General features: G+C 53.2%; 61 protein-coding genes. 38 read left to right on the top strand and 23 right to left on the bottom strand.

Features of this window, described 5'->3' with window-relative positions:
* Nucleotides 1-98: 98 nt before the first annotated feature.
* From fhcD to ABCO64_RS09220, 10 genes are all read left to right on the top strand, one after another.
* Nucleotides 99-980, top strand: coding sequence for a formylmethanofuran--tetrahydromethanopterin N-formyltransferase (fhcD, locus tag ABCO64_RS09265; RefSeq protein WP_253460263.1), 882 nt, complete (start codon nt 99-101; stop codon nt 978-980).
* Nucleotides 981-1,153: 173 nt separating this feature from the next.
* Nucleotides 1,154-2,044 carry a methanogenesis marker protein 11 gene (gene mmp11, locus ABCO64_RS09260; RefSeq protein WP_253460266.1) on the top strand — a complete coding sequence of 297 codons (891 nt, stop codon included), beginning with the start codon at nt 1,154-1,156 and terminating at the stop codon, nt 2,042-2,044.
* Nucleotides 2,026-2,997: a radical SAM protein gene (locus ABCO64_RS09255; protein WP_253460268.1), complete on the top strand. Its 972-nt coding sequence runs from the start codon at nt 2,026-2,028 to the stop codon at nt 2,995-2,997. The genes mmp11 and ABCO64_RS09255 overlap by 19 nt, the downstream gene beginning before the upstream one ends.
* Nucleotides 2,994-4,265 carry a thiamine pyrophosphate-dependent enzyme gene (locus ABCO64_RS09250; protein WP_253460271.1) on the top strand — a complete coding sequence of 424 codons (1,272 nt, stop codon included), beginning with the start codon at nt 2,994-2,996 and terminating at the stop codon, nt 4,263-4,265. Before ABCO64_RS09255 ends, ABCO64_RS09250 begins: the two co-directional genes overlap by 4 nt.
* Nucleotides 4,246-5,376: a homocitrate synthase family protein gene (locus tag ABCO64_RS09245; RefSeq protein ID WP_253460274.1), complete on the top strand. Its 1,131-nt coding sequence runs from the start codon at nt 4,246-4,248 to the stop codon at nt 5,374-5,376. The genes ABCO64_RS09250 and ABCO64_RS09245 overlap by 20 nt, the downstream gene beginning before the upstream one ends.
* Nucleotides 5,373-6,593, top strand: a complete 1,221-nt coding sequence (locus ABCO64_RS09240) for a 3-isopropylmalate dehydratase/homoaconitate hydratase family large subunit (protein WP_253460277.1) — start codon at nt 5,373-5,375, stop codon at nt 6,591-6,593. Before ABCO64_RS09245 ends, ABCO64_RS09240 begins: the two co-directional genes overlap by 4 nt.
* Nucleotides 6,583-7,056 carry a LeuD/DmdB family oxidoreductase small subunit gene (locus ABCO64_RS09235; RefSeq protein WP_371922876.1) on the top strand — a complete coding sequence of 158 codons (474 nt, stop codon included), beginning with the start codon at nt 6,583-6,585 and terminating at the stop codon, nt 7,054-7,056. The genes ABCO64_RS09240 and ABCO64_RS09235 overlap by 11 nt, the downstream gene beginning before the upstream one ends.
* Nucleotides 7,053-7,880, top strand: a complete 828-nt coding sequence (locus tag ABCO64_RS09230; protein WP_253460282.1) for a DUF7714 family protein — start codon at nt 7,053-7,055, stop codon at nt 7,878-7,880. The genes ABCO64_RS09235 and ABCO64_RS09230 overlap by 4 nt, the downstream gene beginning before the upstream one ends.
* On the top strand, nt 7,852-8,826 hold the full coding sequence (locus tag ABCO64_RS09225; RefSeq protein ID WP_253460285.1) for an isocitrate/isopropylmalate dehydrogenase family protein: 975 nt from the start codon (nt 7,852-7,854) through the stop codon (nt 8,824-8,826). Before ABCO64_RS09230 ends, ABCO64_RS09225 begins: the two co-directional genes overlap by 29 nt.
* Before the next feature lie 50 nt (nt 8,827-8,876).
* The gene (locus ABCO64_RS09220) at nt 8,877-9,719 is read left to right on the top strand and encodes a deoxyribonuclease IV (RefSeq protein ID WP_253460288.1); all 843 of its coding nucleotides are present in this window, start codon (nt 8,877-8,879) and stop codon (nt 9,717-9,719) included.
* Here ABCO64_RS09220 and ABCO64_RS09215 read toward each other — a convergent pair.
* Entirely contained in the window at nt 9,716-10,957 is a 1,242-nt protein-coding gene (locus ABCO64_RS09215) for a hypothetical protein (RefSeq protein ID WP_253460291.1), read from the bottom strand. The genes ABCO64_RS09220 and ABCO64_RS09215 overlap by 4 nt on opposite strands.
* 100 nt (nt 10,958-11,057) lie before the next feature.
* Between ABCO64_RS09215 and endA the strand changes: the two genes are divergently transcribed.
* From endA to pheT, 4 genes are read left to right on the top strand one after another with little or no spacing between them, the layout of a single operon-like run.
* Nucleotides 11,058-12,071 carry a tRNA-intron lyase gene (gene endA, locus ABCO64_RS09210; RefSeq protein WP_253460294.1) on the top strand — a complete coding sequence of 338 codons (1,014 nt, stop codon included), beginning with the start codon at nt 11,058-11,060 and terminating at the stop codon, nt 12,069-12,071.
* A gap of 11 nt (nt 12,072-12,082) precedes the next feature.
* Nucleotides 12,083-13,336 carry a tryptophan--tRNA ligase gene (locus ABCO64_RS09205; protein WP_253460297.1) on the top strand — a complete coding sequence of 418 codons (1,254 nt, stop codon included), beginning with the start codon at nt 12,083-12,085 and terminating at the stop codon, nt 13,334-13,336.
* 9 nt (nt 13,337-13,345) lie between these two features.
* Nucleotides 13,346-14,776, top strand: coding sequence for a phenylalanine--tRNA ligase subunit alpha (gene pheS, locus ABCO64_RS09200; RefSeq protein WP_253460426.1), 1,431 nt, complete (start codon nt 13,346-13,348; stop codon nt 14,774-14,776).
* A 1-nt stretch (nt 14,777) separates the two neighbouring features.
* Nucleotides 14,778-16,394 (top strand): phenylalanine--tRNA ligase subunit beta, encoded by a 1,617-nt coding sequence (gene pheT / locus ABCO64_RS09195; RefSeq protein ID WP_253460300.1) that lies wholly within the window; start codon nt 14,778-14,780, stop codon nt 16,392-16,394.
* Nucleotides 16,395-16,398: 4 nt separating this feature from the next.
* On the opposite strand, the gene hisF is transcribed toward pheT, so the two are convergent.
* Nucleotides 16,399-17,205, bottom strand: a complete 807-nt coding sequence (gene hisF, locus ABCO64_RS09190) for an imidazole glycerol phosphate synthase subunit HisF (RefSeq protein WP_253460303.1) — start codon at nt 17,203-17,205, stop codon at nt 16,399-16,401.
* Between the two features lie 86 nt (nt 17,206-17,291).
* Between hisF and ABCO64_RS09185 the strand changes: the two genes are divergently transcribed.
* Entirely contained in the window at nt 17,292-18,545 is a 1,254-nt protein-coding gene (locus ABCO64_RS09185; protein ID WP_292616514.1) for an adenosylhomocysteinase, read from the top strand.
* A gap of 22 nt (nt 18,546-18,567) precedes the next feature.
* Here ABCO64_RS09185 and ABCO64_RS09180 read toward each other — a convergent pair whose 3' ends face one another.
* Complete coding sequence (locus ABCO64_RS09180; RefSeq protein ID WP_253460309.1) at nt 18,568-19,407, bottom strand: DNA-3-methyladenine glycosylase family protein; 840 nt, start codon at nt 19,405-19,407, stop codon at nt 18,568-18,570.
* Nucleotides 19,404-21,512, bottom strand: coding sequence for a hypothetical protein (locus tag ABCO64_RS09175; RefSeq protein ID WP_253460313.1), 2,109 nt, complete (start codon nt 21,510-21,512; stop codon nt 19,404-19,406). Before ABCO64_RS09175 ends, ABCO64_RS09180 begins: the two co-directional genes overlap by 4 nt.
* A gap of 76 nt (nt 21,513-21,588) precedes the next feature.
* Here ABCO64_RS09175 and ABCO64_RS09170 point away from each other — a divergent pair, with 76 nt between their 5' ends.
* Nucleotides 21,589-22,185, top strand: a complete 597-nt coding sequence (locus ABCO64_RS09170; RefSeq protein WP_253460316.1) for a hypothetical protein — start codon at nt 21,589-21,591, stop codon at nt 22,183-22,185.
* A 14-nt stretch (nt 22,186-22,199) separates the two neighbouring features.
* On the opposite strand, the gene ABCO64_RS09165 is transcribed toward ABCO64_RS09170, so the two are convergent.
* Nucleotides 22,200-22,382: a hypothetical protein gene (locus ABCO64_RS09165; RefSeq protein WP_253460319.1), complete on the bottom strand. Its 183-nt coding sequence runs from the start codon at nt 22,380-22,382 to the stop codon at nt 22,200-22,202.
* 141 nt (nt 22,383-22,523) lie between these two features.
* Between ABCO64_RS09165 and ABCO64_RS09160 the strand changes: the two genes are divergently transcribed.
* From ABCO64_RS09160 to ABCO64_RS09150, 3 genes are read left to right on the top strand one after another with little or no spacing between them, the layout of a single operon-like run.
* On the top strand, nt 22,524-23,813 hold the full coding sequence (locus ABCO64_RS09160) for a phenylacetate--CoA ligase family protein (RefSeq protein WP_343089328.1): 1,290 nt from the start codon (nt 22,524-22,526) through the stop codon (nt 23,811-23,813).
* Entirely contained in the window at nt 23,813-25,114 is a 1,302-nt protein-coding gene (locus ABCO64_RS09155; RefSeq protein ID WP_253460325.1) for a phenylacetate--CoA ligase family protein, read from the top strand. The genes ABCO64_RS09160 and ABCO64_RS09155 overlap by 1 nt, the downstream gene beginning before the upstream one ends.
* Nucleotides 25,114-25,545 carry an ACT domain-containing protein gene (locus ABCO64_RS09150; RefSeq protein ID WP_371922874.1) on the top strand — a complete coding sequence of 144 codons (432 nt, stop codon included), beginning with the start codon at nt 25,114-25,116 and terminating at the stop codon, nt 25,543-25,545. The genes ABCO64_RS09155 and ABCO64_RS09150 overlap by 1 nt, the downstream gene beginning before the upstream one ends.
* 2 nt (nt 25,546-25,547) lie before the next feature.
* Here ABCO64_RS09150 and ABCO64_RS09145 read toward each other — a convergent pair whose 3' ends face one another.
* From ABCO64_RS09145 to cobT, 9 genes are all read right to left on the bottom strand, one after another.
* Nucleotides 25,548-25,889: a P-II family nitrogen regulator gene (locus tag ABCO64_RS09145; protein WP_253460328.1), complete on the bottom strand. Its 342-nt coding sequence runs from the start codon at nt 25,887-25,889 to the stop codon at nt 25,548-25,550.
* Entirely contained in the window at nt 25,886-26,620 is a 735-nt protein-coding gene (locus ABCO64_RS09140; RefSeq protein ID WP_253460331.1) for a DUF1538 domain-containing protein, read from the bottom strand. The genes ABCO64_RS09145 and ABCO64_RS09140 overlap by 4 nt, the downstream gene beginning before the upstream one ends.
* Nucleotides 26,617-27,309 (bottom strand): DUF1538 domain-containing protein, encoded by a 693-nt coding sequence (locus tag ABCO64_RS09135; protein ID WP_253460334.1) that lies wholly within the window; start codon nt 27,307-27,309, stop codon nt 26,617-26,619. The genes ABCO64_RS09140 and ABCO64_RS09135 overlap by 4 nt, the downstream gene beginning before the upstream one ends.
* A 157-nt stretch (nt 27,310-27,466) precedes the next feature.
* Nucleotides 27,467-28,753, bottom strand: a complete 1,287-nt coding sequence (locus tag ABCO64_RS09130) for an orotidine 5'-phosphate decarboxylase / HUMPS family protein (RefSeq protein ID WP_343089327.1) — start codon at nt 28,751-28,753, stop codon at nt 27,467-27,469.
* 67 nt (nt 28,754-28,820) lie between these two features.
* Complete coding sequence (locus ABCO64_RS09125) at nt 28,821-29,354, bottom strand: nitroreductase family protein (protein WP_253460340.1); 534 nt, start codon at nt 29,352-29,354, stop codon at nt 28,821-28,823.
* Nucleotides 29,355-29,485: 131 nt separating this feature from the next.
* The gene (locus ABCO64_RS09120; RefSeq protein ID WP_253460343.1) at nt 29,486-30,691 is read right to left on the bottom strand and encodes a TraB/GumN family protein; all 1,206 of its coding nucleotides are present in this window, start codon (nt 30,689-30,691) and stop codon (nt 29,486-29,488) included.
* Nucleotides 30,684-31,226, bottom strand: a complete 543-nt coding sequence (locus ABCO64_RS09115) for a YkgJ family cysteine cluster protein (protein ID WP_253460346.1) — start codon at nt 31,224-31,226, stop codon at nt 30,684-30,686. The genes ABCO64_RS09120 and ABCO64_RS09115 overlap by 8 nt, the downstream gene beginning before the upstream one ends.
* Nucleotides 31,214-31,768, bottom strand: coding sequence for a GMP synthase subunit A (locus ABCO64_RS09110; RefSeq protein WP_253460349.1), 555 nt, complete (start codon nt 31,766-31,768; stop codon nt 31,214-31,216). The genes ABCO64_RS09115 and ABCO64_RS09110 overlap by 13 nt, the downstream gene beginning before the upstream one ends.
* Before the next feature lie 39 nt (nt 31,769-31,807).
* Complete coding sequence (gene cobT, locus ABCO64_RS09105; RefSeq protein WP_253460352.1) at nt 31,808-32,818, bottom strand: nicotinate mononucleotide-dependent phosphoribosyltransferase CobT; 1,011 nt, start codon at nt 32,816-32,818, stop codon at nt 31,808-31,810.
* 40 nt (nt 32,819-32,858) lie between these two features.
* On the opposite strand from cobT, the gene ABCO64_RS09100 reads away from it, so the two are divergent.
* Nucleotides 32,859-33,290: a phosphatidylglycerophosphatase A gene (locus ABCO64_RS09100; RefSeq protein WP_253460355.1), complete on the top strand. Its 432-nt coding sequence runs from the start codon at nt 32,859-32,861 to the stop codon at nt 33,288-33,290.
* Complete coding sequence (gene cobS, locus ABCO64_RS09095; protein ID WP_253460358.1) at nt 33,291-34,034, top strand: adenosylcobinamide-GDP ribazoletransferase; 744 nt, start codon at nt 33,291-33,293, stop codon at nt 34,032-34,034.
* A gap of 64 nt (nt 34,035-34,098) precedes the next feature.
* On the opposite strand, the gene ABCO64_RS09090 is transcribed toward cobS, so the two are convergent.
* Complete coding sequence (locus tag ABCO64_RS09090) at nt 34,099-34,404, bottom strand: hypothetical protein (RefSeq protein ID WP_253460360.1); 306 nt, start codon at nt 34,402-34,404, stop codon at nt 34,099-34,101.
* A 158-nt stretch (nt 34,405-34,562) separates the two neighbouring features.
* Here ABCO64_RS09090 and tuf point away from each other — a divergent pair, with 158 nt between their 5' ends.
* Genes tuf through ABCO64_RS09075 form a run of 3 tightly spaced genes read left to right on the top strand, consistent with a single transcriptional unit; the run spans nt 34,563 to nt 37,868 of the window.
* A complete protein-coding gene (gene tuf, locus ABCO64_RS09085) occupies nt 34,563-35,840 on the top strand; it encodes a translation elongation factor EF-1 subunit alpha (RefSeq protein ID WP_253460363.1) in 1,278 nt (425 codons plus the stop codon).
* A gap of 26 nt (nt 35,841-35,866) precedes the next feature.
* Nucleotides 35,867-36,175: a 30S ribosomal protein S10 gene (gene rpsJ / locus ABCO64_RS09080; protein WP_253460366.1), complete on the top strand. Its 309-nt coding sequence runs from the start codon at nt 35,867-35,869 to the stop codon at nt 36,173-36,175.
* A gap of 19 nt (nt 36,176-36,194) precedes the next feature.
* On the top strand, nt 36,195-37,868 hold the full coding sequence (locus ABCO64_RS09075; protein WP_253460369.1) for a flippase activity-associated protein Agl23: 1,674 nt from the start codon (nt 36,195-36,197) through the stop codon (nt 37,866-37,868).
* A 378-nt stretch (nt 37,869-38,246) separates the two neighbouring features.
* Here the strand turns inward: ABCO64_RS09075 and ABCO64_RS09070 are convergent, their stop codons facing one another.
* Together ABCO64_RS09070 and ABCO64_RS09065 are read right to left on the bottom strand one after the other, a co-directional pair.
* Complete coding sequence (locus tag ABCO64_RS09070; RefSeq protein ID WP_253460372.1) at nt 38,247-39,356, bottom strand: hypothetical protein; 1,110 nt, start codon at nt 39,354-39,356, stop codon at nt 38,247-38,249.
* A 10-nt stretch (nt 39,357-39,366) separates the two neighbouring features.
* Nucleotides 39,367-40,527 (bottom strand): tubulin/FtsZ family protein, encoded by a 1,161-nt coding sequence (locus tag ABCO64_RS09065; RefSeq protein WP_253460375.1) that lies wholly within the window; start codon nt 40,525-40,527, stop codon nt 39,367-39,369.
* Between the two features lie 120 nt (nt 40,528-40,647).
* On the opposite strand from ABCO64_RS09065, the gene ABCO64_RS09060 reads away from it, so the two are divergent.
* The 13 genes from ABCO64_RS09060 to ABCO64_RS09000 all read left to right on the top strand — a co-directional run bounded on the left by ABCO64_RS09060 (nt 40,648) and on the right by ABCO64_RS09000 (nt 50,421).
* Nucleotides 40,648-41,877, top strand: coding sequence for an NAD(P)/FAD-dependent oxidoreductase (locus ABCO64_RS09060; protein WP_253460378.1), 1,230 nt, complete (start codon nt 40,648-40,650; stop codon nt 41,875-41,877).
* Nucleotides 41,874-42,593, top strand: a complete 720-nt coding sequence (locus ABCO64_RS09055; protein WP_253460431.1) for a dolichyl-phosphate beta-glucosyltransferase — start codon at nt 41,874-41,876, stop codon at nt 42,591-42,593. Before ABCO64_RS09060 ends, ABCO64_RS09055 begins: the two co-directional genes overlap by 4 nt.
* Complete coding sequence (locus ABCO64_RS09050; protein ID WP_253460381.1) at nt 42,577-43,539, top strand: lysylphosphatidylglycerol synthase transmembrane domain-containing protein; 963 nt, start codon at nt 42,577-42,579, stop codon at nt 43,537-43,539. Before ABCO64_RS09055 ends, ABCO64_RS09050 begins: the two co-directional genes overlap by 17 nt.
* Nucleotides 43,536-45,572 (top strand): DUF2298 domain-containing protein, encoded by a 2,037-nt coding sequence (locus ABCO64_RS09045; protein WP_253460384.1) that lies wholly within the window; start codon nt 43,536-43,538, stop codon nt 45,570-45,572. Before ABCO64_RS09050 ends, ABCO64_RS09045 begins: the two co-directional genes overlap by 4 nt.
* Before the next feature lie 82 nt (nt 45,573-45,654).
* Complete coding sequence (rpl7ae, locus tag ABCO64_RS09040; protein WP_253460387.1) at nt 45,655-46,023, top strand: 50S ribosomal protein L7Ae; 369 nt, start codon at nt 45,655-45,657, stop codon at nt 46,021-46,023.
* A 7-nt stretch (nt 46,024-46,030) separates the two neighbouring features.
* The gene (locus tag ABCO64_RS09035; RefSeq protein WP_211530851.1) at nt 46,031-46,240 is read left to right on the top strand and encodes a 30S ribosomal protein S28e; all 210 of its coding nucleotides are present in this window, start codon (nt 46,031-46,033) and stop codon (nt 46,238-46,240) included.
* 5 nt (nt 46,241-46,245) lie between these two features.
* The gene (locus ABCO64_RS09030) at nt 46,246-46,437 is read left to right on the top strand and encodes a 50S ribosomal protein L24e (protein ID WP_253460390.1); all 192 of its coding nucleotides are present in this window, start codon (nt 46,246-46,248) and stop codon (nt 46,435-46,437) included.
* A gap of 8 nt (nt 46,438-46,445) precedes the next feature.
* Entirely contained in the window at nt 46,446-46,895 is a 450-nt protein-coding gene (gene ndk, locus ABCO64_RS09025) for a nucleoside-diphosphate kinase (protein ID WP_253460393.1), read from the top strand.
* Between the two features lie 80 nt (nt 46,896-46,975).
* Complete coding sequence (locus ABCO64_RS09020) at nt 46,976-47,626, top strand: MarC family protein (RefSeq protein WP_253460396.1); 651 nt, start codon at nt 46,976-46,978, stop codon at nt 47,624-47,626.
* Nucleotides 47,627-47,836, top strand: a complete 210-nt coding sequence (locus tag ABCO64_RS09015; protein ID WP_253460399.1) for a hypothetical protein — start codon at nt 47,627-47,629, stop codon at nt 47,834-47,836.
* Nucleotides 47,837-48,610 (top strand): nitrilase-related carbon-nitrogen hydrolase, encoded by a 774-nt coding sequence (locus tag ABCO64_RS09010; RefSeq protein WP_253460401.1) that lies wholly within the window; start codon nt 47,837-47,839, stop codon nt 48,608-48,610.
* Between the two features lie 39 nt (nt 48,611-48,649).
* Entirely contained in the window at nt 48,650-49,855 is a 1,206-nt protein-coding gene (thrC, locus tag ABCO64_RS09005; RefSeq protein WP_253460403.1) for a threonine synthase, read from the top strand.
* Nucleotides 49,792-50,421 carry a DUF5803 family protein gene (locus ABCO64_RS09000; protein ID WP_253460406.1) on the top strand — a complete coding sequence of 210 codons (630 nt, stop codon included), beginning with the start codon at nt 49,792-49,794 and terminating at the stop codon, nt 50,419-50,421. Before thrC ends, ABCO64_RS09000 begins: the two co-directional genes overlap by 64 nt.
* Before the next feature lie 21 nt (nt 50,422-50,442).
* Here ABCO64_RS09000 and porB read toward each other — a convergent pair whose 3' ends face one another.
* The 5 genes from porB to ABCO64_RS08975 form a co-directional block, all read right to left on the bottom strand.
* Entirely contained in the window at nt 50,443-51,324 is an 882-nt protein-coding gene (porB, locus tag ABCO64_RS08995; protein ID WP_253460409.1) for a pyruvate synthase subunit PorB, read from the bottom strand.
* Entirely contained in the window at nt 51,325-52,479 is a 1,155-nt protein-coding gene (porA, locus tag ABCO64_RS08990; RefSeq protein ID WP_253460412.1) for a pyruvate synthase subunit PorA, read from the bottom strand. It abuts the gene before it with no gap.
* Nucleotides 52,479-52,739, bottom strand: coding sequence for a 4Fe-4S binding protein (locus ABCO64_RS08985; protein WP_253460416.1), 261 nt, complete (start codon nt 52,737-52,739; stop codon nt 52,479-52,481). Before ABCO64_RS08985 ends, porA begins: the two co-directional genes overlap by 1 nt.
* Nucleotides 52,739-53,284 carry a pyruvate ferredoxin oxidoreductase subunit gamma gene (locus tag ABCO64_RS08980; protein ID WP_253460418.1) on the bottom strand — a complete coding sequence of 182 codons (546 nt, stop codon included), beginning with the start codon at nt 53,282-53,284 and terminating at the stop codon, nt 52,739-52,741. Before ABCO64_RS08980 ends, ABCO64_RS08985 begins: the two co-directional genes overlap by 1 nt.
* An 84-nt stretch (nt 53,285-53,368) precedes the next feature.
* Nucleotides 53,369-54,241, bottom strand: a complete 873-nt coding sequence (locus tag ABCO64_RS08975; RefSeq protein ID WP_253460433.1) for a methanogenesis marker 12 protein — start codon at nt 54,239-54,241, stop codon at nt 53,369-53,371.
* A 39-nt stretch (nt 54,242-54,280) separates the two neighbouring features.
* On the opposite strand from ABCO64_RS08975, the gene ABCO64_RS08970 reads away from it, so the two are divergent.
* A complete protein-coding gene (locus ABCO64_RS08970) occupies nt 54,281-55,216 on the top strand; it encodes an NAD-dependent epimerase/dehydratase family protein (RefSeq protein ID WP_253460420.1) in 936 nt (311 codons plus the stop codon).
* Here the strand turns inward: ABCO64_RS08970 and ABCO64_RS08965 are convergent.
* On the bottom strand, nt 55,166-55,464 hold a 299-nt coding region (locus ABCO64_RS08965; protein ID WP_343089326.1), incomplete at its 5' end, for a hypothetical protein. The genes ABCO64_RS08970 and ABCO64_RS08965 overlap by 51 nt on opposite strands.

The following is a 55,464-nucleotide window of genomic DNA, read 5'->3' as shown; positions in this document are numbered from 1 at the left end:
AAACAGTCTCAAAAAATCGTATATCAGGATATGCGGAATAAAAAGAAATCTTCTTTTATCAAGCCTCCCACATATACTCGTAAAGAAGGTGTCTCATTATGGAGTACAACGGAGTCGTCATTGACAATACCTATGCAGAAGGATTCCCAACCTGGGTATCCCGTGTTATTATAACAGCAGTCACCAGGGAATGGGCATACAAATCAGCGGTTGAAGCAACAGGCTTTGCCACATCAACGATCGGATGCCCGGCAGAAGCAGGCATCGAGCGCTTTGTTCCGGCCAGTGAAACACCGGACGGAAGGCCAGGCTATGCCATCCTGATCTGTGTCGGCAAGAAGAAACTCAAAGAGCAGCTTGTCGAGCGTATCGCCGAATGTGTGCTGACCGCACCGACGACTGCAGCATTCAACGGGCTTGATGCCGAAGAGAAGCTCCCTGTCAAACTTCACTTCTTTGGTGACGGTTTCGAATCAAAGGTGGATGTTGGTGGCCGTGAATGCTATTCCATTCCGATCATGGGCGGGGACTTCATCATCGAGGAGGAGTATGGAGCAGTGAAGGGTGTTGCAGGTGGCAACTTCCTGATCATGGGCGAGAACCAGATGAGTGCACTTGTTGCAGCCGAGGCAGCAGTCGATGCGATTGCAGACGTTCCCGGTGTCATCACCCCGTTCCCTGGCGGTGTTGTATCAAGTGGCTCAAAAGTCGGAAGCAACAAGTACAAGTTTATGGGAGCTTCCACAAACGAAGCATTCTGTCCAACAATTCGTGAGAAGGTGGACTCAACAGAGGTTCCGGAAGGTGTTGGTGCTATCTATGAGATCGTCATTGACGGTGTAGACGAGCCAGCAGTAAAAGCTGCCATGGCAGCAGGTGTCAAAGCTTCATGCATGGTTCCGGGCATTGTGAAGATCTCGGCAGGCAACTACGGAGGATCACTTGGTCCCTTCAAGTTCCAGCTTCACGAACTCTTCTAACCTTTTTTTTTGATCAGATCGATCACCTTATATTATCCTGCAAACGATTATTCTGTTAACGAAAATTTCGGCTACAGAACGATCCGGGGTTTTATCATCCTTTTCAGGCTGAAATAAACTGAAAATCTGGAAATTCCTCTCTCCTTCTGTACCGGGTGCGATGGCAGGCCGCTATGAAGCATACAGCAGATCCCTATGTCATAACCTATCCTGAGATCCTCGCGATAGCATCAGAAGATGAACAAGCAGTGGAACTGATAGAGCGGTTTGACTGTATCGGGGGTGCGATGTGGGTAAAACACCACTACAGCAAAAGCCCCCTCGTTCGCTCTGCACGAACTGTTGGCCAGACAACCCGGTATATGCTCTCACCAGGCGCAGTCGATCTTGACCTGATCGGATCCCGTTTCCCTGCAGGGATTGCCCGTGTGGCAGTGAAAGGCCCCGAGATCGGGATTACCTATATCGGGATGGGCGGCGGCGGCGTTGGTGCTTCTGTCTGCCGGGCACACGCCACCGGGGTGATCCGATCCGAATCTGATCCGTGCGGCGGCGGCATGGTTGCAGGTTCGCGTATCGTTCTTCCCCGCCGCCATCGGGTCATCATCGGTGTGGATGACACCGATACGCCGGAAGCGGGTGCCACCTGGACGCTCTGTCATAATATTGCCCGATCAATTGAAGATGAATCGACCCGGTATCTCTCCCATACCATTGTACAGCTCTACCCGGTCGCCTACCGGACAAAGAACTGTGTGGCTGTCGCCTGTGAATTTGCGACAACCGACCCTGCCTCCTGCATTCGTCGCTTCGAGGCACTCGTGAAGCAGCATACGCTCTCTGACGAGACCGGGATGGCGGCATTCACCGGCTTCGATCCCTCGGCGCTGGAGAGCTATGGGTGGAAGGTGAAACGGGGCGAGGTCAGCTGGTCGGCACTGGATACGGTTCGCCCTCTCCTTGATATCAGGATCTCGGGCAGGGGATTGATCGGCGCTGTTGCTGCAATCCCGTTTGTGACCCGGTTTGAGGAGGCACTGCAATTATGCGATGGCACAGACTGAAGGCAGAACTCCTTGCTGCTGGCACATGCCGTCTCACTGGATCAGATGCATCAGGTTTTGTCGCGCAGTCAGCTGCCGGACCAGGTGCAGGAGGGGCAGGCTCGGTCTTCTTCGCAAAACAGGGAAGAAGGGTACGGCTGGCAATATCAAAAAACTCTCCAGTCGAGCTGCATCATACCGGAGACGGAGCCTGCATCCTCAGGTTCGGGTCACTGGAGTGTACCGGAATCCTTGAGCCTCCAGCTCTCCACTGCCCACGCCAGGCTTATATCACGGTTTCAGGGCAGTGTATCTACTCCTGCAGGTACTGTCCGGTGCCGCTTACAGAAGGCCGGGTGAAGACGCCTGATGAGATAGCTGCGCTGATAGCAACTGTTGCAGACAGAATCGATGCCATCTCAGTCACAAGCGGTATTGTTGGATCAATCGAAGAGGAGGAGGAGAGGGTTCTGGCAGTACTGAGGCGGATTATGCCTTCAGACGTTCCGGTCGGGGTCTCGATCTATCCTGGCCCGGAGACGCCAAAAACCCTGTATGATGCAGGTGTTGCGGAAGTCAAATTCAATCTGGAAGCTGCAACACCCGCACTCTGCAGGGAGATGTGCCCGGAGATGTCCTGGGAGGCGGTACTGTATGCCCTTGACCAGTCCGTTGCACTCTTTGGCAGAGGCAACGTCTTTTCGAATGTGATCATCGGGCTTGGGGAGACAGATGCCGAGATGGAGGATTGCATCCGTCTCCTGACGGAAAGGGGTGTTATCCCGGTACTTCGCCCGCTCACTCCGGCAGCAGAACTGGCAGGGTATCCGGTGCCACAGGCGGATCGCCTTCTGAAAATTGCAGGCATTCATAAACGGGCATTGCAGGACGCTGGTCTGGACACACACAATGCAGAGACGATGTGCACGTTTTGCACCGGCTGTGACATCGTTCCCGGGAGGGATTGTACATGAAGGGTTTTGAAGCAGTAGCATGGGCACTCAAAAACAGTGCAGATACCATCTATACCGTACCCGGGTATCCGGTGACGGAGATTGGCGATCTCCTGCGTGTGGAAACAGTCGTCAATGAGAAGACCGCTCTTGAATATGCACTTGGAGACTCGCTATCAGGCAGGCGTTCCGCAGTTCTCGTTAAAAACGTCGGGATGAATGCCCTTGCTGATCCCCTCATCAACGCAACCACGCAGGGGCTCATATCCGGTGTTGTGGTTGTCGCGGGAGATGATCCGGAAGCCCTCTTCTCACAGAATGCCCAGGATTCCCGGTATTATGGGGAACTGGCCATGGCTCCGGTGGTGGAGCCTGATGAAAAAACAATTTTTACCGGATTTTCAGCTGCATTTGAGGCATCTGAGCGCTTTTCACGGATTGCCATCGTACGCCTCACCCCATCCCTTCTCAAATCTGAGGTTGCATTCGAGGATACCGTCCAGGTACTCAGGAACGGACGGCTTGCAGATACTGATCTGACGATTGCCGGCAGGGTGACAAGAGCCGAAAAAGGAACTGCCGGACTCTTTGCCTGGACGAAGCAGTCACCTCTGAACCAGCTTCGTGGAGGTGACATCGGAGTCGGCATGGCAAAAGGCGACTCACAGGTTATCATACCCTATCCCCCGCCACAATTACCTCCCGGAAGCCGGATCATCGAGATCGGGCGGCCGTTTCTCAGGGAGCACCATCAGCTTCTCCCGCCTGCAGTGGGGCGTTCTTCTGAGCGCTTCTCAGACAGGGGTTTCTATAGAACATGCTGCCCTGACTGTCCCTATACACCTCTCCTCTCACTCCTGAAAGCAAAAAAGATGAAGGTTATTCCGGATATCGGCTGTGCTCTTCTCTCCATGAATCCCCCGTATTCAATCGGGGTGGCTTCCTACTGCCTTGGCTCTTCAGTTGCAGTTGCAGCCAGAAGCACATGCATAGCATTGATTGGGGACGGAGCACTCCTCCACTCAGGACTGACCAGCCTCATCGACTGTCATGCAAAGGGATACCCACTCCTTGTGATTGTCCTTGCAAACCAGAGAATGGCAATGACCGGTGGCCAGCCCGTCTCTGACATCTGCCAGTACCTGGAATGGGCAGAGCCCCTGGTCATCCCTGCAGAAGATACCAAAACCCTCGAAGACGTACTCTCTGTACCAGAAGAAGGACAGAAGGTCCTGATCATCCAGGGAAGATGCCCGGAGGATGCAGCATATGAAAAAGTGGAATGTTGAGATCTGTGATGTAACCCTCCGGGATGGTGAACAGACCCCGGGTGTGTCGTTCTCGAATGAAGAGAAGTGCAGGATTGCAAACCTCCTTGATAGTGTCGGGGTTGATGTCATCGAAGCCGGTTTTCCAATCGTCTCCCATACTGAAGCAGGGTGTGTCAGTGCAATCTCACATATGGGTCTGGATGCCCGGATATGCTGCCTGTCGCGGGCCTTACAGTCTGATCTGGACTGTGCGCTCCAGTGTGATGTCGATATGGTCAGCATCTTCATTGCCACCTCTGATCTGCATATGAAGATAAAATACCGAAAACCCCGCCACGAAGTGCTTGAACAGGCCCTCTCGATGGTCGAATATGCCCACGATCATGGGATACAGGTTCGTTTTGCGGCAGAAGACGCCTCACGAACCGATATCTCCTTTCTTCGTGAGATGTATCTCAGGGGAGCAGAATATGGTGCAGACTATGTCTCGTTTGCCGACACCGTCGGCTGCCTGACACCACTTGAGATGGCATCTGTCATCGATCAGCTGGTTATTGATCTCCCAATCCCCCTCTGTGTCCACTGCCATGATGATATGGGGTGTGCTGTTGCCAATACCATCACGGCAGCAGAACGGGGTGCCTACCAGCTTCATACAACCGCGAACGGGATCGGGGAGCGGGCAGGGAATGCATCCCTTGAAGAGGTTGCATGCGCCCTCCGGTTCAAGGGAGGCATTGACCGCTATGATCTCTCGCACCTGCTCACCCTGAGCAGGGCGGTGGCAGACGCATCAGGCATTCCCGTGCCAAAGACGAAAGCCATCGTCGGGGAGCATGCGTTTGCCCATGAATCAGGGATCCATATCGCCGCACTCATTGAGGATTCTGCAACCTACGAGTACATCCATCCTGCCCTGGTTGGTGGGGAGCGGCACTACATACTTGGCAAACATACCGGCAAGAAAGCCATAATCCATATTCTTCAGTCAATCGGCCATGATCTCTCTGAAGATCGGATCTGCTGGATCCTCGATCAGGTCAAGGAACGGGGTGAGAGCAAATGCAGTATCACGCATGATCTCCTCCTCTCGCTCATCCGCCAGGCTGAGGCAGAGGTGAAGGAATGAGCCGCACCCTGACCGAACAAATCCTCGGCGGAACTGCTGGTGAGTATGTTGACCGTTCTGTTGACCGGGCATATGTCCATGATGGTACAGGCGTCCTCACGCTCCAGGCATTCAAGGAGATGGGTGTTCCCCTGGGAATTGATGTATCACGCATCGCCGTTCTCTATGATCATATCTGTCCTGCAAATACCGGACTGACTGCGGATCTCCAGAAAGAACTCAGATCGTTTGCAAAGGAACAATCAATCCCGTTTTCTGACTGCGGCGGCGGCATCTGTCATCAGGTCATGAGCGAGGGATGTATCCTCCCCGGTGAGGTTGTGGTGGGTGCCGACTCGCACTCCTGCACAGGCGGGGCCTTTGGTGCGTTTGCAACAGGTGTCGGTGCAACCGATATGGCTGCAATCTGGGCTTCAGGAGAGACCTGGTTTCGGGTACCGGAGACGATTGGCATCTCGCTCAACAGGTCACTCAGGGGTGCTGCCGAGGCAAAGGATATTGCCCTTTCAGTTGCTGCACGACTCGGTATGGAGGGTGCAACCTACTGTGCACTTGAGTATACCGGAGACGGTGTACCTTCGCTTGATATGGAGAGCAGGCTCTGCATCTGCAATATGGGTATTGAAACCGGTGCAAAGAATGCCATCTTCTATGCCGACGATATCTGCCGCACCTACCTGGGGCAGTTCGGACACCGCATCGCCCCACAGATCCCAGAAGACTGCGGGTATCGGGAGGAGATCGTGCTCGACCTCGATGACATTGTCCCGGTTGTTGCTCTTCCCCACCGGGTTGATACCATCAGTCCTGTCACAGAGTGTACCGGGATCGAGGTGGATCAGGTTCTGCTTGGGACATGCACAAACGGCAGGTATAGCGATCTTCTCAGATTCTCCCGTCTTGTCAGGGGGAAACGTGTTCGTGTCAGAACGATTGTTGTCCCCGCCTCAAAAGCGGTTCTCCTGCAGGCTTCCCGTGATGGCATCATCAGCGACCTGATCGAAGCCGGATGTATCATCGTCTCCCCCGGCTGCGGCCCCTGCCTTGGTATGCATAGCGGTGTTCTTGGCGATGGCGACGTCTGCCTCTCCACAGCCAACCGGAACTTCAAAAACAGGATGGGTGTCGGCGGCACCATCTATCTTGCCTCACCAGCAACTGCGGCTGCCACCGCCCTTGAAGGGTGCATCGCCGATCCTGAGGTGCATTATGCGTGAGGGAAAAGCCGTCTGCCTGGGATCTGATATCGACACCGATCTTGTTATCGCCGGACGATACCTCAGGACAAAAGACCGGTCGGTCTGGGCTACCCATGTCTTTGAGGATCTCGATCCTGCTCTTTCAAACCGGCTCAAGGGTTCAATCATCGTGGCAGGCAGGAATTTCGGCTGCGGCTCCTCACGTGAACAGGCGCCGGTCGCACTGAAGGAGGCGGGTGTGGTTGCGGTAATCTCCCCCCTGTTTGCCCGGATCTTCTTCAGGAACGCCATCAATGTCGGTCTCCCCGTCATTGAAGCGGAGATCCCTGCATGCAGGGATGGAGATCATATCGTCCTCAACCTTGATGGAGGGTGGCTTGAGGCTGCCGGTACCCGGTATACATTCACCCCGCTCTCTCCCCGCATGCTGGCTATCATCCATGCAGGCGGGCTTGTACCCTACTGGAGGGCGAAACAATGATCTTTCCTCCTGAATGTAAGGTGGTCGGCCATGCCTATGAGAAACCGGTTGGAGACAAAGTGTATTTCCTCTCCGAATACCTCGTCAGGCGGGTTCCGGATGGATTTGAACTCCTCAGGGTGACGCCGGATCCGGAAGGTAGCGGCATGATGCGGGATATCCTCCATGAAGAAGTGCTTGCAACAGCTGAGGAGACTGTCATGTATTCCGGGCGGGTAAACCAGCATGATCGTGCAGGCATGGTCCGGCTTGCCCTCAAAACAGGGAAACGCTGCACCATCTTCGGGGCGATGGATGAGCATATAAACTTCGTCCTTGATCCCGATCTCTCTGAATTTGAAACCGTGCATGTCTATGATATACGCCCTCCCCGTGCAAACCTCTCGGTTACCATCGAGATACTGGAGGAGCAGGGGCTTCTTGGAGATTTGAACTGTGTCTTTGAACACCATGTCCGGGATATCTCCATGATCGATGCCGATGTCTACCCCTGCAGGGCAGGCGGCTTTGCCAAAACCCTTGACATGGACAGGATGAAAGGAGGGGAACGGATCGCAGGATGCCTCACGGGACAGCAGCTGTACCAGGAATGTTATGGCCCGGACTTCTCGCTGATCGAGATATGCCCGCTCTCCTCTGTTTCAGAGGAACCGTTTGTTGCCAGATGCTGCAGAAAGGAGAGGAGCGGGATAGGATTGTATAATGGTTTCTTTGGTGCTGTTGTCCATTGGGGTGCATCACCAAAGACCGTGCTTGACGCGGTCTATCTGGTTGTGGAAGAATGGAGGAGACGAAATGGTCAGGATAGCAGTCGTTCCGGGTGACGGGATCGGCAGGGAGGTGATCCCCGTTGCATGGGATGTCATCGCCGCGCTTCACCCGGAATTTGAGTATGTCCCAATTGATGTCGGGTACACCAGGTGGCAGGAGAGCGGCGTTGCCTGCACCGGGGAGGATATGCACATGATGAAAGATGCGGATGCAATCCTCTTTGGCGCAGTGACGACACCGCCGGATCCCTGTTACCAGTCGGTGATTCTTGGCATCCGGCAGGCACTTGATCTCTATGCAAACCTCCGTCCTGTGCAAGGCGCAGGCTTCGATATCATGATCGTGCGGGAGAATTCCGAAGGGCTGTATTCTGGGATCGAGTGGCGTGAGAAGGATCGTGCATGCACAGTACGGGTCGTCTCGGTTGCGGGAAGCAGGCGGATAGCAAAGGTTGCCGTCCGTCTTGCAGAAACACGCAACTGCCTGCTGACAATCGGCAACAAGGCAAATGTCATACAATCCGATCATCTCTTCCGGGACATCTGCTGTGAAGAGGCTTCAAACGCCGGTATCCGCTTTGAAACCTGCTATATCGACTCGCTCGCACTTGACATTCTGCTCCATCCCGCCCACTATGGCGTGATCGTGACAACAAACATCTTCGGTGATATCCTCTCAGATGTCGCAGGCTACCTTGTCGGGGGGCTTGGTATGCTTCCGTCTGCAAATATCGGCGATTCCCATGCGCTCTTTGAGCCGGTTCATGGCTCTGCACCAGACATCGCAGGGCTTGGTATTGCAAATCCGATAGCCGCCCTCAGGAGCGGAGCAATGATGCTGGATCATCTCGGATACCCAGATGATGCGGTACGGATTGAAGATGCGATACAACGTGTCTCTTCCCGCGGCATACAGACACCCGATCTCGGCGGTTCCGCATCCACGCAGCAGTTTGGAGAAGCAGTCAGAGCCGAACTTGAGGTAACCGAAGAATCCTGACTTGCCAGCATCCATATCCTTTCATCATCGAAGATGGCATCATACAGGGTATGGTGACTGTCGGAGTCCATGTCTCGATCGCAGGATCAATTGACCGTGCCGTATCCAGGGCAATGGAACGGGGATGCGATACCTTCCAGATCTTCTCAAGGAACCCCCGAGGCTGGAAGTATAAACCGATCCCCCCGGATGTAGCAGCTGCCTTTATCGAGGCGGTGAATGAGGCAGAGCTCGAACCTGCTGTTGTGCATATGCCGTATCTCCCAAACCTTGCATCTGAAAAGGAGGAGGTATATTCCCGATCTGTTGCAAGCCTCAGGGACGAACTCTTCAGGTGTGCCGACTTAAACATCCCTCATCTCGTCACACACCTTGGACACCACGGCCCCTCCGGGAAGGCTGAAGGGCAGAAGCGGGTTGCCCGTGCAATCAATGCAGCAACCGCAGGTGCACCGGAAGGGGTATTTCTGGTTATGGAAAATACTGCCGGTGAGAAGAACTCGGTTGGATCTGATCTCCTCGACATTGCAGCGATTCTCGGCGCGGTTGATGATCCAAAACGAATCCGGGTCTGCTTTGATACCTGCCATGCATTTGCCGCAGGCTATGATCTCAGGACTGAGGAAGCAGTCGGGGAGGTCTTTGACCTCTTCAATGATCATATCGGGCTTGATATGCTGACGATCATACATCTAAACGATGCAAAAGGGGCTCTTGGCTCAGGCCTTGACCGGCATGAGCATATCGGCCTTGGCACAATCGGTGAGGAGGGTATCCGTTCAGTTCTCCGGCATCCCCGGCTCCGGCATCTCCCATTCATCATGGAGACACCGGAGGATGAACGCCGGGATGATTATGGCAATATCAAAAAAGTCAGGGAGCTTGCCATCTAAGCTCTCCTTCTCGATCCAAACATTACTGCTGCCGCGATACATCCAATAACAGCTGCGATCAAGCCAAAACCTGGAGTTTCCGCAGGCTCCGGCTCACCAGGTCCTGGCTCAGTGGGATCGAAGATACGAAGCCATCCTTCTACTTCCCCGGTATGGCGTGACCAGCCGGCCACTGCAACAGAAGCCGAAGAGAGGGTTTCTGCGGAGGTGAACCTGCCGTCTGCATCCGTCAGCCGCACTGAATCAGCAATATCCCCATCAGCGGTAATCGAAGCAATGAAAGGATGGTTTGGTCCTGTTCCACCGGCAACAAGGAAATCATCGCCATACCGTGCAATGGCATATCCGGCATATCCGGGCAGATCGCTCTTCCAGAGGAGGTTGCCCTCATCAGTTGCCCCGATAGCCTGTGCCTGGCCAAGTGATGTCCAGTAATGGTGTGTACTCCCGCTCATGACATACCCCTCATCCATTGCAGCTGCCGAGTAGATGATGAGATCATCAATTGTGTTTGACCACAGAACCTCTCCTGTTGTGTCGATACTGGTAATATGTGCATATGAAACGCTATCGTCTTCATTGATGGCACTGCTGCCCCCAAACAGGAGGTAGGATCCCTCATCCGGGAGGATGTCATGAACCAGGAGGCCGGGATACTCTTCCTCTCCAAGAAGGGTTCCGTCCCACCCGTACCTGCTGAAGAATCCGGAAATGTCCGGCTGGTCAACAGATGTCCATCTCCAGCCAACAAGCAGGAGCTCATTGTCTGTCAGCGTAATGGTGGCAGGTGAATGGTTCTCAAGCTCCTGTTTCCACAGGAGTGCTCCCTCCCTGTCAGTGGATGCAAGATAGCCGGATCCTTTCATCTTCTGGGGATCCTTACTCTCCTGAATCCAGGTAAGGGCTGTGAAATAGATGGTTTCATCTTCTGCTTCCTTTAGAGAGACTATCCAGTCTCCCGGATATGTCTCTGACCAGCGTACCTCTCCTGTTTTATCTGTTCGTATGAGAAGTGATGATCCGATTCCGTCTTTGTAGACATACCCGCCAAGGATATATCCTCCATCCCTTGCTTCTTCAATTGCATGTATATCGGTATACATACCCATTGCGTAGGTCTGATCCATTGTTTCATGATCAAAGAATTCTGCTGCAGTAACTGCCTGGGGAATAAGAACCAGGCATATGGCAAACAGAAGTGCAAGTTGTAGGTAGCTGTGTAACGGCTCAGTCTTCATAGAATCACACCATTTGTGTATAATTTTATGTGCATCTCCCCTTCAAAGCGTTTCTTGTTCCAAATGCGTTTATCTTGGATCACCACCAATACGAGAGGCAGTGAAGGCTATACTAGACGGCACGACAATCCGGATTGGGGAAGCAGGGCGTACCCTCTACGATCAGGGGGGATACGGACGCCCGGTAGAGTCCGGGCTCCTTCTTTCACCCGAAGAAGCCCTCTATCTCATCCAGAGAGGAAAAATCGAGATGAAGGGTTATACTTTTCATTCACTCCTGACCCGTTTTGCCGGGGAAAGCGAAAGCGGCAGGAACTTTCTCAGGTCTTTTATAGTGTACCGTGATATCAGGGAGCGGGGATACGCAGTCCAGACCGGACCGCATGACTTCCGGGTATTCAGGCGGGGCCAGAGGCCCGGGAAAGGAACAACCCAGTACCTGGTCAGGGTACTCTCTGAGCGTGACCCAATCACCTTTCCAAACCTGATTAGCGAGGTGGCAACAGCGGAGAATATGAGAAAGAACTACATCCTGGCTGTTGTTGATGATGAGGAAGAACTCACCTACTATGATATCAGGTTTCACAGGCCGGTTGCACGCGAGCTCTTCTCATCATCCGGGGATATCACTGCTGTCCCGGTGGGTGCGTCTGCTGTTGTCTCAGGCGATGATACGCTCTCTCTTGAAGCAGCGTGGTTTGGAACACGGCTTGATCCGGACCACCTCATCCTCTCTCCCCCGGAAGTTCTCTATCTGCTGAACCAGGGTCTCCTCACATTCTCACCCGGCTCAATTGATCGAGGTGCATTTGAAGCATCTGCGGTTGCAGAAGATACCGAACTCCCGGAAAAACTCACCCTCTATACCGCACTCAGACAGCTTGGCTATACGCCCCGGACCGGATATAAATTCGGCCATCATTTCAGGGTATATACAAGCAGCGATTCGCATTCCGAGATGCTTGTTCATGCGATACCAGCAGAGACAATACTACCCATCTCCACCATCTCACGATCTGTCAGGATGGCGCATAGCGTGAAAAAGAAGATGTTGTTTGCCTGTGTACAGAATACAGAGATCGTGTACATCGAGTTTGCACGCATAAAATTGTGAGAGTTACTTCTATGGAAACCGGGATTAATCCATGGTCGAACAACCAGAGTGTCGACGTTAACCGGCTTTTTGCCGAATTTGGGATAGCGCCTGTTGAAGACGAGGCAGCACGCCTTGCTGATCCGCCGGCATTCTTCAGAAGAAACATCGTGGTCGGCCACCGGGATTACGGGCCGATTGTTGATGCAATTAATTCCGGGTCGAAATTTAATGTGATGACCGGGTTCATGCCTTCAGGCCATCCCCACCTCGGCCACCTGATGGTGATGCGGGAGGTGGTCTGGCATGTCGAACATGGCGGGAGAGGCTATATTGCAATTGCTGATCGTGAAGCCCATGCGGTTCGCGGCCTTTCCTGGGACGCATGCCAGATGTATGGTCGTGAATACCTTGAGTGCCTTTATGCACTTGGTTTTTCAGGAACAGCATATTACCAGAGCAGAAACGAGCAGCTGAAGGATCTCGCGTTTGAAACTGCAATAAAGATTAAGTTCTCGGATCTTTCAGCAATCTATGGTTTTTCCCAGGAGACTGCGCTTGCCCACGCCGATTCGGTTGCCACACAGGTTGCAGACATCCTCTACCCGCAGTACATTGACGGGCCTGCACCCACAGTTGTGCCGGTTGGAATTGATCAGGATCCCCATCTCAGGCTCACCCGTGATGTGGCACACAAGATGCGCTGGTTCACGGTGCTTGATCGTGGTGATCACATCAGCATCAGGTCGAAAAATGCTCCTGTACATGCTATGGATGCGGTTGAATCTGCGTTTCCGGGAGCAAAACGCTATGAAGGTCATATAGATGTTTCTGGTGCGGACTGCCTCGCTGTCTCAGAACAGGTCCGGTCAATCGAGGTTGCAGAAGGCGGATACGGCTTCTTTACCCCCTCATCCACCTACCATACTTTTATGGAGGGGCTTCAGGGGGGAAAGATGTCAAGCAGTGTGGAAGAGAGCCTGTTCTGGTTCGATGAGCCTCTGGATAGTGTACGGAAAAAGGTGATGTCGGCCCTCACCGGAGGAAGAATGACAAAAGAGGAGCAGGTACGGTTTGGTGGTGAGCCTGATACCTGTCCGGTCTATCTCCTGAATCGTTTCCACATGGTCGAAGACGACACCCTTCTCCTTGAGATCCGATCCGCCTGCATGAGCGGCTCTCTTCTCTGCGGATCATGCAAGAAGGCGACATTTGAACGGGTGAAAGAGTTCCTCTCGGACTTTAAGGATCGACGGGATGCAGTCTCGCATATGGTGGTGGGTTAGTTGACCGAAATGACGGCAAATGAGAAACGACTCCTCAAAGCACTTGCCCGGTATGGATCTGCTGATGCCTCTCTTCTTGCAGAGGATCTCTCAACCGATGAGGGTGCGGTTGTCCAGTGGGCACACCTTGCATCAGGACGAGGGCTCGTTCAGATCAGGCGTGATGTCTGCTTAGAATACCACCTTACCGAAGAGGGCCGCAGGTACGCAGCAGACGGCCTCCCTGAACGGCAGGTGATCGATTCAATTGACGATGAGATCCAGATGGCTGAACTTTCACGGCATCCCCTGGCAAAGGTGGCCATCGGGTGGATGCGGAAGAACGGATGGATTACTATAGAGGGGGGCATTGCACGAAAAGCAGCTGGTATCACCCCTTCCACCGATGAGACAGCGCTTGCGCAGATTGCATCAGGCGATCCTGACATCGCGGATATCGGCGAACTGAAGGCACGGGGGCTCGTCACTGTCTCTGAAGAAGTGCAGTGGATCATCTCTCTGACAGAGGCAGGTGCCAGCCAGGTGGAGCAGGGCCTTGATCTCCGGCCTGAAGTCGGAACCTTAACCCGCGAGCAGATCATCTCTGGCTCATGGCGAAACGAATCCCTCCGCACATACAGCCTTGCCACACCGCCAAGAAGGATCTATCCCGGCAAGGCCCACCCATACCGCAGGATCCTTGATGACGTCCGCTCACTTCTCCTTGAGATGGGCTTTACTGAATTCTCAGGAGACATTGTCCAGAGTGCGTTCTGGAACTTCGATGCCCTCTTCCAGCCACAGGATCATCCCGCCCGTGAAATGCAGGATACCTTCTATCTCGACTCCCCCCTGCCTCTGCCGGACGGCTGGGAGAAGATACGTGCTATGCATGAGCATGGCGGCGACACCTCATCGACAGGATGGGGCGGCACCTGGGATGTCGCAAAAGCAGAACAATCGGTTCTCAGGACGCACTCAACGGCGCTCTCCATCCAGTACCTTGCAGCCCATCCAAACCCTCCTGTAAAGGCATTCTCACTCTCCCGGGTCTATCGGCGGGAGTCTATCGATCCAACACACCTTGCGGAGTTTGAACAGCTTGAAGGTATCGTCATGGATGAGGGTGTCACCTTCAGCCACCTCCTTGGTTTCTTAAAAGAGTTTTATCTCAGGATGGGATTCTCAGATGTGCGGTTCAGACCGGCATACTTCCCCTATACCGAACCCTCGGTAGAGCCTGAGGTCTGGGTGGATGGCCTTGGCTGGGTGGAGCTTGGCGGTGCCGGTATCTTCCGTGAAGAGGTGACCTCGCCGTTTGGGATCAGGTATCCGGTGCTTGCATGGGGCCTTGGCATCTCCCGTGTGGCGATGCTCAGGCTTGGCTTAACGGATCTCCGCCAGCTCTATAAAAGCGATATCGACTGGATACGGAACCACCCCTCATATGGGAGGGCATGAGATGGCGATTATTACACTGAATTATGAGTATCTTGAACGGCTCTGCAAAACTGACAAAGATACCGTTCTTGCAGCGCTCCCGATGATCGGATCTGACATCGAACGGATCGAAGAGGATCATGCGGATGTCGAGTTCTTCCCTGACAGAACCGATTTGTACTCTGTTGAAGGGGTGGCACGTGCAATGCGTGGTTTCCTTGGTATTGAGACCGGTCTGCCGCAGTACAGGGTCAGGGAATCCGCAATCACCTTCACCGTCGATCCGGCTCTTGCCACCATCCGCCCGGTCCTCGGATCAGCGGTGATCCGGAACCTTTCCTTTGACGATGCCTCAATCGAGTCGCTGATGGCTCTCCAGGAGGCACTCCACTGGGCAATCGGGCGGGGGCGTTCCAAGGTTGCTATCGGGGTGCATGATCTCTCGATGCTAACCCCGCCCTTTTCATATATCGCATCTCCCCGTGATCGGCAGTTTGTCCCCCTCGACTATTCAGAACCGATGACTATGGATGAGATCCTCATCAAACATCCGAAAGGAAAGGAATATGCCGGTATTGTCGGGCATTTTGATCGGTTTCCCCTCATCGTTGATTCCAATGACCAGGTACTTTCGTTTCCACCGATTATCAATGGGGAACTGACCAGGGTTACGGGGGAGACGACAGATATCCTTCTTGATGTCACCGGCACAGACGAACGCGCTGTGCAGAACACGGTTGCGATCATCTGCTGCGCGTTTGCTGAAGCCGGTGGAACAATAGAATCGGTCTCAATTGACGGGGTACAGACCCCCACACTCGCCCCGGCTGAGCGGACAATCGATGTTTATGACTGTTCCCGGCTGCTTGGGCTGGATCTCACACCGGATTCGATCATCCCCCTGCTGGAGAAGATGCGGTTTGGAGCAGAGCTGCTTGAAGGGTCAAAGGTGCGGGTTTCTGTTCCCTGTTACCGGGCCGACATCATGCATGACTGGGATATCTTCGAAGATGTCGCCATCGCCTTTGGCTTCACCGCCTTCCCGGCCACCCTGCCACCATCCTTCACGATCGGAGCTGAGGATCCTGCAGCCCGGCTTGCCCGCATCGTTTCTGAGATTGCAATTGGTCTTGGGTATACCGAAGTGATGCCGTTTACCCTGACCAATGAACGGGTCAGCTATGACCAGATGCAGAGACCGCGTTCAGATCATGCCCTGAAGGTGCTCCATCCAATCTCAATAGAAAACACCATGATCAGAACCGATCTCATACCGTCCCTCCTTGAGATCCTCCAGCTGAATACGCACCGGGAACTGCCCCAGCGGATCTTTTCTGTCGGGGATGTCAATGCCGGAGTACTCACCTACCAGAAAGCAGCAGGTGTGGCGATTCATCCGGCAGCAGATTTCTCAGAGGTGTATGCGACGGTTGATGCATTCATGAGGGAACTGGGAGGAGAATCCATAACTATTGCCGGATCAGATGATCCTGCGTTCCTCCCCGGCAGGCAGGGTGCGATTATGCATGCCTCGCAAAAGATTGGATGCTTCGGTGAAGTACATCCGGATGTGATTGTTGCCTTCGATCTCGAACATCCAGTGATCGGGTTTGAGATTGATCTGAGACCCTTTGTATGAATTGTCAGAGCCGTACCGGGACTCCCCTTGCGGCTAAAAACTCTTTTACATCCCTGATGGTAAACTCGCCAAAGTGAAAGACCGATGCGGCGAGGCAGGCATCAGCCTTCCCGATCACAAACCCTTCATAAAAATGATCCAGTGTCCCGACACCGCCTGATGCAACAACGGGGATACTCGTCTCCCGTGAGACTGCCGCTGTTATCGGGAGGTCAAACCCCTCTTTTGTACCATCAGTCTCCATTGAGGTGAGCAGTATCTCTCCGGCACCCCGCTCTTCGGCCTCCTTTGCCCACTGAATTGCATCAATGCCGGTTGGCCTGCTTCCTCCATGTGTCACCACCTCATACCAGCAGTCCGTGCCATCAGGCAGCTCTATCCGGGTGGTATTCTCCTTCTCCCTATGGTTTCTTTGGACATCCATTGCAAGGACGATGCACTGTGTCCCGAATGCATGCGCAGACTCGGATATGATGGCGGGGTTTTGAACAGCCGCAGTGTTGATGGATACTTTGTCTGCACCAGCGTGGAGGATGGCTGTGATATCTTCTTTTGTGCTGATACCCCCGCCGACGGTAAGCGGGAGGAAGAGTTCATCTGCTGCCCGCGAGATGAGATCAACCATCGTCCTTCTCTTCTCCTTTGAAGCGCTGATATCCAGGAAGACGACTTCATCTGCACCCTGGCTGTTATACCTGGCGGCAAGCTCGATTGGGTCGCCAGCATCCCTGAGATCCTCAAAATGTGTTCCTTTGACAACCCGCCCCTCTTTCAGATCAAGGCAGGGTATGATCCTCCGTGTCAGTCCCATTGGCTCACTATGTGTTGTACCCGGTAATCAAGCGTCTGATCAGATCGGGTGAGCCGGGATGTTTGGGATTTATTAAGTAATCAGAGATGCAAGTAATCACTTACCAGGGGAGTATCATGCAGACAGGAGAAGCAAAGATCCTCTGGGCTGAGCAGTATATGCCGGTCCTGAGGGAGATCAGGGAGAGGTTTGCAGATGAGCAGCCGCTTGCAGGCATAGTCATCGGCATGGCCCTCCATGTTGAGGCAAAGACCGCAGTCCTCGTCAGGACGCTTATGGCGGGTGGTGCTGATGTCCATATCACCGGATGCAATCCCCTCTCGACGCAGGATGATGTGGCTGAAGCGCTCAGGAATTCCAACGTCCGCTGTCATGCAAAGAGAGCATGCACACTTGAGGAATACTATGCTGCAATTGACCGTGTGCTTGATGCGGCTCCTGTGATTACCATTGATGACGGGATGGATCTGATCCACCGTCTTCATCGGGGACGGCGGGATATGCTGGACTCTGTCATCGGGGGTTGCGAAGAGACAACCACCGGCATCCATCGTCTCAGGGCAATGACGAGGGAAGGAAAACTCAGATTCCCGGTTATTGCCGTGAATGACACCCCGATGAAACATTTCTTCGATAATGTCCATGGTACCGGGGAGAGTGCGCTGACAGCGATTATGGCAACAACCAATACCCTGATCGCAGGCAAGTACGTGGTCGTTGCGGGATATGGGTACTGCGGCCGCGGACTTGCAACAAAGGCACGTGCGCTCGGCGCACGGGTGATCGTCACCGAGATCGATCCAAGGCGTGCACTTCAGGCTCACTTTGACGGGTTTGAACTGATGACGATGCGTGAGGCGGCATCGGTTGGCGAACTCTTCATCACGGCAACCGGCAACATTGGTGTGCTGACAAGCGAAGACTTTGCCTGTATGCGGGATGGCGCTATCCTCTGTAATGCGGGACACTTCAATGTCGAGATCGATATCGGCTGGCTTGAGACGAATGCAGATATGATCCGGCGCCGTGATGGTATCGATTCGTATACCTTCGGTGACAGGACAATCCATGTGCTGGCAGAAGGCCGTCTCGTAAACCTGGCTGTTCCAAAGGGAATGGGCCATCCGATTGAGGTGATGGATCTCTCCTTTGCCGTCCAGGCACTCTCAACCGAATATATGGTCAAAAGCGGGAGGGAACTCAAACCCGGTGTTCACGAGGTGCCAACCGCAATTGATGAACAGATTGCAATGCTGAAGCTGTCTTCACTTGGGTGCAGAATCGATACCATGAACGAAGAACAGCAGGAATATATGTCCTCATGGGATGTCGGCACCTGAAATTTTGCCTGTCTCCCCGTCCCTACTTTTTTGGGATGATATCCCGTGCTGCAAAGAGATACTCCTGGGCATACCCGGCATATGGTCCAAAGATATCTCTTGCAGCATCTGCGATTCTGTCATATGGAAGGCGCAGATCCCGGGTGAGAAAGTGTTGTTGCATGATCCGTTCAATCCAGACATCAACCGGCACTGCCTCGAAGTGGTGGAATGCAAAGAGGAGGATACAGTCTGCCACCTTCTTCCCGACACCCGGATAGGCGAGGAGTTTTTTGCGGGCTTCCTGGTAGGGAAGATCCCATATCTCTCTCTCCCATGCCGGGTTTTCTGTAATCATCATGGCAGTGTTGCAGAGATACCGGTCCCTGTACCCGACACGACAATCCCTGATGTCACAGAGCGGTGACGCTGCAAGGGAGCGTGGTGAAGGGAAGGCATGCCTGCCGGGTGCAACCTCATCTCCGAACCGCTCACAGAGAAGCCTGATACGTGTCTGTATTCCCGGTATGTTTGCAAACGTGGCGACGATATAGGAGGCTGTGCATTCCCAGGCAGGCTGCCTGATAACACGGAGTCCCCGTGCATGGTCAACTGCCAGGTTCAGGATTGGGTGATCCGGAAAACTAGCAAGTATCGCTTCAAGATCCCGATCCAGATCGAAGTACCTGGTGATCTCTTCCCCCGTTGTGCCTGTGAAATGAAGCTCTCTTCCATCCTGCCTGATGTGGACGACGTTGTCTGCCAGGATGCCAGTCCACCACTGCCCGGTCTTCTCCCACCTGAAAACCTGTCCGCAGAGAAGCGTTCTATCGAGATTGAATGGAAGCGCGTCCCCTTCAAGCAGGAGGCTTCTGTAGCTCACCGGGGTGCTTCCTCCAGGATCAGGCCAAACGTCTTCATTGCAGTATATACCTCTTCATTTTCTTCTGTAAACTCTGGTTGCGCCTCATAATGGTACGACACCCACCGCACATCTCTTCCATCCATCCGGTTATAGAAGTACCATGCAGGGTTTCTGGTTTCGGGGTGGATGATCAGTCTGAAGAATGGGAGCAGTTCAAGGGGATTTCCGCCTTCCCGTGGATAGAGGTACAGCTTTTCTGTATCAAGGGGCATGAGTGTGCTGATGGTCATCCGCCGAAACCGGTGTCGTGATCCGGTGAGTACCTGCACCTGGTAGGTGAATATGCCATCACGGTAGGTTCCTGCACCCGGCTGGATCAGGACAGTATCCCTGAAACGATCCCGGAGAATACTTCTGCAGCGGTTCAGGTAGATTTCAAGTGTTCCAAGCCGCTCTTCATACCCTTTCTCACCGACGATGCCCCCATGCCCTTTCCAGTCGTTTCTGAGGTCAGCAACCTCATCAAGGAGGGCAAAGAGCCTCTTGCTCGTCACCATACTGAGAAAGTCACGGTTTGCCCTGATGAGAAATGACAATTCCCCATCACCTCTCCAAAGGGACTCCGACTCTCTTCTGATCAGCCGTGCGGCACGCCTTGAGAGGATAATCCAGCTTCTGAAGGTCGCATTCAGGTATATCCCACGATAGGCTGGATTATCATCCAGGAGATCCACGTTTCCGGACCTTGCAGAAGGCTCAAGCATGGAGAGGAGGATGCCTGAGTTCAGTTCTGCTGCTGCCTCAAAGAAATGGAAGAGATGGGCAACCTTCTTTGATGGGCTGCTCTCTGCGATATATGCCCAGAGAATTGATGCAAGCGGGAACGGCAGCTCCTCTATCCAGTCAGCAACCGAATCATCTCCTTTCAGCTGCTCAAGCCGTTCAAGTGCTTTTTGTGTGGAATAGGGGTGTTCCAGAAGGTCTTTTCTGATATCTGACAGCCGGCTCATGATGGTGTCTATCAGCGTGTCGATTCTGATGACCTCTGCCTGAACCTGGGGAGGAGGCAGATAGATCTCTGTTTCGGCTAACAGCTCCCGGATATCGCTGTCTGCATCTGCTCTCATCATGATGCGCCTTCTGATCGCCCGGCCGAGTTCCGTATCAAAGAAATGGCAGAGGTAGGCGGGATCTGCAACAGATTGCCTGAGAAGAATGCATGCTGCTTCATCAGGCATACCAGTGAGATCGTCTGCTGTTGTGACTGGTGGGTCATCCGGAGAGAGGGGAAGGTAGAGCCTCCTGCCAGCATCCTGCAGTGTCCCGCATGCACCGATGGAGATGGACTTTGTGATGCCCGAGAAGGGCACAGGAGCGGTGCCATGCTCTTCTGCGAGCCTCCTGATCGTCTCATCGAGCCGTATCTCCTCAAGGCTCCTGAAGCTCGTGGAAGGGACGAATATGCCGAGTTCCGGTTTCTTTCCATTGGTACGTGTCGCCAGGTTTCCAAGGAGTATCTCCTGCCGAAACCGATCAGGTCCAAGTTCCCCTGCCATCAGCTGATCACACGCTCCTTTTCTGATGATGAGGAGCAGGGGCAGTTTTCCCATCTCTCTGGGGATGCCGTCCTGTGGGATGGAGAGTGCTGCTTCACAGAAGAGCCCGAGCCGGTTCAGCAGATGTATATGTTTTCCATTGGTGAGGAATGAGGGATAGACAACTGCAAATAAGGCTCCTTTGGGCTGGAGGCGAAGTGCGGCACTGAAGATGACGATAGTGTATGCAGCATCATGAATGTCTATGGGGCTTGTATCTTCTGCAATAAGCGTACCTGAGATAACACCTGTTTCACGTGGAGGGAAACAGAGGATCAGATCAAAGAACTGCGAACACCCGGCAAGGGTTTGGATGGAGTCGCCACGGATAAGCCTGACTCCATCAGGTGCGTCTGCATAATCATCGTTTGTGATGGCAACCCGCTGCTCAAAAGGGATGTCCAGCCATAGATCCGGCAGTATGTCTGGATTGTCAATCCAGGGGTAGAGTACTGTCCGGTAGCTTTTTCCAGCACAATACAGGGAAATAAAATCTATAATACAACCGGGAACCTGGTGCTGTTTCATAGTGATCGATCCATTCCTCCATTCTGGATCGGTTGAAAGAGAATAATTATCTGTTGGTACTGCATATTCTGGCAATATGGCATATACACGTATTTTACTCCTCCTTTCCCTCACCCTGCTGCTTGTCACTGCCGGGTGTACGTATACCCTTCCGGGACTCGCAGAAGAAGCAGAGGAGAACAAAGAGCATGACCAGGCAGTATTCCACCCTCCGGATGAAACGCCACAGCCTGTCTCAACCGACCAGCCTGCAACCCAGGTTTCTGCCAGGGGGGTGACATCAGTTGCCAGAATGGAGATCTGGGCAGAAACGATGGATTTTGGTGGATTCCATGATATGGACGGATTGATCATCAAGTACCGGTTCTTCGATTCAATGAACCGTCCGGTTTCATTTGAGCGGACATCCATCTCCATGGAGGTGTCAATCTATTCTCCGGAGACTGATCGCAGGAATAATCCGGTTACGCCAAGACGGCTTTACCGTGGATTCTATACGATTCACCGGTCACTCCCCGAAGATAACTATCAGCTCCGCGGTATCTGGATACCCTATAGCGATATCGATCTCAAAAGCCTTGACCGGGGCATCGGCAGAATTGACGTGAAGGCCACGATGCCCCATGGTCCGGTATTCGAGGCTGAGGAGCGGTATTTCTGGCCGGTGAGGTGATTCTCACCCCCGGCTCACTCTTTCATGATGAAAAATCCAATCACGGCAAGGAATAACCCGATCAAAACGGCAATAATCCCAAGCGATCCTTTCAAAACGGCAATGACTTCCGGGATGTAGAGATATATGCCGTATCCTCCAAGCACAATGAGGATAATCCCAAACAGAAAGCTTCCAAGTCCTGCTTTGTCTACCATAGTAACTCAGTTTCTATGGATTCATTCTATACTATTAAGATTTCTTCTGCCAGCACCCTCTCCGTGCTCCCTGTCAATCATCTGACAAAGTCTATTGCATTATACCACACACATTACAGGAATCAATCTACAGGGATGGCAATGTTCTGGAATGAAGAGATGGAGACTCTGCGGGGGAAAAAACTCGAAGATCTCCAGACAAAACGGTTAAAATGGACACTATCACAGGCAGAAAAGATTCCCTTCTACCAGGAGCGGCTTCGCGCGGCAGGGATCTCAAATAGCGATATTCAAAAGCGGGATGATATCACCCGTCTTCCGTTCACAAAGAAGACCGATCTCCGGGAGGGATATCCGTTTGGTTTCTTTGCGGTTCCTCGCCGGGAAGTTGTGCGAGTCCATACGACCTCCGGAACAACCGGGAAGCCAACGGTCGTCGGCTATACACGGCATGATATTGATACCTGGTCGGATTTGATTGCACGAAACCTGACGATGGTCGGCCTGACCGCAGACGATACATTCCAGAATGCAGTGAACTATGGCCTCTTCACCGGAGGTCTTGGATTCCATTACGGGGCGGAACGTACAGGGATGATGGTCGTTCCGAGTGCGACAGGAAATACAAAGCGCCAGATCGAGATGATCCAGGACTTCGGGGTGACGGCACTTCACTGTACACCGGGATACGCGCTCCATATCACTGAAGTCGTTGAAGAGATGGGTGTGACCCTTGATTCACTGAGAATTGGCTGTTTTGGTGCGGAAGCATGGTCTGAGACGATGCGGCATGAGCTTGAGACCCGCCTTGCCATCGATGCCTATGACAGCTACGGGATGAGCGAGATGTACGGCCCCGGTGTCGCCTTTGAATGTACCGAGAAGCATGGTCTGCATATCTGGGAGGACTGCTATCTCCCCGAGATCATCGATCCGGCGACCGGCGAGACGCTTGGCCCCGGTGAGAAGGGTGAGCTGGTCATCACATCCCTGTCAAAGGAGGCGATGCCGATGATCCGGTATAGAACAGGTGATATCACCATGTTCATCGAGGATGAATGCCCATGCGGTAGGGGTCTGCGGATCGCACGTATTATGGGGAGGAGTGATGATATGCTTGTTATCCGGGGGATCAATGTCTTCCCATCCCAGATTGAGCATGTTCTCCTCGGCATTGCGGAGGTGGGGGATCAGTTCATGGTATATATCGACCGGGTACACCATCTTGATGAGATGACGATTGATGTTGAGATGAACCGCTCTGCCTTCTCAGGTGAACTTGGCGACCTTGTCGGACTGCAGAAGCAGATACAGCAGAAACTGCAGGAAGCCCTCACCCTCAGGACGACCGTCAGGCTTGTCGAACCCGGCTCACTCCCACGGTTTGAGGGGAAGGCGAAGCGTGTTATTGACCGGAGGGGTGATCTCTGATGCATTGCTGGGACCCACGGATTGAGACGATGCAAAAGGACGATCTCGAAAGGCTTCAGTACAGGCTCCTCAAGACACTCGTCTACCGGCTGTACAGTTTCTCAGACTTCTATCATCGACGAATGAAGGAGGCGGGTGTGCATCCGGATGATATCAGGACTCTTTCTGATATCCGCCTCCTCCCGTTCATGTATAAACATGATCTCCGGGATAACTATCCGGACCGGTTATTCTGTGCACCCCATGATGAGCTCGTCCGCTACCATGTCTCGTCCGGAACGACCGGGAAGCCGACCGTCGTCGGGTACACCCGAAGAGATCTCGATCTCTGGACGACATCGCTTGCACGTGCCCTCACCTCCTGTGGCCTTGGGCGGGGGGATGTCATCCAGGTCTCGTATGGGTATGGCCTCTTCACCGGGGGTCTTGGCCTCCATTATGGGGCTGAGCGGATCGGTGCGGCCGTCCTCCCGACAAGCGTCGGCAACACCGAGCGGCAGATCGAGCTGATGCAGGATCTGAAGGCGACCGCCATCGCATGTACACCATCATACCTGATCCATATCGGTGAAGCGGCAGAACGGATGGGTATCTCTATCAAAAACGATACCGATCTCCGCTCTGCCATCATCGGTGCCGAACCCTGGTCAGAATCGATGAGGACGCGTATTTATGAGACGATGGGGGTCAGGGCGTACAATATCTATGGTACAAGCGAGATATCCGGCCCGATGTTCTCTGAATGCACTGCCCAGCAGGGTATCCATATCTGGGGGGATATCGCGTATCCTGAGATCATCGATCCCGTAACCGGGGAGGTGCTTGAACCCGGGGAGTCGGGCGAACTGGTTATGACCGTCCTTCAGAAAGAGGCACTTCCGATGATCCGGTACCGTATCGGGGATATTACCCGGATAGATGATGAGACCTGTGCATGTGGCAGAACACATCCCCGGATCCAGCGGATCACCGGCCGCGTCGATGACATGCTGATCATCCGTGGTATCAACGTCTTCCCCTCAGCAGTTGAACATGCACTCCTTGGAATTCCTGAACTTGCAGGCCATTTCATCATCGAGGTTGACCGGAAAGGCTCGCTTGATGATATGATCGTCAGGGTTGAGGTTGCCCCTGAAGCGTTCAGTGATAGGATCAATGATCTCATCAACATCAAAAAGAAAGTGGAACATACGCTTAAAAGTGCCCTGAATGTGGCTGTCGTTGTGGAGCTTGCAGAACCGGGATCACTCCCCCGGTTTGAGGGAAAAGCAAAACGTGTCATCGACCGGAGGGTCATCTGATGCAGGAAGAGTATATCATCAAACAGATCTCCGTCTTCTCGGAGAATAAACCAGGGAGGCTTGCTGCGATTGCAGAAGCCCTCCAGAAGAGCAATGTGAATATCTTTGCCTTCTCAATCGCAGAGGCGAGCAGTTTCGGTGTTGTTCGTGCACTTGTCGATAACCCCGGGACTGCGCGATCGGTTCTTGAGAATCTTGGATTTGCTGTCCAGTTCACCGATGTGATTGCGGTCCGGATGAAGGATGAACCTGGTGGTCTTCATGAGGTTGCCCGGATCCTCGGTGATGCCGGGATTAATATCGAGTATGCATATGCATATTCCGGCAGGGATGCTGCGGTGCTCATCCTGAGGGTGAGCCAGGCTGGTGAGGCAATCTCGAAGATTCAGGCTGCAGGCGGCTCCCTCCTCCGGGAGAGCGACCTTGGCTGATCCTACTCTTCTCCTTCTTTTGTAAACATATGGACACGGCCTGCGACCTTATCCAGGCTGATGACAAAGGCGATCCCGTTGCCCGGTTTCTCAAGCTCTGCCTCTGAAACGATGGCTTCAAGAATTGTATCAGCCTGTTCAGGATTGACGATGGTGAGGATGATCTCCTTTTCTGGCTCGATCCGAAGACCAAGGAGTGTCTGCATCTCATGGATCCCGGTTCCACGGCCGGGAATAATCGTGCCGCCCGATGCGCCCGCCTGACGGGATGCCTCGATCACCTGCTGTGACCAGCCTTTCTTGACGATTGTTACAATCAGTACTTTACAACCTTCACAGATCATGATGTATTCACCTTTTTCTTTTTGAAGTAGATGCCAAGGATGAGGATTGAGAGGATCGGTGCGAGTGCAATGAGTGCGATCAGCCCGAACCCGTCGATCACCGGATCGCGCCCCTCAATTCCTGCTGCCGCCCCAACGGCGAGTGCCATCAGGAAGGTAACCGCCATCGGACCTGTTGCAACCCCGCCTGAGTCAAAGGCGATCCCGACGAAGTCGCGGTCAGCAAACCAGAGGAGGATGATGGCGATGACGTACCCGGTGATGATGATCGGGAGGAATGAGAACCCATAGACGATCCGCCCCATGCCGAGTGCAACGGCAATCCCGACTCCGAGGGAGAGTGTGTAGAGGATGAGGGTTCCCCTGATGAATCCGCTTGAGGAGTTCTCGATCTCGTAACAGAGAATCCGTACCGCCGGCTCTGCATAGGTCGCAAGGAGCCCGAGGAGAAAACCGAAGGGGATAAGGATCCAGGGTTTCCCGATTGCGCTAAAGAAGGATCCGATCGCCTCACCTGCCGGGATAAAGGCGACCTTCACCCCCTGAAGGAAGAAGATCATTCCAAACAGGGTGAAGACAATTCCTTTGAAGAGATTGATGACATGCCCGATGGGGAGCTTCAGGTACGTAATCTGAAAGAGAATGAAGAAGATCGAGAGCGGGATCAGTGCGATGATCGCTTCAAGGATGACATGGTTGATACCGGTCAGGACTCCAAGCTCAGATATCATAGGAGTATCCCCAGTACCATGATTCCGATGATGGGGCCGATGGATGCAAGACCTATCAGCCCAAAGCCATCAGTGAGCGCTGATCTTCCGGCAAGTACCGAGCTGAGACCGATACCGAGGGCAAGGATGAATGGGACGGTCAGCGGCCCGGTGGTGACGCCCCCGCCGTCGTATGCGATCTGGAGGTAATCAGCTGGTGCAATGAAGGAGAGGATGATGACAACCAGGTATCCTGCTGCAAAGAGCCAGGTGATAGGGATGCCAAGGATGATGCGGAGCATCGCCAGCATCACGAAGAATCCGACTCCGATCGCAATTGAGAGGACAAGTGGGTTCTGGGCAATCTCTCCGTTGGATACGAGATCGACCATATTTGTCAGAACCCTGACATCAGGCTCGGCGACGGTTGCAAAGAATCCAAGCAGGAATGCGGTGATGATCACCAGATAGATAGATCCATGTTTGGGGAGATCAGATCCGATCGCCTCCCCCATCGGGAGAAGCCCGCTCTTCACCCCGATAAGGAAGAGCGTGATTCCCGCTGTCAGCATCATGACCCCGAGAATATAGTCGATCAGTTCTGCTGCGCCTGATCCGATCAGAACGAGTAATACCAGAAATACGATCACAGCAATGGGAGTGACCGCCTGCATCACCTCCCGCAGCGTCTCTTTTGCCTCATGTAACATCTGCGTGACTCCGTTCCTTCAGTTGCTTCTCTCTACCGGAGAGGACGAATCCCTGATCGTCCTTCTGCTGGCGATCATGATCCGATTAGGTACTAATTGTTCTGATAAAAGAAAAGTTATTGCTCCGGAACTATCCCGGCAGCCCCGTTTCCCCTGATTACTGCTTCTCCCAGCGGAGAAGCTCCATCACAACCGAGAGGGTGGATCCCCTTCTGATCTCCTCGCGAAGACGCTCCTCGGTCCGGGCAACAAGAACTGCGCGGCGGCTGATCTCATATGCCCGCTCTTTGGGGAGGACGACAACACCGCTTGCATCCCCGATGATCCAGTCTCCCGGCCGTACCTGCTGGCCGCAGCACACAATCTCCGCATTGATCTCTCCAAAACCCTTGGGCTCTCCGGCGTTCGGAACTGCTGCGGTTGCATAGAGTGGAATTGTCATTTCGAGGATATCGTCAAGGTCGCGGACCGCTCCGTCGATGATGACACCGGCAACCCCCTTGTTCTGGCAGGAGAGGGTCGCAAGCTCCCCCCATGGAGCGATGGTGGTATCCCGGCTGTTGTTGATGACGATCACGTCTCCGGGAGCTGCGAGATCAATCGCCTCGACGGGTTTGGCCCAGTCTCCGGCGAAGGTCTGGACGGTGATGGCACGGCCGATCATCTTCCCGGTTCCGTAGTACCGTTTCAGACCGCTCATCGCCCCTTTCCGGTGCATCGCATCGGAGACGTTTGATGAGGACGCCTCTTCCAGCATCGATCGGATCTCCTCCGTCTGATCCCGCTTCTGCTGGGATCGTGGCTTTGGTGCATCGATAGCCGATCGGATCTGGGCGGTGGAGGCGGTGACATCGCTGGATCGGATGATCGCCCCGCCGATGATGACGATCTCTGCCCCATGGGCAACTGCCTCAGCCGCCCGCGCAGCATCAAGGCCGCCGGCAGCGGCAATCGGGATAGAGACTGTGCCGGTGAGCCGTTCAAGGAGTTCGAGGGAGTCCTTCCCGATCATCTGCTGGTCAATCCCGACATGGGCATTGATGATATGGACTCCCATCTCCTCGAGTTCACGGGCACGGGTTACGGGGTCCCCGACATTCATCATATCCCCCATCAGCTGCACACCATAGAGATCTGCTGCCTTCACCGCCTCCCTGATGACCGCGTCATCGGATTCGGCAAGGATGCAGACGATTCCTGCACCGGCTTTTGCCGCCATCTCAACCTCAAGCGCCCCGGTATCGCTGGTTTTCATGTCTGCGACGATGGGTGTATCCGGATGGTGCGCCCGGATCTCCCTCACGGCATGCATACCCTCGCTCTTGATGAGCGGCGTGCCGATCTCGATCCAGTCTGCCCCGCCTGCCAGCGTCTCCCCGGCTATTGCATAGGCGCGGCTGAGATCAGGTATGTCAAGTGCGACCTGCAGAATGGGAGGGGTCATAAGCGATCACGTACAGGGTTTTAGCAGTATGGGTGCTTTGTTTTGCTGAAAAGAGAGAGAAAGAGGTTCACTCGGATCCAAATCTCTCTTTGAAGGTGATCTCATCAAGGCTCTTCTTTTTCGCAAGCACAAAACCCTCGGTTTTTGCCTCTCCCGCAGCAATAAGCGAGATAAGGGTATATTTCTCAGGGACGCCCAGCATCTCCCGGATCGGTTCTGCATACGCTTTTCCATGGCCTGCAACCCAGCATGACCCGATACCATACCCGGTCAGGGCAATCAGGATGTTCTCGGTTGCGGCACAGCAGTCCTCAACCACATACTGCTGGTCGCGCTCACCAAATACGGCAAAGCAGACCGGTGCTTCAGCAATGAATTTCCCATGATCCGTCAGGTCAGCTATCTGTGACCGTGTCCGGGCATCGGTGATAATCCCAAACAGCCATGGCTGGATATTCCTTGCCGAAGGTGCGGATTTTGCACAATCAAGCACCTTTCTGATGATCTCCTCCGGAATGGGGCTGTCCTTGAAATGCCTGATGCTGTGGCGCGCCTGGATGATGGTGACGCCAAAGTTGGCAATGTTTTTGTTCTGAATCATGGTAGATAGAAGTGTCTTCCATATGGTTATTCTTTGCGCAACCAGCAATTGTCTGCCGACATACCTGGCAGGTATTGTTTCCGGTTGAACACCTTTTGAAATTATGGTAAACCAACCGGACCGGATGCTCTCTATACAATACCTGAGAGGGTATTGACGATATTGGAAAACCCGTCAGTGATCAGCACCGTCGGGTCGATCCCAAGCAGCGGAAAGATGAAGATAAAGTAGAGAAACGTTCCAAGCGTACTCCCGATATTTGCAAGCGCTGCAACCAGCACCACCCGGAAGAGGGGAATTCTGCTCATCTCAGAGAAACTGTCAGCCCTGCTTATCGCCTTCATATCCGCAATTGCCGGCTTCCTTATCTTTGCCTCTGCTATTGCTGCAAACCACCCGGCAGCAAGCATCGGGTTCAGCGAGGTGAGCCATGCACAGGAAAAGGCAACACCTGCGGATATGGGATGGCCGCGGGCAAGGAGGGTGGCGAGTGCGGCAAGCGTTCCATTGATTGCTATCCACCAGAGAAATGCGGCAAACAGTACATCATAACCAACCCCTGAAAAGAGGATTGCAATAATCAGGGTGAGAAAGAGCGCAAGAACGCCAAACCCGATAATTTTTCCCCATGGCGGCTTTTTGACCTGTTCTGTGAGCCTGTGTATGGGAGGGAGCGTCTCCGGCTCTTCCAGGTACGCAGATACACCCCTGACATGACCTGCTCCAAGTACTGCAAGGACACGGTTGTCTCCACGGGAAAGCGGGATGAGGTTATGGGCAAGATAGGCATCCCGCTCATCGATAAGTGCCTTTGCTGCATTTGGGGCAAATTTTCTGAATTCCTCAAGAGCAAGCGTGACAACGTCCTGTTCGGTGAGGGAATCGATGTCGATCTCCTCGCCGGATACGCCGGTGACTGAGACGGCAAGCGCATAGAGCATCCTGCACTTCTCACGAAGCGTCATCATGGTCCAGAAACGGGAGAGCGTGATACGGATATCCCGATCAATTAAGGCAATCCGTATCCCTTCTGCTTCGGCGATCCGGATTGCTTCCTTCATCTCTGCTCCGGGCTCGATCCCGACATTCATCCCGATCTTTCTCTGGACATAGGCAAGCACCCACTGGATCAGCAGCTGGGTCATATTCCCGGATGTCAGGATCTCAGAGACTCCCGGTCCCTCTCTACTCTCCTCCTGCTGTTTCAGTGCGGCATAGCGGGGAGCATCAAGCTCAACTGCAATAATATCGGGTTGAAATTCCGCTATTGCTGCTGTGACATCATCGATACTTTTCTGTGAGACATGCGCAGTCCCGACGATCTGTAATTCACCCATGTATTCTCCACATACCCCTGCTGTCAAAGACCACCGGGCCGTCATCCGGCAGTGTCGCGGCTGCATATAGCTTTAAGACCGCATCCTCTTCCTCCTCTTCTGCCCTCTTCCTCAGGATGAGTGCATTGGCAAGCGCACCAGCCGCCTCCTCTGTCATCTCCCCTCCGGTTCCAGGGCATTCTGAGACGGTTAACTGCTCGCCGTCGAGTGCAAACGGGTACGTCCTGCAGATCCAGGGGCGCACCGCATATACCAAACAGCTGCCGTTCTCAGAATGGAAGATACATCCACTGCCAGATCGTCTGATACACCATTCAAAGGTGAAGCTATGGCCATCACCGGACTCAATGAATTCGGGATAGGGTTTCACCATCTCTTCCCTCTCCATCCCGGTAGCCGAGGCAAGACCATCAATCTCAATTGGTGAGACGATGACACGGCCTTCATCCTCCTCTCCACGGCAGCACCCACCGCACATACGGCATGAGAAGCCGATCGCCTGAAGAGCACGGCCCAGTTCTTCTACTCCATACATATGCGGTTAAAGTTCTCGTAGATCAGGTGTCCGTCTTTGCTGTGGCTCACTTCCGGATGCCACTGGAGACCGTACATCCGCTTATCTTCAGATGCAATCGCTTCGATCTGGCAGATGGAGGAGGCAGCCAGGATCTCAAAACCATCAGGCAGGTGTTTCACCTCGTCAGCATGGGATGCCCAGACATGGATTCTCTCCGGGTATCCGGAGAGCAACTGACCGTGTCTGAGAATATCCACATCGACACTGCCATATCCTCCGGCTGTACCCGGTCCGATCTCCCCGCCGAATTCAAGCGCGATCAGCTGGTGGCCAAGGCATATTCCAAGAACAGGAATGTCGAGATGAAGGTATTCGGCACAGTTGCCGGTACGCTCCATGCTCGGGCCGCCGCCGAGGATGATTCCGCGGCACTGGTTGCGAACCTCGTTTGCCGGGGTTGTATTTGGAATCATCCGGACTTCGATTTCAAGATCACGGATCATCCTGTGGATGAGATGGTTGAACTGGCCATAATTATTGACAACATACAGGGGCAGCATATCCTTGATGTACATTTGGCGTTTATTGGTCTTATTATTTCAGGAGTAGGCGGAGATGGTTCTGAATATTGCGTCTTTAATCTCTGACGGAGAATACCCAAGAGCATGGGCAAGGTACATCGCGCCGCCAGCTCCCATCCCCTCCTTTACTTCCCCGATACAGTACCGGGCAAGTCCTGCATGGGCCAGTGCACCAAAATCCGGATCGACATATATCGTCTCTATCCCGATATCCCTTGCAATCTCAGAGAAGTTTGCAGACCTGTCGTCACGGACATACACCGTTGTTGCGATTGCAGGCATCCTGAGATCAAGTGCTTTTGCAACAGAAGCAACAGCAAGCATCTGGGTGCCGCCTGCAAGGATGATCCTGCCTGAAAACCCCGCGATCATGCCTGCTGCTGCTGCCATCATCGGATCCCCGGCTGCCCGGATAATATCCAGTGGCCTGGTTATTGCACCGGTCTGCACGTTCTGAAGAACGGCTGCTGCAATCTCCTCTTTCTCTGAATGCGGGTTGTCGACAAAGCTGCTTGAAACCCGTGCCGGGTATCCGAGAGCGCGGAGTACACAGAGCGCAGTTGTCGTCCCGCCGGGAACGCATTCTCCGATGACAAGCATATCCGAGAGGCAGGAGAGAAACGATCCCAGCCTCTCTCCCCTGGAATAGAGTATTCCCGCATCAGGCACGGCATCCCCGTTTCGTGGATCCGCTCCGGGATGCCCGTTTAAGTGATAGGTGGGTATTGTCGGTGGATGCCTGAGGCCGGCATTGACAAAGAGCGGGGCAAGCCCGGTGAGACCCATCATCGCGCGGGTGATGGATGCAGGTGTTGGGCATCCTGTTGGCGTGTCGGGCCTGATGGGCATGCTGGTGATTGCACCCTCTACAATCAGTTCAGCATCGAGGATCGGCGTATAAAAAGTCATCTCCGGGCCTGCACCGGCACCTGAGATCCCCGGTATCCCGGAGAGTGCGGTATTGGCCAGGATTGATGCAAAGACCGGTCTTTCTGGTTTATATGCCGGATCATCTGAGAGAAATGCCATAGAGGTTATGTATGCCGCCTTGCAAAGATAATGATCACGTATGTTTGAGATTGAAGAGCGGCTCGCCGCAGAGGGTGTTTCAATGGAAGCAATGCTTGATGCCGGGATGGAACTCTATGTCCCTCATGGCCTGACTGAAGATGAGGGGAGACTGGTCCTTGAGAAGAATATCAGGCGTGCGTTTCAGGATCCAAATGTCTCGGCACTCATTCTCTCGGCATTACTGCTTGAAGACGAACTCTACACCAGACGGGAGGACTCAGAGATTGCTGATGATCCTGTATTTCTCCTTGCTGATGAGATCATCGGCATGGCAATTGCCGAGATCATCGCCGGGACCTATGCCCGGTTTGAGTTTACCAGGTACGACCAGAAGAAGCCAGGCATCCTCGGGACGCTTGGCCCGTTTCTTGATGATGCGGTTGCCGGGCTCATTGCCGGATGCACCTCGAAACTGTATAGTGAAGGCTAAATGCGGGTTGAAAATCAGATGACGATAGCAGAGGGAATCCGGGCACTCCTGCAGTTCACAACAATACTGCCGGTTGGAAAACCAGCAGATTTTGAGGCATTTGCGAAACGATCCTACCTGTACCCGCTTGCCGGATACCTGATCGGTGCAATCGCAGCGCTCCCTCTCATCCTGATCCAGAGCCCGATGGCAGCTGCTGCTGTTTCACTGGGCCTGATCCTCCTTGTATCCGGTTGCAACCATTTTGACGGTCTGCTGGATCTCGGTGACGGCCTGATGGCTCACGGGAGCCGTGAGACCCGGATCAGGGCATTGACTGATCGCCGGGTTGGGGCCGGGGGTGTTGCCCTTGGACTTCTGATCACGCTCATCTCGTTTGGCTCTCTCACGTCACTTGCAATCATTCCGTTTGCAATCGTGGTTGCCGAGGTGTCGGCAAAGGTTTCGATGGCAACGCTCACGGCTGCCGGCCGCCCGTTTCGTGACGGAATCCATAGCTTTCTCTTCTGGCAGGGGCGCCCCTGGTTTGTGGCTGCTGCATGGCTGCTGACCCTGCCCCTCTTTCTCCTTCCAATACCCTGGATTGTCATCGTCTCAGGGCTTTTTGGGTCGTCAGTTGCCACGCTGGTCCTGCTCTTTGGAGCAGACAGGCTGTTTGGCGGTATCAACGGGGATGTTGTGGGTGCAGCAAATGAGATCATCCGTGCCGTCTGTCTCCTGGTGATGGTCTGCGCCTGCGCCTGAGATGAGTGGACACACTATGGGTGTAAAAAAAAGAGAAGGTGATAATAGTGGCTGCTGAGCGGCTCTATCGGGCCGTAATCCGTGCATACCCCGTTTCTTTCTCGTCCGCACACTCGATTGCTTCTGCGCGGGGGTCGGCTGCCAGGGTGTTGAACATCAGACCGGCATTAATCAGCTCCTCGTCAACAGACATGGAGCGTTTGACTTTGCCATATGTCTGTGTAATTGGGTTTGGCGTTACCCTCTTTCCGATCCTGATCCCCGCGCAGTGCCTGCAATAGGCGCAGCGTGTATGGACGGGCACCTCTCCGGTCGCGCACTGGACAGTGATCCGGTCGTTTGGCCCACGATTGAACGGCAAGGTCTTCATGTGATGAGCATAGGTGCGTATATAACATCAGTGTATCGTTTCTTTGAGGATTTGGCTGCAAAAAGTGAAATATTTTATATAGTTCCCTCTCCAATCTATTATACTCGCATTGGACAGACTGTACGCTTTACCGTCTCTCTAAGAGTGGAGGATTGAGAATGGCAGCAGAAAAGCCACACATGAATTTAGCCGTTATCGGCCATATTGACCACGGAAAGTCAACCACGGTCGGTCGCCTTCTCTTTGAGACCGGAGCTGTGGCCCAGCATATCATCGATTCATTCAGAAAGGAAGCCGAATCCAAAGGTAAGGGTTCCTTCGAATTTGCATGGGTGATGGACAGCCTCAAAGAAGAACGTGACCGTGGTATCACCATCGATATCGCTCACAAGCGGTTCGACACCGCGAAGTACTACTTCACCGTCGTCGACTGCCCCGGCCACCGGGACTTTGTCAAGAACATGATCACCGGCGCATCCCAGGCGGATGCAGCAGTGCTTGTCGTTGCTGCACCTGATGGCCCGATGGAGCAGACCAAGGAGCACGTCTTCCTTTCACGGACACTTGGTATCAACCAGCTGATCATCGCTGTCAACAAGATGGATGCAGTGAAATACGATGAGAAGCGGTTTGAAGAGGTCAAGAAACAGCTCTTTGATCTCATCAAGATGGTCGGGTACAAGCCTGATGAGACAATCGTCATCCCGATGAGTTCATTTACCGGGGCAAATGTTGCAAAGAACTCTGAGGAGACTCCCTGGTACAAGGGACCATCACTTGTTGAGGCACTTGACACCCTGAAAGAGCCGGAGAAACCGACTGACAAGCCACTCCGTCTCCCGATCCAGGATGTCTATACCATCTCCGGTATCGGAACTGTGCCTGTTGGCCGTGTTGAAACCGGTATCCTGAAGAAGGGAATGAAGGTCTCCTTCATGCCTGCCAACAAAGAGGGTGAGGTCAAATCCATTGAGATGCACCATGAAGAACATTCGCAGGCATACCCCGGCGACAACGTCGGATTCAATGTGCGTGGTATCGCAAAGAACGATATCCGCCGTGGCGATGTCTGTGGTCCTGTCGATGAACCTCCAACCGTTGTTGAGGAATTTACCGCCCAGGTCGTTGTTCTCCAGCACCCAAGCGTCCTCTCTGTCGGATACACACCGGTTTTCCACTGCCACACCGCCCAGGTGGCCTGTACCTTCCTTGAGCTCCAGAAGAAGCTTGACCCAAGGAGCGGCCAGGTGAAAGAGGAGAACCCGGCGTTCCTGAAATCCGGCGACGCTGCAATCGTAAAGATCGTCCCCACCCGCCCGCTCGTCCTTGAGAAGGCAAAAGAGCTTCCGCAGCTCGGCCGCTTCGCGGTCCGTGATATGGGCTCAACCATCGCTGCAGGTATTGTCCTCGACACAAAAGCGAAGCAGATGAGATAATTTCTCATCTTTTGCGGTGACTCCCTATGCAGAAAGCCAGAATACGCCTTACCGGGACAGATTATAAAAAACTTGAATCGGTCTGCTCCCGGATACGTGAGATCGCCGAGCGAACCGGTGTCAATCTTGCAGGTCCGATATCGCTTCCGACAAAGCGTCTTGTTGTCCCTATCCGGAAGAGTCCGGATGGTGAAGGGACTGCAACATGGGATCGGTGGCAGATGCGTGTTCACAAGCGTCTCATCGACATTGATGCAGATGAGCGTGCACTCCGCCAGTTGATGCGAATTCAGGTGCCCAAGGACATTGGTATTGAGATCGTCCTTGAGGGCTGATCATCGTGTGATAGCGGCAATGAAAGCCGCACCTGTTTTTTTATCATTTTTTGAGCGGCTTCGCAAGCCGGAGTCTATACTCATTTGTATCCTGCTCACAACGGCTATCCTGCGGTTTGCCTTTCTTGATCTCAAACTCTACCACCATGATGAAGCGGTGCATGCCTGGTTTGCATACAAGCTTCTGACTGAAGGTACCTATATCTATGATCCGGTATTCCATGGCCCATTCCTCTTCTATGTAACAGCAGGGCTCTTCTCGATATTTGGTGATACCGATCTCGTCGGCAGGTTGCTCCCGGCAATCCTTGGGACCGCACTTGTCGCACTCGTCTATCCCCTCTACAGGCTTGGATATATTGATGGCAGGCAGATGGTAATTGCCGGCCTGTTTCTTGCCATATCTCCAAATATGGTATATTTCTCCCGCTTTCTCCGCAATGACATCTTTATTGCGTTCTTCTCTCTCCTGCTTGTTGTAGCGGCGCTGGCATATTTTCAGTCAGGAAAAGCCAGGTTTGCACTTGTTGCCGGCCTTGCAGCAGGATTAGGGATGTCGAGCAAGGAGAATATGCCAATTGTACTGGTAATCTTTGGTGCCTATCTTGTATACGCGCTTCAGAGCAGGCGGCTGATATTTCCAAAAACCTGGAGACGGGATATTTTGTCTGCTGCCCTTCTCGGAGGCAGCATTATGGCCATCTTCTATTCGTCATTTGGTGCACATCCTGAGATTGTGCTGAGAGCCGGGCAGATGGCCATCTCTCACTGGACTGAGATGCATGGCATTGAGCGGCTGGGAGGGCCATGGTACTATTACCTGATTCTGTTTGTCCTGTATGAAGTGCCGATTCTGATACTGGCAGCAGTTGGTATACTCCGTTTCACCATTGGAGGGCCAATTATCGGCAGCGTGCGATCACATCTTCAGGCATGCAGGTCCAGAAGAGACGCATCTCCAGATGACATATCGTGTACACACCCCTCCCCTCCTCAATTCTCCCTGAAAGAACGGCTCTCTTCTTTCTTCAGGAGGCCTGAAGCAGGCAGGGTCTTTGATCCCCGCCACGAATTTATCAGGTTCTGCATCTGGTGGATGATCGCCTCACTTGCAGTCTATGCATATATTGGTGAGAAAGTTCCCTGGCTGATTCTCCACCAGCTGCTCCCGATGATCTTTGTTGCAACATACTTTTTCTCAACCGATGGCACAAAAGATGGAATGAAGTACCTCAAGGCAGTGGTTCTTGCCGTGGCACTTCTCTTCTTAGCCGTGATGACCATGCATGTTGCTTTTACTCCGGCAGATATCTCTGAGCCGATTGTGCAGGTGCAGAACTCTGAGGAACTCAGGGAACTGATGGTCATAATAGACGAATCTGATAATGTTGCCATTGCAACCAGCACCTTCTGGCCGCTTCCCTGGTATTATCGCGGGGATCAGTGGTCGAAATTTACCTATTATGGAGAAAAACCAGATGCGGGTATCCTCCTTGCCAGGGACTTTGACCTCATTATCGCCCATGACCGGGATAGTTTCGAAGAACTGCCGGGCTATGAGAAAACAACCATGAGACACAGCTACTGGCTCGGGTATCATCAGGTGAACGAGAGACTGATTCCCTACTACTTCACCCGGCAGGCGCCTGTTGGGAGCATCAGGTATGATCTCTTTACACAGGTCTCCGGGTGAAACCCTGTCTCACACACCAGCTGGTGAGTGGGATATGAATTGGACTCTTTCTCCAAATTCTGATCGCTTCTGTTTTTCCTGAATTCTTCGGAACGCGGGAAACGATCCCGATGCAGCAACCGGGAACATTTGTGAGTGAGTGAAGCAGGTGCGGCGCGGGTATCGGGGGGGGCGGGGTCAGGCCAAAGAGGAGCACCCGGAGCATTCCCGCCCCTTCCGCGCCAGTATCTGCGGTAACCCGAACTCAACCTCCCTTGCGAAGCATGTGTGGTGCGGAGAAGCGGGCACTCTGGGGCTTTTCTAAATAATCAATACTATGGCCCTTCTTTAAAAAGAGTCTAAAAAAGTCAGGTGGGGAAGATGAGGAAAAGCCCTCTTTTATCCCAGTTCATCCCAGGTTCGCCGTTTCTTTATCACGACGAATCCAACAGCACCAATCACAGCAGCTCCAAGCACCACCCAGAGATATGGTTTGCCGGGATCAACAAATACCGGCAGTGATTCAACCTGCTCCCTGAGATCGCGGGCTTCGGCAAGAACGTTCTTTCCCTCATCCAGGGCATCATTTGCCTGCCTTTCTGCAAGTGAATAATGACCTGCATCATAGTTTCCTTTGGCAGTATCTATCTGGTTCTTCACGCTCTGTCGCTTGGAGGAGATGAGGACGACACGGGAGTCTGATCCCATGCTCCGATTTGCTGTGAAGTAATCAATTGTATCATCAAGATCGGCAAGTACATCCTCAGCACTGCTGATTGCATGCTGGACAACTGTTTCTTCAAGGAGTTCCTCTCCCTCGGTTAGTGCGGTTCGTGCGGTTGAAAGATAGGACTGTGCAAGACCCACATTATCTCCTGCTGCGGTTGCACTTTCAAGTGCGTTTCTTGCAGAATTATATTTGGTTTCGACAGCGGAGGTGTCAACCCCGTCATCCTTTGCAGCATCGAGCTTCGTCCTGAAATCTTCCAGGTTACCTTTTGCGGACGTAATTGCGGTCTTGACTTCCGCAGGGTTTAGAACAGTTCTGGTGACGACAAACTCACCATTTGATCGCACCCGGTCACTTGAATCGATCTGCCGGATACGGATTATCTCCTTATCTCCGGTTGCGGTGACATCAGGCACCTCTCCCTCAAGATTGACGATTACTTTAAGATCAACGCTTGAAGGGTATTCAAGTTCAAATCCGGATATCCTGTGGGTTCGCGCGGAGCTGACCGGCCTTGGGTTGTCTATCCCATCAAGGACAATGGTGACGGTCCACCTTGGGCTGTCAAGATCGGTATAGAGCTGCAGGGTATCTGACATGGGGAACGTGGTTCCTGATCCACCAATAAAGTCTGAAACTGTTGTCTCTATTGAGAGTCGTGTTCCCGGTGTCAGGTCACCTGTTGGAATACCTGATGGGGGCGTTACGGTAATTGCACAGGCAGGAACTGCACAGAGTGCAAAGCAGGCAAGCAGTAGTAGTAGGATAATTCGTTTCATCTCTCTTCCCTCACTCAAAGAGCGGATCAATTGCATCTTCAAACATCGTTGACTTCCGGTCTTTTGATTTGATAACATCCTGTTTCGTCTCTTTTGCTACTTCAAGGAGTTCAGCTATTCTGGGGGCATGGCCGATAGTTGCAAGGACAACAACTGCAGCGATATAATTGGACTCAAGCGGGTAATCACCGCCCCGGACCTCAACCCCTGCAATGTTTTCTTCCACCCATGACTTGGATTTTTCAACACCCTTTCTGTCCATCTCTTCAGGAGGCCCTGCAACCAGCACCAGGGCACGTTCGGCTGTGGTGTAGTCGCAGGGGAGTGTCAGGCGGCCGAGCATCGCCCTTCTGACGAGACCGATGATCTTTGCGGATTTGTCTTCGCCAGTCAGTGCACTCTCGGCCTTATCCTTCTTTCCAAACCCGGAGAATAAACCCTTTTTCTGTTTTGATTTTGTTACCACATCTGAGATGGCATACCCGATGGTTGAGATCCCTCCACCACGCAGGGTGTTGATGATTTCTGAGGAGTCAACAACCATCTCTCCAACACCGAGTTTTCCAACTTCGCCAGCACGGAAGAGTACGCCGAACCTTCGGACGAGCTCGTCATTCAACCGCTCATATGCACTTTTTACGCTCTCACCTTCGTTCTTCCAGGCACTGTTGTCGAAGATGAAGGTGTTATCGGCCTCATGGACAAGTGTTGCAAGGCTGCGGGCGGAGTTGTATGAGTACAAACGTCCTTCCTCAGGTGCCGGGATCATCCCGAGTGCATAGACAGGCTCACGGTAAATACGCTTTAAATGCCGGCAGAGGACTGGTGTGCCTCCGGATCCGGTGCCGCCACCGAGTCCTGCAACCACGACAAATGCGTCGATATCGTGCGTTCCCCTGGTGTCGATGGCGTTGATGATGGTGTCGATCTCATCTGCGGCAATTTTTGCGCCGGTGACATTGTCGGTTCCAACACCGTGGCCCTTCACAACCGTCTGGCCGATTAAGAGCCTGTCTTTCATGTCTATGTGTTTTAGGCCCATTAAATCGGTTCTTGCCGTATTCACAGCAATACCGCGGAAACTTCCCTGCTGAAGTCTCCGATCCTGGGCAAGAAACATATCGACAATTTTCCCCCCGGCCTGTCCGAATCCGATGAAAAATACACGCATTTAGCTGACACCATCCTCAATATAGATTACGATAGGTATCCTCAGTATATATGGTTTCTTAATGATTTGGGTGGAATGATTCAAAAACTTTCTTATGTTCCTCAATAACACAATAGATGGATGCATATTTGCGTAATTGGTGGTGGTTTAACCGGCCTTCTCGCGGCACTTCGCCTCTCAAAAACCCACAAGGTCACCATTTATGAAAAGGGTGAAGAAGCGGGGGGTTGTCTCTCCTCGTACCAGCGCCAGGGTTACGCAATCGAATCATTCTACCATCACTGCTTCTCCGGTGACTCAAGGCTTATCAGCCTGATTGAAGAGCTTGGAATCTCAGACCAGCTTGAATGGCTTCACGGGAGCACCGGGTACATGGTCAATGGAACAATTCATCCACTGACAACCCCCATCCAGATCCTTCGCTACCCTCACCTTTCAGTCTTTGAAAAGATCCGTCTTGCCCGTTTTGTACTCCGTTCCCGCTCTGCTGACCCGGACAAACTGGATGATATCACGGCAAAGGACTATTGCATTGATTATGTGGGAGAAGGGGTGTATGCGTCGTTCTTTGAGCCATTGCTCAGGTCGAAGTTTGGAGATGCACATGGAACTGTCTCTGCTGCATGGCTTGTAAGCAGGATTGCTATCCGGTCAAACCGTGGGCCGGAAGGTGAGCGGCTCGGCTATCTCAGGGGAGGTTTTGTCGGGCTGATCGATGCAATCACCGCCCGCCTGGATGACGCTGGCTGCTGCTTGCAGAAAGGCCATGCTGTTGAAAGCGCCCGGTTTGCAGATGGTGGCTGGATCGTTGACGGCAAACGGTATGATTGCCTCATATCCACGCTCCCTCCACAGGAGACTGCCCGTATCTGTTCGGTTCCGCTTCAGCCCCTCCCCTACCAGGGTGCTGCATGCCTCACCCTTGGAATGTCAATTGATCCGGCAGCGGGGATCTACTGGGTAAACATGGGAGATCCCGCCCCCTATGGCGCAGTGATTGTTCATACAAACTTTGTGCCATTCGATCGGTACGGAGAACATATCGTCTATATTGCATCATATTTTTTGAATCAACTGCCCAAAGACTGCAAAGAGCATTTCATCAGGGACTTCTGCAAACGGTTCTCCATTCCCCGGGAGGCGATTCACTGGCATACGCTCTGTATCGAACCTGATGCGGGTCCGGTCTATGTGACAGGATACAGAGCACACATTCCACATTCACAGCCAGCACCCGGCCTCTTTCTTGCAGGGATGTTTTCAGTGGAGAACTATCCTGAACGGAGTATGGAAGGATCTGTCAGGGCTGGTGAGCGGATTGCAGATGAGGTTCTGGAGTGGCTGAAATGATAGATACATGCGAGGTTTCAGCAGTTATTCCGGTCTATAATGACCGGGCTGCGCTTATAGACGCTATACCCGCATCACTTCACTATCTTGAGGAGATCTGCAGTTCCTTTGAACTGCTGGTTGCCGAGGATGGATCTGATGACGGCAGTGCGGAGCTTGTTGCCGGATGGGAAGAGCGTGACTCCCGCGTCCGCCTACTCCATGCCGATGAGCGTCTGGGTCGGGGACGGGCGCTGACCCGTGCCTTCAGGGAATCAAAAGGTGATATTTTCTGTTATTATGATGTTGATCTCGCAACTGACATGTCTCATCTTGGGGATCTGATCCAGGCAATCCGATCAGGCTTTGATATCGCAACAGGATCCCGGCTTATGCCGGATTCACGGATCGATCGTGACAGCAAAAGGGAGATTGCGAGCAGGGGATATAACATGCTTGTCAGGTTCATCCTCGGCAGCCGCCTCTATGATCACCAGTGCGGGTTCAAAGCCTTCTCGCGGAACCTGCTCCTTGACCTGCTGCCAGCGATCCGTGCGCCACACTGGTTCTGGGATACCGAACTGCTTGTGCGTGCACAGCGGGGAGGATACCATGTCTGTGAGTTTCCAGTCACCTGGCAGCAGGGTGCAGGAACAACCGTGCAGCTCTCTGATGTAACGGGTATGGGATCTGAGATTCTCAGGCTCTGGTGGCGCCTCCATGCTGAGAAAGATTAGCACCCTTCTTCTCTCGACAGCAATTGCGGGAGGTATCATCGCGTTTCTGCTCTCCCGTGTCTGGGACGAGCTTTTGATCACTATCCAGGAAGCAGATCCACGGTACCTGGCAGCAGCAGCTGCAATCTGCCTTCTTGCATGGTACCTGAGGGGGGTGCGGTACTCGTATATCCTGGGGCGGCTTTCTGTCCTGGCAACAGGCATCTTTGCGACTGCCTGCATCTTTGTCTCCCAGACAGCAAACCTGATCGTCCCGGCACGCCTCGGTGATCTGATCCGCCTGCTGATCCTGAAGCACGAGAAAGAGACGACGTATACAACCGGCTTCTCCTCGGTTCTGACCGAGCGGGTTTTCGATCTGCTGACAATCGCACTCATCGGGGCACTGGCACTGCCGTTTGCCATCGGCCACCAGGAATGGTTTTCGATTGTGATTGGCATCATTCTTCTCGGCGGCATCCTTTTTCTCATCCTCCTCTGGTATTCTGGTTCACTATCCTCGCAAAACCGTTTTATTGCAAAAGGAATTGAGATCCTTGCTCAGATCCGATCGGTTTCCCTGACCCCGTCTGCACTCGGCACACTCCTCCTCTCCTCGATTGTTATCTGGCTGATCGACTGCCTGGTCTGCCTGATGGTTGTCTGGATGTTTGGTGAATCTGTATCGGTGATGGTTGTGATCCTTGCGATCGTGGTTGGCAACCTGGTCAAGGCAGTGCCGATCACTCCAGGCGGGATTGGAACCTATGAACTGGCACTTGCCATGACGTTTGAGCTTGCGGGTGTCTCTGCCGGAGCAGCTGTCCTGATCGCTGTTGTTGATCATCTCATCAAGAACCTGGTGACGCTGGCAGGCGGGGTTCTCTCAATCTTCTATTTTGGAGACTGGACCGTGACACTTCTCAAACGGGCATTCTCAGGTGATCTCAGGAGGGATATTCATTGATTGAAGCTGAGCTGCAGCTTGTCACCGTCATCCTCTGGCTGGCTCTTCTGAAGCTTCTCCAGCTTGCAATCTACCCGCTTCTCAGGGAGACGCTTGAAGATATTGCCTATCCTCTCTCCTATCCCGTATCGCTCCTCTTCTTTACGTTCATTACCTGGTATTGCGGGTTCTTCCGTCTCCCTGTTGCTCTTGCAACAGTCTGTTTTATTGGTCTATTTTGTTTCATGGTACTGAAAAAGCAGTACAACCTGTCTCTATTTCGCCAGCAGATCGGCTGGGATATCGCCTTTCTCGCGGGCTTTCTCTATCTGCTTCTGATCCGGTTTTATAACCCTGCAATCTCGTTTGCCGAGAAGTTCATGGATCATGCATTCCTCGCCTCGGTGATGCGCAACCCCGTTGTTCCCCCGCTGGATCCCTGGTTTGCAGGATCTGATCTCTCAATCTACTATTATCTTGGACACTGGATGTCCGGTGCCCCTGGACATGTGATCGGAGCAGACTCGTTTCTGGTCTTCAACCTGATGCTCCCAACAGTTGCCGGTATGGCGGTTGTGGCTGCTGTTGCCTTTGGGTATCTTCTCCTCCCGCGATACCGGTGGCTGCCTGCCCTGATCCTTCTCATCCCAAACCCGGCAGTCGTATGGCATCTGCTCACGGGAACTGATGTCGCCTCGATTCCCTGGGAGAGTACCCGGGTTATTGCCGGGACAATCAATGAATATCCGATATTCTCATTCTTCTGGGGAGATCCCCATGCACATATCCTGGGTATCTTCAACCAGATCCTCTTTCTCACGCTTGCTGCTGTGCTGCTCCTCAGGTATGGTGATCTTGCACTCAGATCCCGGCTGCTGCTCGCTGCTCTTCTTGCACTCTCGCTTGGCACCATGCCGGGGCTGCATTCGTGGGATGTGCTCTTGTATGCCCCTCTCTATTGTGTGATCGCCCTTTGGACCGGTATCCGCCATGCGATGCGGGATCCCGTTGAATGGATGCCCCTGCTGATCGTGCCGCCGCTCTCTCTCCTCCTCTATGGCCCGCTTCTGCTCTCAATTGAAGGAGCAGGCATACTCGGCATTGGTATCGTGCCAGAAGGGAGCAGCCTGGTATCGTTTCTCCTCGTCCATGGGTTCTTCCTTGCTGTCTTTTTTGCATATGGAGCAGATCAGCTGTACCGCCGCCCCTGGCTGCTTGCCATTTTGCTGGCTGCCTACTTTTTCGGGTACCTGGCAGCAGGAGTTGCTCTCCTTGCCCTGATACTGATCTGCCTGAAGCGCCTGGGAAGGCCAGAAGATATCATAGCAATTGCAGGGCTTGCCACAATCATCGCCTGTGAACTTATCTTCCTGCAGGATGGGATGGGTGATGTGTTCTTCCGGATGAATACCGTCTTTAAATTATACATCGGCGCCTGGGTGATGATGGGCCTTGCAGCACTGGTTATCGCCGGAAAATGGCTCTCTGCTGCAAAATGGCCGTATAAAATCCCAGAAATTGTGAAACTGGGAGCAGCTGTTCTGGTTGTGACTGTACTGCTGCTCCTTCCATCATCTGTACCACTGACATATGGCTATGGCTCCGGAACACTTGATGGCGCTGCCTGGCTCTTTGACAGGCACCCCGGAGATGCAGCGGCAATCTCGTATCTTCGGTCGCTTGATGGGGACCTGGTTGTTGTTGAAGCTGTTGGTGAAGGGTATACCTATGCTGCCAGGATATCGTCATTTACCGGTATCCCGACGATCCTCGGATGGCCGGGCCATGAGCTGGTCTGGCGCGGCGATGAGGATGGCTGGTACCACAAAAGGATCCAGGATGTCAGAATCATCTATGAAAACCCGGATCAAAGCCCGATTCTCCTTCAGGAGTATGGCGTGACGCATATTGTTGTCGGCAGTTTTGAAAAGGAACGCTATCTGGTGAATCTTCCTTCAGAGGGCCTGAAACCTGTCTTTTCAGAAGGTGGTACAACCATATACGAAGTGCTGCACCCGGTCCCGGAGAAGAACCTTTATCCCCCTTCTCTGTGAAATTATATGGTTACGCCAGCATCGGTTTTTGAACCGCTGATGAGTGATGACGGAGGCTCCCCCCTCCTGAATGAGGTGAGTTATGTCAAAGATGTATCAGAAATTTGAAGTCCCTGATGAGCTTCAGAATAATGCGCTTGAAGCTCTCGAACTTGCACGGGACACCGGAAAGATCAAGAAGGGATCCAATGAGGCAACAAAAGCAATTGAACGTGGCATTGCCCAGATTGTGTTAATCGGCGGCGATGTTGAGCCGGAAGAGATTGTGATGCATCTTCCGCCCCTCTGTGCTGAGAAGCAGATCCCGTTCATCTTCATCTCCAAACAGACCGATATCGGCGCTGCCTGCGGCCTTGATGTCGGCTCTGCTGCAGTTGCCATTGTGAAATCCGGAAAAGGCAAGGATCTCGTTGAAGAGCTCGTGAAACAGGTTGCCGCACTGAGAGGCTGAGTCTTCTATGGCAGATAATGGAACGCCGGCGGAAGTCATCGAAGTGATCGGGCTCACCGGGATGCACGGAGAAGCATCCCAGGTGAAGTGCCGGATCCTTGATGGCCCAAACAAGGGGCGGATCATCACCCGGAACACCTTCGGGCCGATCCGTGAGGGAGATATCCTGATGCTCCTTGAGACGGAACGTGAGGCGAAGAAGCTCTCGAGGCGGTGAGGCTGATGGTTGAGAAGTATACATGCAGTTTCTGTGGAGATCAGCTTGAACCAGGAACAGGCAAGCTCTTCGTCAGGAAAGACGGAGCAATATTCTACTTCTGCTCGTCCAAATGCCAGAGCAACTACCGGCTTCGCAGGGTGCCCCGCCGTGTCGAATGGACAGCAAGCGGCCGGAAGGCACGTGGGAAGGAGTGATTGTTCGAATGGATCGCACCTTTGTGATGGTGAAGCCCGATGGTGTCCAGCGCGGTCTCATCGGCGAGATCATCAGAAGATTCGAGAAGAAGGGCCTGAAGCTTGCAGCCGCACGGTTTGAGCAGCTGACAGATGCACGTGTGCAGGAACAGTACCGGGAACATCTTGAAAAACCATTTTTCCCCGGTCTGAAAGCCTATATCACAAGCGGTCCGGTCTTTCTGATGGTCTGGAAAGGTAAAAATGTTGTCCCTGTTGTCAGGCTGCTTGTTGGTGCAACCAACCCCGCAGAGGCACTTCCCGGAACGATCCGGGGCGATTTTGCCCTTGATATCGGAAGGAATGTGATTCATGCGTCTGATTCAAATGAGTCTGCAGACCGTGAGATTGCAATTCATTTCAGAAGCGATGACCTGGTTGACTATGCCGGAATCGCAGAAGAGATGATATACGAATAGTCTATCATCTCCATCATCTCTTCTTTTTTACTTCTCCCAAATCAGAAATACCTTAAGGTTAGACATTCTAATCTCAGATAATGCCTGATTTCATCACCTTCATGCTGCTGTCGGCATCATCCATCTTCATTGTCATCAATCCACTTGCAGTGACACTCATCTACGTCACGCTGACTGAAGGAATGGATCTAAAATCCAGGCTTATGGTGGTGTATGAGGCAAACCGGGTAGCTCTTCTGGTTATTCTGCTCTTTGCAATTGCGGGCGGCGCGATACTGCAGCTCTTTGGCATATCACTTGAGGCGTTCCGGGTTGCTGGCGGCATCCTCCTCTTTGGGATCGGTATGGAGATGGTCTATGCAAAGACGTCAAGGACGAAGATGACTGCCACAGAGAAGTATGAAGGCATTGATGCCGATGATATCGGACTTGTCCCGCTTGCAATACCGATGATCGCAGGGCCGGGTACGATAACGACAGTTATTGTCCTGATGAACGAGGCATCAGATATCGGTTTTGAGGCAATGGCAATTGTTCCTCTCCTCTGTATACTGGTGATTGTGGTGAATTATTATATGATGAAGAACGCTGAATTAATCACAAAGTATATCGGGCCGCGGGAGTACCGGGTGATCGGACGGCTGATGGGCATGATGCTTCTTGCAATTGCTGTTCAGTTCGTGCTGACAGGGCTCCAAAAGGCGTTTCCGTTTCTTGTTGGAGGTCTGTGAATGGGACACCTGAATAGCTTTGATCTCTTCTTTCTCTTTCTTGGCATATGCATGATCATCGGTGCTGCCATTGTCGGTTTGATGACGCTTGGATATTCGATTGAATTTGCACCAATCATTCTCTTTGCAATAGCCATGTGTATCTCCATGGTGGCTGTGGTTGTGATCCTCACCGGATATGTCAAGCAGAGAGAAGAGCAGGAGGACTAGATGAATATCTGCTGTGCACAGGTGCAATCTGTCTTTCAAGACCCGGAAGCAAGCCTTGCTGCGGCTGATGGGACCATCTCGCAGGCGGTTGATCGTGGATCTGATCTCATCATCTTTCCCGAACAGTTTGCCACCGGATGGGATCCGCAATCCACCGCCTTTGCAGAGGAGGAAGGCGGCCCGATCGAGCGTGCCTGGTGCCGCATGGCAGAGGAGCATGGTGTCTGGATAGCCGGGTCGCAGCGGACACGGTCAGCTGCCGGTATCAACAATACTGCCCTTCTTGCCGCTCCCAACGGCTCTGTCCATGCCCGGTATGCAAAGACCCACCTCTTCAGGTTTGCAAAAGAGGATATGCACTATACAGCCGGAGATCGCCTTTCTGTCTGCTCCTGTGACGGACTCACCGTTGGTCTTGCCATCTGCTATGACCTGAGATTTCCTGAACTCTTCAGGCGGTATGCTGATCTCGGTGTCGATTGCATGCTGGTGCAGGCGGCATGGCCCTGCAGCCGGATTGATGTCTTTACCCTGTTTCTCCATGCCCGTGCTGTCGAGAACCAGTATTATGTTGCCGGAGCCTCGGCAGTCGGCACAAACCAGGTCGATCAGTACTGTGGCCGATCAGCAATTGTTGATCCTCTCGGCAAAACCCTCTGCAGCGCAGGTGAGGAAGAGACCTGCATCATTGCACAGGTTGATGCTGGTTATGTTGATTCGGTCCGGAAACGCTTCCCTTTCCATGAGGATGCACGGTATGATCTCCTTGGCTGATACACTTCTCTTATTATCTTTCGGCTCGAATCTGTAGGCATGCATCGTCTCACCTGTATCCATTGCAAACAGGCATATCCCCCGGACTCGGTGATCTATACCTGTTCCGCATGCGGCCATCTGCTTGCGGTCGTGTATGATCCAGAGACCCTGCCTCATTCCCGATCGGTCTTTTCGTCCCGGCCGATCTCGGTCTGGCGGTACCGCGAACTTCTCCCAATCACCATCCCTCCGGTGACACTCCATGAAGGGGGAACCCCCCTCTATCACCTGAAGCGGATTGGCGAGTCGCTTGGCCTGCCGCATCTCTATGCAAAACATGAAGGGATGAACCCGACAGGATCGTTTAAGGACAGGGGGATGACTGTTGGTGTCTCAATGGCGATGCAGCTCGGCATGAAGATGGTTGCCTGTGCGAGCACCGGCAATACCTCGGCAAGCCTTGCAGCATATGCGTCACGGGCTGGGGTTCCTGCGGTTGTACTCCTTCCTTCCGGCAAGGTTGCGCTTGGCAAGGTTGCGCAGGCACTGATGCATGGAGCGCGGGTCCTCTCGGTTGCCGGTAACTTTGACCGCACGCTTGAGATGGTGCAGGAGCTCTGCCTCTCGCATGGGATTTATCTCCTGAACTCGGTGAATCCCTACAGGCTTGAAGGGCAGAAGACCATCGGGTATGAGGTTATTGATCAGCTGGGCCTGGTTCCTGACCGGCTGGTGCTGCCTGTTGGCAACGCAGGGAACATCTCAGCGGTTCATAAAGGCCTTGCCGAATGGCAGCAGCTCGGCTGGATTGATACACTCCCGATGATGACTGGTATCCAGGCAGAAGGGTCTGCCCCGGTTGTCAGGGCAATCAGGGATGGATTGCCTGCAGTTGTCCCGGAAGACTCGCCTGATACCGTGGCAACCGCAATCCGGATAGGTGCTCCCGTGAATGGTGAGAAGGCGCTTGCTGCGATCCGGCAGACGAATGGACGTGCGGAATCGGTGACAGATGAGGAGATTCTCTCAATGCAACGTGATCTTGCCCGGCTGGAAGGGATTGGTGTTGAACCGGCGTCAGCCGCATCGGTTGCCGGGATAAAGAAACTTGTCCAGATGGGTGCGATCGATTCCGATGAACGGATCGTCTGTGTCGTTACCGGCCACCTGCTGAAAGATCCCGAGACGGTGATAAATCAATGCAGTCCCCCAATAGAGATAGATGCATCATTGCCTGCCTTACTCTCTGCCTTGCAGCTCTGATACTGGTAGCACCCGGCTCTGCCCTGCATGCAGATTTTGAAATCTATGAGAATGGTTCGGGGTATTCCGCAGAGATCGGGATCATCGAGAGCGAGAGCTACCAGTTTGCCAGGCCGGGTCTTCTTGGTGAAGCCGTGCCGATGACGGTCCGTGATATCAGGCTTGTGAATGAATCCGGATCTGTTGATTTTGAGCAGCCCCGGGACTCTGAGATTACCTTTCCAAAAGGGGATTATCTTCTCTATTATGAAGGGGATCTCGAAGGGAACTCCTTCTCTGCTGTCTTCTCAGAACCTCATAATGTAACGGTCTTTCTTCCTCCTGCATATGGAGTCACCAATCTCCTGCTTGGGTACGTGAGCCGCGGGGGAAGCGCCGAGGTTGATGGGGATACTGGCACTGTCATTACCTGGGAAGAGGCACGGTTTGTGGAGATCAGGTTCTATGATGATATCCGTGAACTTGCACTCTATGCATTTGGGACGATCTGGATTGCTCTGATGATAATCCTGCTCTTTACCTACTATGCGATGAGGCTGCCAAAAGAGGAAGAACGTCCTGAATGAGTGGAAAAAAGATGATGGATTTTAGATATCTATTCCAAACTTTTCTGCATTTGCATCAGCGATAGCCTGGATCTTCTGGATCTCGGCCTCGTTCTTCTCTGGTTTGAAGAGATGGCGGAACCGCTTCTGAACGGAGAGGTACTCCTCAACCGGTTTTCTCTTCACCTTTTTGGCTTTCTTCAGCACACCGTTGACCATCTCGTAATTGACCCAGAGCCCTGTTTCAACTGCAAGTTTCCCAACCGCGATGGTCTTCTCGCCTTCAAAACCCCAGCCGGTGCAGCATGGTGCATGCACCTGGATATAGCAGGCGCCCGGTGTGTTGACTGCGGTCTCGACCTTCTTCATGAGATCGGCCGGATACGACATGGATGCTGTTGCGACATAGGGTGATCCATGTGCAGCGAGGATTGCCGGGACGTCCTTCTTCTGGTGCTTGTTCCCCATGGAACAGGATCCGGCGGGACTTGTTGAGGTGCTTGCATCAAAGGGTGTTGCACCGGACCGCTGGATGCCGGTGTTCATGTACGCCTCGTTGTCATAGCAGATGTAGGTGATGTTGTGGTTACGCTCAAATGCCCCCGAGAGGGAGAGCATGCCGATATCAACAGTCGCACCGTCACCGCCGATCACAAGCACCTTTTCTGATCTCCCCTGCTGTTTCAGCGCGGATTCGATTCCTGATGCAACAGCTGCTGCATTCTCAAAGAGGGAATGAATCCAGGGAACCTTCCATGCGGTTTCTGGATATGGTGTTGAGAAGACCTCAAGACACCCGGTTGGTGAGACCACGATGACATCCTCTCCGGCACCTTTTAAGATCAGGCGAACTGCAGTTGCCGCCCCGCACCCGCCGCAGGCGCGGTGGCCGCACTCGAAATGTTCTATTGTTTTGTCAACCATTTACAACAACTCCTCGCGCAGTCCATAGAACATATCTCCGCTTCCCTTCTCTGCAAGGTCAACGACTGCCCGGATATCCTTCTTCCTGATGTCCCTGCCTCCGAGGCCGATGATGTAGCCAAAGACATCGATATCTGCCCCATAGAGCGTGTCTTTGATCTCAAGTGCGACAGCACCTTTTGATCCAAGCGAGATGTTCTTGTCAAGTACTGCCACGGTCTTCACATGGGAGAGTGCTTCTGCAATCTCTTCATCCGGGAACGGGCGGTAACAGCGGATCTTCAGGAGCCCGACTTTTCGGCCTTCGGCACGCATCTCATCAATTGCGTCCTTGACCGTACCGCAGATCGATCCCATGGCAACAAGCGCAATCTCGGCATCCTCAAGATGGTATCCCTCGATGAGGCCTGCGTAGTCGCGGCCGAATGTCTCGCCAAAGAGCGCGCCATACTTTTTAATGGCGTCTTTTGCCCGTAGCATGGCCCGCTGGTTCTCGTAGCGGAACTCCATGTAGTAGTCCGGGGTTGCATACATCCCAAAGGAGATCGGATCTGCTGAATCCAGTATCTGGTAGGGTCTGTGTGCTGGAAGATAGCTGTCCACATCCTCCTGTTCAGGCATCTCGACGGGCTCATAGGTATGGGAGAGGATGAAACCGTCGAAACAGACCATTGCAGGCAGGAGTATCTCGTGATCCTCACAGACACGGTATGCAAGGATATGCAGGTCAAGTGCCTCCTGGTTATCCTCGGCATAGAGCTGTATCCAGCCTGAGTCACGGAGCGATACCGAATCCTGCTGGTCGTTCCAGATGGAGAGCGGTGCGCTCATGGCACGGTTTGCAATCGTCATCACGATCGGCTGGCGCATCCCTGCGACATTGAAGCAGACTTCATACATCATCGCCAGTCCCTGGGCGGTTGTTGCCGAGTAGGTTCTTGAACCGGCGGCAGCAGCGCCAAGGCATGCGGAGAGAGCGGAGAACTCGCTCTCGACACAGATATAATCTGCCTTCAGGCGGCAGTCTGCAACGATCTGGGCAAGCGCCTCAACGATATGGGTCTGGGGAGTGATCGGGTAGGCTGATATGACCTGCGGACGGCAGAGCCTGACGGCCTCTGCAACCGCATGGGATCCCTCAAGTATCTCTTTCATTATTTCTCCTCCTTTTCCATGGTGATCGCCTCGCCGGGACACTCTTCCGCGCAGAGGCCGCAGCCTTTGCAGTAGTCGAGGTCGGGCACATAGTCCTTCTCACCACGCTCTTCGATACAGCCCTCGGGACAGATCAACAGGCAGATGCCGCACCCGGTGCATTTCTCCATATCAAAGATCGGATAGAATACCCGCCACGATCCGGTTTTGTTGTCACGTCCGCGTCCGGGTCTCGCCGAGCATCCGATATTTAACGGCATTATGCACCGCCTCCTTTCACCAGGTCATATGCCCGGCGCGAGGCCTTGATGTTTGTAGCAGCGAGTTTTCCGCCGAAGCGTTCATGAACTGCTTCTTCAAGTGCGGAAAAGTCGATCTCACCGGTTGCAGCGGCAAAAGCACCCAGCAGTGCGGTGTTTGTGATCGGAAGCCCAATCTCCTCAAGCGCAATCTTCGTTGCGTCAAGAGCAATCATCGAGACCCCTTCCGGTGCCGGGTATCGGCTGGCCTGCTCGGTGTTGACAATAGCAATGCCGCCCGGCTTCATCCCGGCAAAGACATTGATATCCTTGATCAGGGTGCTGTCCTGCACGATGATGTAGTCCGGCTCATATACCTGGCTTCTGAGCCTGATCTTCTCATCACTGAACCGAACAAACGCCTGCACCGGGGCACCACGCCGTTCGACACCAAAGGCGGGAAAGGCCTGGGAATAGACTCCGCCTTTGAATGCGGCAACTGCAATGAGTTCTGCCGCCGTGACGGAGCCCTGCCCCCCTCTTCCATGGATGCGTAATTCTCTCAAGAAAAAACCCCATATAATCTTACACGATTAATCATATAAAATTACGGAATGGTGTAGGAATTATCTCATATATTGTTGGATTGTTCAATTATCCACAGGAATGCCGAGTATCTCGGTTGTTCCGGATGCAATATCCTCTGCGATCATGGAGAGTCCCCGGGATGCAGACCATTCATCAAAGACTATTGTATCGCGTCTGAGGAGTCCCCGGACCTCTTCTGCAACTGCGGGTGCAGATGAGCCGGCAAGGGCAACCGGGGCATCAGGAGCGAGGAGGAGCAGTCCGGCAATCTCCATTGCAGCAAACATCGCTACTGCCGATACCCGGTATTCTTCAGGCAGGTTATCTGATACTCCCGCATGCATGAATGCCTCGTTTGCAGACTCAAGTCCATCGTCGACTCTTCGTATGGCATCCACATCGAGTGCTCCATGCCGTGTTCCGGGAGCGAAGATGCAGGCATCGAATGCCCCGGTGATCAGACCTTTTTGGACAAGGAGGGTGACGGTATTTGAACTGACATCAGAGACGATGAACGTATCACCCAGGTGTTTTGATACCAGGTAGGCGATTCCGATCTTCTCCGGGCTTGCCTGGTGGGAGTAGACCTTGAACCGAGGATCGGTCTTTGATCCCCGGTGAATGCCGGGAACTGCAACTGCCGGTATACCTGACTGGAACACCTCGTCAAAGACGCGGGTTCCTCCCCCGACATGTTCTCCTGCCCCGTCCCGTGTGACGACCCCCCGGTTTGTCAGCCGGGTGATGTCAGTAACCTCTGTAAAATTATCGCCCATCGAATAGCAGAGCGCGATTCCCTCGATTTTTTCAAGCGGGCAGAGCCGTTCCAGGTCATGGATTGTGAAGGTTCGTGCATCACTGCGGCTCATTTTAAATTCAGCAGTGGCTGATGCAAACCTGATTGCGGTTGTTCCATGATCGATTCCGATGAACATGACGGTACTTACTTGTCTGTTCACTCCTATTAGTGTATAATGTTCAGTATTGTGACCGGTGGTGCCGGATTCATTGGGTCTCATCTTGTTGACGCGCTGGTGGCGCGAGGTGATGATGTCTGTGTCATCGACTCGCTCGCTGCAGGCAGTACACACTATCTGGAAGAACATATTGCCTCAGGTACAGTTCAGTTTCAGAAGGCTGATCTCTTACATGACAACTGGCAGACGAGGTGTGAGGGAGCAGACCGGATCTTTCACCTGGCAGCAGATCCCGATGTCCGCGGGAGCGCCGCACATCCACTCTCAGTGTATGAGAATAACGTGACTGCAACTGTCTCTCTCCTGGAAGCGATGCGGGAGCATCAGGTTCCGGAGATTGTCTTTACCTCCACCTCGACTGTCTATGGCGAGGCATCAGTGATCCCGACACCTGAGGATTATTCGCCGATGGAGCCGATCTCGGTCTATGGGGCGAGCAAACTTGCGTCTGAAGCGATGATCGCCTCGTACTGCCATACCTACGGGATGAAGGGGTCAGTCTTTCGGTTTGCCAATATCATTGGTGCCCGGAGCAACCATGGTGTACTATTTGATTTTATCAGGAAACTCAGGCAGGACCCGCAGAAGCTTGAGATCCTGGGTGACGGAAAGCAGACCAAGTCCTATCTCTCTGTGCAGGCATGCGTGGATGGGATGATGTATGCATCTGAGCGTGGCCCCGACCTCTATAATGTCTATAACATCGGATCAGATGACTGGATTGATGTCATATCCATTGCGGATATTGTTGTTTGGGAGATGGGGCTCTCAGATGTTGCGTATCGGTTTTCCGGCGGTGATCGCGGCTGGGTGGGAGATGTCCCAAAGATGCTGCTCTCAATAGAGAAGATCAAAAATCTTGGATGGCAGCCTGGGATCGGATCACAAGAGAGTGTCAGGGAGGCTGTTCTGGCTGGCCTGGCTGAGATCTGATTTCTTCCAAATGTTTTTCAGCCGTCTCATCTTCGAATAGAGCTTCCTGGTTTGGAAATTATTGACCGGGTCAATCCCATGGAGCAGGCCCATATTTTTATGGATCTTCCCTATATTTCTGAAGGCCATTACTATCCAAAAGTCATAATAATACATGAATAGTCTCAATTCGCTATTGTCTGACCAATGTAGAGAGAACTTCGAATAACCCCTCCCCATCGAAAGTACTTTATACTGGGGGATCGATC

This window comes from Methanocalculus natronophilus (genome assembly GCF_038751955.1).
In the GTDB taxonomy this organism is placed as follows: domain Archaea; phylum Halobacteriota; class Methanomicrobia; order Methanomicrobiales; family Methanocorpusculaceae; genus Methanocalculus; species Methanocalculus natronophilus.
Note: the sequence above shows the minus strand (reverse complement) of the source record. Positions and strands in the feature narration are given on the sequence as shown.

Excerpts from the sequence above, each read along its gene's own strand:
- ABCO64_RS09165 (WP_253460319.1), bottom strand. The coding sequence starts at position 22,382 with ATGGTAGACAAAGCAGGACTTGGAAGCTTTCTGTTTGGGATTATCCTC.
- ABCO64_RS09115 (WP_253460346.1), bottom strand. The coding sequence starts at position 31,226 with ATGTATGGAGTAGAAGAACTGGGCCGTGCTCTTCAGGCGATCGGCTTC.
- ABCO64_RS09125 (WP_253460340.1), bottom strand. The coding sequence starts at position 29,354 with ATGATTCAGAACAAAAACATTGCCAACTTTGGCGTCACCATCATCCAG.
- ABCO64_RS09220 (WP_253460288.1), top strand. The coding sequence starts at position 8,877 with ATGGTGACTGTCGGAGTCCATGTCTCGATCGCAGGATCAATTGACCGT.
- ABCO64_RS09130 (WP_343089327.1), bottom strand. The coding sequence starts at position 28,753 with ATGACCCCTCCCATTCTGCAGGTCGCACTTGACATACCTGATCTCAGC.
- ABCO64_RS09110 (WP_253460349.1), bottom strand. The coding sequence starts at position 31,768 with ATGCTGCCCCTGTATGTTGTCAATAATTATGGCCAGTTCAACCATCTC.
- ABCO64_RS09155 (WP_253460325.1), top strand. The coding sequence starts at position 23,813 with ATGCATTGCTGGGACCCACGGATTGAGACGATGCAAAAGGACGATCTC.
- ABCO64_RS09250 (WP_253460271.1), top strand. The coding sequence starts at position 2,994 with ATGAAGGGTTTTGAAGCAGTAGCATGGGCACTCAAAAACAGTGCAGAT.
- ABCO64_RS09245 (WP_253460274.1), top strand. The coding sequence starts at position 4,246 with ATGAAAAAGTGGAATGTTGAGATCTGTGATGTAACCCTCCGGGATGGT.
- fhcD (WP_253460263.1), top strand. The coding sequence starts at position 99 with ATGGAGTACAACGGAGTCGTCATTGACAATACCTATGCAGAAGGATTC.
- ABCO64_RS09215 (WP_253460291.1), bottom strand. The coding sequence starts at position 10,957 with ATGAAGACTGAGCCGTTACACAGCTACCTACAACTTGCACTTCTGTTT.
- cobS (WP_253460358.1), top strand. The coding sequence starts at position 33,291 with ATGCGGGTTGAAAATCAGATGACGATAGCAGAGGGAATCCGGGCACTC.
- ABCO64_RS08970 (WP_253460420.1), top strand. The coding sequence starts at position 54,281 with ATGTTCAGTATTGTGACCGGTGGTGCCGGATTCATTGGGTCTCATCTT.
- ABCO64_RS09205 (WP_253460297.1), top strand. The coding sequence starts at position 12,083 with ATGGAAACCGGGATTAATCCATGGTCGAACAACCAGAGTGTCGACGTT.
- ABCO64_RS09055 (WP_253460431.1), top strand. The coding sequence starts at position 41,874 with ATGATAGATACATGCGAGGTTTCAGCAGTTATTCCGGTCTATAATGAC.
- pheS (WP_253460426.1), top strand. The coding sequence starts at position 13,346 with ATGACGGCAAATGAGAAACGACTCCTCAAAGCACTTGCCCGGTATGGA.
- ABCO64_RS08985 (WP_253460416.1), bottom strand. The coding sequence starts at position 52,739 with ATGCCGTTAAATATCGGATGCTCGGCGAGACCCGGACGCGGACGTGAC.
- ABCO64_RS09065 (WP_253460375.1), bottom strand. The coding sequence starts at position 40,527 with ATGCGTGTATTTTTCATCGGATTCGGACAGGCCGGGGGGAAAATTGTC.
- ABCO64_RS09175 (WP_253460313.1), bottom strand. The coding sequence starts at position 21,512 with ATGAAACAGCACCAGGTTCCCGGTTGTATTATAGATTTTATTTCCCTG.
- ABCO64_RS09240 (WP_253460277.1), top strand. The coding sequence starts at position 5,373 with ATGAGCCGCACCCTGACCGAACAAATCCTCGGCGGAACTGCTGGTGAG.
- ABCO64_RS09225 (WP_253460285.1), top strand. The coding sequence starts at position 7,852 with ATGGTCAGGATAGCAGTCGTTCCGGGTGACGGGATCGGCAGGGAGGTG.
- ABCO64_RS09035 (WP_211530851.1), top strand. The coding sequence starts at position 46,031 with ATGGCAGATAATGGAACGCCGGCGGAAGTCATCGAAGTGATCGGGCTC.
- ABCO64_RS09030 (WP_253460390.1), top strand. The coding sequence starts at position 46,246 with ATGGTTGAGAAGTATACATGCAGTTTCTGTGGAGATCAGCTTGAACCA.
- hisF (WP_253460303.1), bottom strand. The coding sequence starts at position 17,205 with ATGGGACTGACACGGAGGATCATACCCTGCCTTGATCTGAAAGAGGGG.
- rpsJ (WP_253460366.1), top strand. The coding sequence starts at position 35,867 with ATGCAGAAAGCCAGAATACGCCTTACCGGGACAGATTATAAAAAACTT.
- ABCO64_RS09135 (WP_253460334.1), bottom strand. The coding sequence starts at position 27,309 with ATGTTACATGAGGCAAAAGAGACGCTGCGGGAGGTGATGCAGGCGGTC.
- porB (WP_253460409.1), bottom strand. The coding sequence starts at position 51,324 with ATGGTTGACAAAACAATAGAACATTTCGAGTGCGGCCACCGCGCCTGC.
- ABCO64_RS09120 (WP_253460343.1), bottom strand. The coding sequence starts at position 30,691 with ATGGGTGAATTACAGATCGTCGGGACTGCGCATGTCTCACAGAAAAGT.
- ABCO64_RS09060 (WP_253460378.1), top strand. The coding sequence starts at position 40,648 with ATGCATATTTGCGTAATTGGTGGTGGTTTAACCGGCCTTCTCGCGGCA.
- thrC (WP_253460403.1), top strand. The coding sequence starts at position 48,650 with ATGCATCGTCTCACCTGTATCCATTGCAAACAGGCATATCCCCCGGAC.
- ABCO64_RS09050 (WP_253460381.1), top strand. The coding sequence starts at position 42,577 with ATGCTGAGAAAGATTAGCACCCTTCTTCTCTCGACAGCAATTGCGGGA.
- ABCO64_RS09160 (WP_343089328.1), top strand. The coding sequence starts at position 22,524 with ATGTTCTGGAATGAAGAGATGGAGACTCTGCGGGGGAAAAAACTCGAA.
- ABCO64_RS09000 (WP_253460406.1), top strand. The coding sequence starts at position 49,792 with ATGCAGTCCCCCAATAGAGATAGATGCATCATTGCCTGCCTTACTCTC.
- ABCO64_RS09020 (WP_253460396.1), top strand. The coding sequence starts at position 46,976 with ATGCCTGATTTCATCACCTTCATGCTGCTGTCGGCATCATCCATCTTC.
- ABCO64_RS09230 (WP_253460282.1), top strand. The coding sequence starts at position 7,053 with ATGATCTTTCCTCCTGAATGTAAGGTGGTCGGCCATGCCTATGAGAAA.
- pheT (WP_253460300.1), top strand. The coding sequence starts at position 14,778 with ATGGCGATTATTACACTGAATTATGAGTATCTTGAACGGCTCTGCAAA.
- porA (WP_253460412.1), bottom strand. The coding sequence starts at position 52,479 with ATGAAAGAGATACTTGAGGGATCCCATGCGGTTGCAGAGGCCGTCAGG.
- ABCO64_RS09075 (WP_253460369.1), top strand. The coding sequence starts at position 36,195 with ATGAAAGCCGCACCTGTTTTTTTATCATTTTTTGAGCGGCTTCGCAAG.
- ABCO64_RS09185 (WP_292616514.1), top strand. The coding sequence starts at position 17,292 with ATGCAAGTAATCACTTACCAGGGGAGTATCATGCAGACAGGAGAAGCA.
- mmp11 (WP_253460266.1), top strand. The coding sequence starts at position 1,154 with ATGAAGCATACAGCAGATCCCTATGTCATAACCTATCCTGAGATCCTC.
- cobT (WP_253460352.1), bottom strand. The coding sequence starts at position 32,818 with ATGGCATTTCTCTCAGATGATCCGGCATATAAACCAGAAAGACCGGTC.
- ABCO64_RS09090 (WP_253460360.1), bottom strand. The coding sequence starts at position 34,404 with ATGAAGACCTTGCCGTTCAATCGTGGGCCAAACGACCGGATCACTGTC.
- ABCO64_RS09150 (WP_371922874.1), top strand. The coding sequence starts at position 25,114 with ATGCAGGAAGAGTATATCATCAAACAGATCTCCGTCTTCTCGGAGAAT.
- ABCO64_RS09170 (WP_253460316.1), top strand. The coding sequence starts at position 21,589 with ATGGCATATACACGTATTTTACTCCTCCTTTCCCTCACCCTGCTGCTT.
- ABCO64_RS09070 (WP_253460372.1), bottom strand. The coding sequence starts at position 39,356 with ATGAAACGAATTATCCTACTACTACTGCTTGCCTGCTTTGCACTCTGT.
- ABCO64_RS08975 (WP_253460433.1), bottom strand. The coding sequence starts at position 54,241 with ATGTTCATCGGAATCGATCATGGAACAACCGCAATCAGGTTTGCATCA.
- ABCO64_RS09145 (WP_253460328.1), bottom strand. The coding sequence starts at position 25,889 with ATGATCTGTGAAGGTTGTAAAGTACTGATTGTAACAATCGTCAAGAAA.
- ABCO64_RS09010 (WP_253460401.1), top strand. The coding sequence starts at position 47,837 with ATGAATATCTGCTGTGCACAGGTGCAATCTGTCTTTCAAGACCCGGAA.
- ABCO64_RS09100 (WP_253460355.1), top strand. The coding sequence starts at position 32,859 with ATGTTTGAGATTGAAGAGCGGCTCGCCGCAGAGGGTGTTTCAATGGAA.
- ndk (WP_253460393.1), top strand. The coding sequence starts at position 46,446 with ATGGATCGCACCTTTGTGATGGTGAAGCCCGATGGTGTCCAGCGCGGT.
- ABCO64_RS09255 (WP_253460268.1), top strand. The coding sequence starts at position 2,026 with ATGCGATGGCACAGACTGAAGGCAGAACTCCTTGCTGCTGGCACATGC.
- tuf (WP_253460363.1), top strand. The coding sequence starts at position 34,563 with ATGGCAGCAGAAAAGCCACACATGAATTTAGCCGTTATCGGCCATATT.
- ABCO64_RS09140 (WP_253460331.1), bottom strand. The coding sequence starts at position 26,620 with ATGATATCTGAGCTTGGAGTCCTGACCGGTATCAACCATGTCATCCTT.
- rpl7ae (WP_253460387.1), top strand. The coding sequence starts at position 45,655 with ATGTCAAAGATGTATCAGAAATTTGAAGTCCCTGATGAGCTTCAGAAT.
- ABCO64_RS09015 (WP_253460399.1), top strand. The coding sequence starts at position 47,627 with ATGGGACACCTGAATAGCTTTGATCTCTTCTTTCTCTTTCTTGGCATA.